57 protein-coding genes, 1 other RNA gene and 1 riboswitch (2 of these 59 cut by a window edge) are annotated in these 54,267 nt (G+C 65.3%); of the genes, 29 read left to right on the plus strand and 29 right to left on the minus strand.

All coding sequences use genetic code 11. The features are described from left to right. The 3 genes from BM172_RS01595 to ykgO form a co-directional block, all read left to right on the plus strand. A protein-coding gene (locus BM172_RS01595) for an NADPH-dependent 2,4-dienoyl-CoA reductase (protein ID WP_026634349.1) crosses the window boundary here: on the plus strand, nucleotides 1-48 show its 3' portion. 1,965 nt of this gene lie to the left of the window's left edge; 48 of the gene's 2,013 nt are visible here — the last part of the coding sequence; its start codon lies off the left edge, out of view; the stop codon is at nucleotides 46-48. Between the two features lie 230 nt (nucleotides 49-278). Beyond that, on the plus strand, nucleotides 279-1,193 hold the full coding sequence (locus BM172_RS01600; RefSeq protein ID WP_026634350.1) for a LysR substrate-binding domain-containing protein: 915 nt from the start codon (nucleotides 279-281) through the stop codon (nucleotides 1,191-1,193). Between the two features lie 76 nt (nucleotides 1,194-1,269). Continuing rightward, a complete protein-coding gene (gene ykgO / locus BM172_RS01605) occupies nucleotides 1,270-1,395 on the plus strand; it encodes a type B 50S ribosomal protein L36 (RefSeq protein ID WP_008215056.1) in 126 nt (41 codons plus the stop codon). A 274-nt stretch (nucleotides 1,396-1,669) separates the two neighbouring features. On the opposite strand, the gene greA is transcribed toward ykgO, so the two are convergent. The 3 genes from greA to carA are packed head-to-tail and all read right to left on the minus strand — an operon-like array spanning nucleotide 1,670 to nucleotide 6,499. Then, nucleotides 1,670-2,146 (minus strand): transcription elongation factor GreA, encoded by a 477-nt coding sequence (greA, locus tag BM172_RS01610; RefSeq protein ID WP_026634351.1) that lies wholly within the window; start codon nucleotides 2,144-2,146, stop codon nucleotides 1,670-1,672. Beyond that, complete coding sequence (gene carB, locus BM172_RS01615) at nucleotides 2,143-5,370, minus strand: carbamoyl-phosphate synthase large subunit (protein ID WP_026634352.1); 3,228 nt, start codon at nucleotides 5,368-5,370, stop codon at nucleotides 2,143-2,145. The genes greA and carB overlap by 4 nt, the downstream gene beginning before the upstream one ends. A 1-nt stretch (nucleotide 5,371) precedes the next feature. Further along, the gene (carA, locus tag BM172_RS01620) at nucleotides 5,372-6,499 is read right to left on the minus strand and encodes a glutamine-hydrolyzing carbamoyl-phosphate synthase small subunit (RefSeq protein ID WP_026634353.1); all 1,128 of its coding nucleotides are present in this window, start codon (nucleotides 6,497-6,499) and stop codon (nucleotides 5,372-5,374) included. Nucleotides 6,500-6,727: 228 nt separating this feature from the next. On the opposite strand from carA, the gene BM172_RS01625 reads away from it, so the two are divergent. The 5 genes from BM172_RS01625 (at nucleotide 6,728) to BM172_RS01645 (ending at nucleotide 10,797) form a co-directional block, all read left to right on the plus strand. Further along, on the plus strand, nucleotides 6,728-7,423 hold the full coding sequence (locus BM172_RS01625) for a 2OG-Fe(II) oxygenase (protein WP_026634354.1): 696 nt from the start codon (nucleotides 6,728-6,730) through the stop codon (nucleotides 7,421-7,423). A gap of 87 nt (nucleotides 7,424-7,510) precedes the next feature. Beyond that, a complete protein-coding gene (locus BM172_RS01630) occupies nucleotides 7,511-8,269 on the plus strand; it encodes a tetratricopeptide repeat protein (protein ID WP_026634355.1) in 759 nt (252 codons plus the stop codon). 19 nt (nucleotides 8,270-8,288) lie between these two features. Beyond that, a complete protein-coding gene (locus BM172_RS01635) occupies nucleotides 8,289-9,038 on the plus strand; it encodes a prolipoprotein diacylglyceryl transferase (protein WP_026634356.1) in 750 nt (249 codons plus the stop codon). Continuing rightward, nucleotides 9,023-10,459: a radical SAM protein gene (locus tag BM172_RS01640; RefSeq protein ID WP_026634357.1), complete on the plus strand. Its 1,437-nt coding sequence runs from the start codon at nucleotides 9,023-9,025 to the stop codon at nucleotides 10,457-10,459. The genes BM172_RS01635 and BM172_RS01640 overlap by 16 nt, the downstream gene beginning before the upstream one ends. Then, nucleotides 10,456-10,797, plus strand: a complete 342-nt coding sequence (locus BM172_RS01645; protein ID WP_026634358.1) for a hypothetical protein — start codon at nucleotides 10,456-10,458, stop codon at nucleotides 10,795-10,797. The genes BM172_RS01640 and BM172_RS01645 overlap by 4 nt, the downstream gene beginning before the upstream one ends. A gap of 20 nt (nucleotides 10,798-10,817) precedes the next feature. Here BM172_RS01645 and BM172_RS01650 read toward each other — a convergent pair whose 3' ends face one another. The 6 genes from BM172_RS01650 to hrcA all read right to left on the minus strand — a co-directional run bounded on the left by BM172_RS01650 (nucleotide 10,818) and on the right by hrcA (nucleotide 17,948). Continuing rightward, nucleotides 10,818-11,819, minus strand: coding sequence for a sodium:calcium antiporter (locus tag BM172_RS01650; RefSeq protein ID WP_026634359.1), 1,002 nt, complete (start codon nucleotides 11,817-11,819; stop codon nucleotides 10,818-10,820). Between the two features lie 52 nt (nucleotides 11,820-11,871). Continuing rightward, a riboswitch (yybP-ykoY riboswitch) is annotated at nucleotides 11,872-12,048 on the minus strand. A gap of 34 nt (nucleotides 12,049-12,082) precedes the next feature. After that, entirely contained in the window at nucleotides 12,083-12,883 is an 801-nt protein-coding gene (dapB, locus tag BM172_RS01655) for a 4-hydroxy-tetrahydrodipicolinate reductase (protein WP_026634360.1), read from the minus strand. A 68-nt stretch (nucleotides 12,884-12,951) separates the two neighbouring features. Further along, nucleotides 12,952-14,076, minus strand: coding sequence for a molecular chaperone DnaJ (dnaJ, locus tag BM172_RS01660; protein ID WP_026634361.1), 1,125 nt, complete (start codon nucleotides 14,074-14,076; stop codon nucleotides 12,952-12,954). Between the two features lie 128 nt (nucleotides 14,077-14,204). Next, nucleotides 14,205-16,127, minus strand: a complete 1,923-nt coding sequence (dnaK, locus tag BM172_RS01665) for a molecular chaperone DnaK (RefSeq protein WP_026634362.1) — start codon at nucleotides 16,125-16,127, stop codon at nucleotides 14,205-14,207. Nucleotides 16,128-16,272: 145 nt separating this feature from the next. After that, nucleotides 16,273-16,806: a nucleotide exchange factor GrpE gene (grpE, locus tag BM172_RS01670; protein WP_026634363.1), complete on the minus strand. Its 534-nt coding sequence runs from the start codon at nucleotides 16,804-16,806 to the stop codon at nucleotides 16,273-16,275. A gap of 80 nt (nucleotides 16,807-16,886) precedes the next feature. Continuing rightward, nucleotides 16,887-17,948: a heat-inducible transcriptional repressor HrcA gene (gene hrcA / locus BM172_RS01675; protein WP_026634364.1), complete on the minus strand. Its 1,062-nt coding sequence runs from the start codon at nucleotides 17,946-17,948 to the stop codon at nucleotides 16,887-16,889. Between the two features lie 159 nt (nucleotides 17,949-18,107). Between hrcA and recN the strand changes: the two genes are divergently transcribed. Beyond that, nucleotides 18,108-19,784, plus strand: a complete 1,677-nt coding sequence (gene recN / locus BM172_RS01680; RefSeq protein WP_026634365.1) for a DNA repair protein RecN — start codon at nucleotides 18,108-18,110, stop codon at nucleotides 19,782-19,784. Between the two features lie 155 nt (nucleotides 19,785-19,939). Here the strand turns inward: recN and BM172_RS01685 are convergent, their stop codons facing one another. Then, nucleotides 19,940-20,584 (minus strand): response regulator transcription factor, encoded by a 645-nt coding sequence (locus BM172_RS01685; RefSeq protein ID WP_026634366.1) that lies wholly within the window; start codon nucleotides 20,582-20,584, stop codon nucleotides 19,940-19,942. A gap of 185 nt (nucleotides 20,585-20,769) precedes the next feature. On the opposite strand from BM172_RS01685, the gene BM172_RS01690 reads away from it, so the two are divergent. Further along, the gene (locus tag BM172_RS01690) at nucleotides 20,770-22,365 is read left to right on the plus strand and encodes an MASE1 domain-containing sensor histidine kinase (protein ID WP_026634367.1); all 1,596 of its coding nucleotides are present in this window, start codon (nucleotides 20,770-20,772) and stop codon (nucleotides 22,363-22,365) included. A 486-nt stretch (nucleotides 22,366-22,851) separates the two neighbouring features. Here the strand turns inward: BM172_RS01690 and fur are convergent, their stop codons facing one another. Then, complete coding sequence (gene fur / locus BM172_RS01695; RefSeq protein WP_026634368.1) at nucleotides 22,852-23,271, minus strand: ferric iron uptake transcriptional regulator; 420 nt, start codon at nucleotides 23,269-23,271, stop codon at nucleotides 22,852-22,854. Nucleotides 23,272-23,350: 79 nt separating this feature from the next. Here fur and BM172_RS01700 point away from each other — a divergent pair, with 79 nt between their 5' ends. Continuing rightward, entirely contained in the window at nucleotides 23,351-23,812 is a 462-nt protein-coding gene (locus BM172_RS01700; RefSeq protein ID WP_026634369.1) for an outer membrane protein assembly factor BamE, read from the plus strand. Here BM172_RS01700 and BM172_RS01705 read toward each other — a convergent pair. Together BM172_RS01705 and BM172_RS01710 are read right to left on the minus strand one after the other, a co-directional pair. After that, nucleotides 23,809-24,090: an RnfH family protein gene (locus BM172_RS01705; RefSeq protein WP_026634370.1), complete on the minus strand. Its 282-nt coding sequence runs from the start codon at nucleotides 24,088-24,090 to the stop codon at nucleotides 23,809-23,811. The two genes, BM172_RS01700 and BM172_RS01705, sit on opposite strands and share 4 nt — an antisense overlap. Continuing rightward, complete coding sequence (locus tag BM172_RS01710) at nucleotides 24,083-24,514, minus strand: type II toxin-antitoxin system RatA family toxin (RefSeq protein ID WP_026634371.1); 432 nt, start codon at nucleotides 24,512-24,514, stop codon at nucleotides 24,083-24,085. The genes BM172_RS01705 and BM172_RS01710 overlap by 8 nt, the downstream gene beginning before the upstream one ends. An 80-nt stretch (nucleotides 24,515-24,594) precedes the next feature. Here BM172_RS01710 and smpB point away from each other — a divergent pair, with 80 nt between their 5' ends. Beyond that, nucleotides 24,595-25,083 carry an SsrA-binding protein SmpB gene (gene smpB, locus BM172_RS01715; protein WP_026634372.1) on the plus strand — a complete coding sequence of 163 codons (489 nt, stop codon included), beginning with the start codon at nucleotides 24,595-24,597 and terminating at the stop codon, nucleotides 25,081-25,083. A gap of 8 nt (nucleotides 25,084-25,091) precedes the next feature. Here smpB and BM172_RS01720 read toward each other — a convergent pair whose 3' ends face one another. After that, nucleotides 25,092-25,544 (minus strand): GNAT family N-acetyltransferase, encoded by a 453-nt coding sequence (locus BM172_RS01720; RefSeq protein ID WP_051548459.1) that lies wholly within the window; start codon nucleotides 25,542-25,544, stop codon nucleotides 25,092-25,094. 117 nt (nucleotides 25,545-25,661) lie between these two features. Between BM172_RS01720 and ssrA the strand changes: the two genes are divergently transcribed. The 4 genes from ssrA to BM172_RS22005 all read left to right on the plus strand — a co-directional run bounded on the left by ssrA (nucleotide 25,662) and on the right by BM172_RS22005 (nucleotide 27,588). Further along, nucleotides 25,662-26,013, plus strand: a transfer-messenger RNA (tmRNA) gene (gene ssrA, locus BM172_RS01725). Between the two features lie 219 nt (nucleotides 26,014-26,232). Further along, nucleotides 26,233-26,835 (plus strand): hypothetical protein, encoded by a 603-nt coding sequence (locus tag BM172_RS01730; RefSeq protein WP_197022845.1) that lies wholly within the window; start codon nucleotides 26,233-26,235, stop codon nucleotides 26,833-26,835. After that, nucleotides 26,835-27,092 (plus strand): hypothetical protein, encoded by a 258-nt coding sequence (locus BM172_RS22655; RefSeq protein ID WP_197022846.1) that lies wholly within the window; start codon nucleotides 26,835-26,837, stop codon nucleotides 27,090-27,092. Before BM172_RS01730 ends, BM172_RS22655 begins: the two co-directional genes overlap by 1 nt. 109 nt (nucleotides 27,093-27,201) lie before the next feature. Then, a complete protein-coding gene (locus BM172_RS22005; RefSeq protein WP_143096424.1) occupies nucleotides 27,202-27,588 on the plus strand; it encodes a hypothetical protein in 387 nt (128 codons plus the stop codon). A gap of 91 nt (nucleotides 27,589-27,679) precedes the next feature. Here BM172_RS22005 and BM172_RS22920 read toward each other — a convergent pair whose 3' ends face one another. The 6 genes from BM172_RS22920 to BM172_RS01755 form a co-directional block, all read right to left on the minus strand. Continuing rightward, on the minus strand, nucleotides 27,680-27,817 hold the full coding sequence (locus BM172_RS22920; RefSeq protein ID WP_177218764.1) for an SEC-C metal-binding domain-containing protein: 138 nt from the start codon (nucleotides 27,815-27,817) through the stop codon (nucleotides 27,680-27,682). A 61-nt stretch (nucleotides 27,818-27,878) separates the two neighbouring features. Next, nucleotides 27,879-28,403, minus strand: a complete 525-nt coding sequence (locus BM172_RS01740) for a hypothetical protein (RefSeq protein ID WP_026634373.1) — start codon at nucleotides 28,401-28,403, stop codon at nucleotides 27,879-27,881. A 270-nt stretch (nucleotides 28,404-28,673) separates the two neighbouring features. Beyond that, nucleotides 28,674-29,105, minus strand: coding sequence for a hypothetical protein (locus BM172_RS01745; RefSeq protein WP_026634374.1), 432 nt, complete (start codon nucleotides 29,103-29,105; stop codon nucleotides 28,674-28,676). A 164-nt stretch (nucleotides 29,106-29,269) separates the two neighbouring features. Continuing rightward, nucleotides 29,270-29,797, minus strand: coding sequence for a hypothetical protein (locus tag BM172_RS22010; protein ID WP_155964693.1), 528 nt, complete (start codon nucleotides 29,795-29,797; stop codon nucleotides 29,270-29,272). A gap of 12 nt (nucleotides 29,798-29,809) precedes the next feature. Then, on the minus strand, nucleotides 29,810-31,003 hold the full coding sequence (locus BM172_RS01750) for an RHS repeat domain-containing protein (protein WP_177218765.1): 1,194 nt from the start codon (nucleotides 31,001-31,003) through the stop codon (nucleotides 29,810-29,812). A 137-nt stretch (nucleotides 31,004-31,140) separates the two neighbouring features. After that, on the minus strand, nucleotides 31,141-31,449 hold the full coding sequence (locus BM172_RS01755) for a hypothetical protein (protein WP_026634376.1): 309 nt from the start codon (nucleotides 31,447-31,449) through the stop codon (nucleotides 31,141-31,143). Between the two features lie 446 nt (nucleotides 31,450-31,895). Between BM172_RS01755 and BM172_RS01760 the strand changes: the two genes are divergently transcribed. Then, entirely contained in the window at nucleotides 31,896-32,924 is a 1,029-nt protein-coding gene (locus BM172_RS01760; RefSeq protein WP_026634377.1) for an IS110 family RNA-guided transposase, read from the plus strand. Between the two features lie 569 nt (nucleotides 32,925-33,493). Here the strand turns inward: BM172_RS01760 and BM172_RS01765 are convergent. The 4 genes from BM172_RS01765 to BM172_RS01780 form a co-directional block, all read right to left on the minus strand. Then, a complete protein-coding gene (locus tag BM172_RS01765) occupies nucleotides 33,494-34,549 on the minus strand; it encodes a fimbrial protein (RefSeq protein WP_177218766.1) in 1,056 nt (351 codons plus the stop codon). A 637-nt stretch (nucleotides 34,550-35,186) separates the two neighbouring features. Further along, complete coding sequence (locus BM172_RS01770) at nucleotides 35,187-37,769, minus strand: fimbria/pilus outer membrane usher protein (protein WP_051548460.1); 2,583 nt, start codon at nucleotides 37,767-37,769, stop codon at nucleotides 35,187-35,189. Nucleotides 37,770-37,881: 112 nt separating this feature from the next. Further along, the gene (locus BM172_RS01775) at nucleotides 37,882-38,604 is read right to left on the minus strand and encodes a fimbrial biogenesis chaperone (protein ID WP_035322835.1); all 723 of its coding nucleotides are present in this window, start codon (nucleotides 38,602-38,604) and stop codon (nucleotides 37,882-37,884) included. 62 nt (nucleotides 38,605-38,666) lie between these two features. Further along, on the minus strand, nucleotides 38,667-39,203 hold the full coding sequence (locus tag BM172_RS01780; protein WP_026634379.1) for a fimbrial protein: 537 nt from the start codon (nucleotides 39,201-39,203) through the stop codon (nucleotides 38,667-38,669). Between the two features lie 391 nt (nucleotides 39,204-39,594). Between BM172_RS01780 and BM172_RS22390 the strand changes: the two genes are divergently transcribed. From BM172_RS22390 to BM172_RS01790, 3 genes are read left to right on the plus strand one after another with little or no spacing between them, the layout of a single operon-like run. Next, nucleotides 39,595-39,870: a hypothetical protein gene (locus BM172_RS22390; protein WP_026634380.1), complete on the plus strand. Its 276-nt coding sequence runs from the start codon at nucleotides 39,595-39,597 to the stop codon at nucleotides 39,868-39,870. A gap of 14 nt (nucleotides 39,871-39,884) precedes the next feature. After that, the gene (locus BM172_RS01785) at nucleotides 39,885-40,814 is read left to right on the plus strand and encodes an MbnB/TglH/ChrH family RiPP precursor modification enzyme (RefSeq protein WP_026634381.1); all 930 of its coding nucleotides are present in this window, start codon (nucleotides 39,885-39,887) and stop codon (nucleotides 40,812-40,814) included. Then, nucleotides 40,775-41,395 (plus strand): hypothetical protein, encoded by a 621-nt coding sequence (locus BM172_RS01790; protein ID WP_026634382.1) that lies wholly within the window; start codon nucleotides 40,775-40,777, stop codon nucleotides 41,393-41,395. The genes BM172_RS01785 and BM172_RS01790 overlap by 40 nt, the downstream gene beginning before the upstream one ends. Nucleotides 41,396-41,418: 23 nt before the next feature. Here BM172_RS01790 and BM172_RS01795 read toward each other — a convergent pair whose 3' ends face one another. Further along, nucleotides 41,419-41,856, minus strand: coding sequence for a VOC family protein (locus BM172_RS01795; RefSeq protein ID WP_026634383.1), 438 nt, complete (start codon nucleotides 41,854-41,856; stop codon nucleotides 41,419-41,421). A 255-nt stretch (nucleotides 41,857-42,111) separates the two neighbouring features. Between BM172_RS01795 and BM172_RS01800 the strand changes: the two genes are divergently transcribed. Further along, complete coding sequence (locus tag BM172_RS01800) at nucleotides 42,112-43,284, plus strand: glycoside hydrolase family 5 protein (RefSeq protein WP_177218767.1); 1,173 nt, start codon at nucleotides 42,112-42,114, stop codon at nucleotides 43,282-43,284. 121 nt (nucleotides 43,285-43,405) lie between these two features. Here BM172_RS01800 and BM172_RS01805 read toward each other — a convergent pair whose 3' ends face one another. Next, the gene (locus tag BM172_RS01805; RefSeq protein WP_026634384.1) at nucleotides 43,406-44,191 is read right to left on the minus strand and encodes an SDR family NAD(P)-dependent oxidoreductase; all 786 of its coding nucleotides are present in this window, start codon (nucleotides 44,189-44,191) and stop codon (nucleotides 43,406-43,408) included. A 339-nt stretch (nucleotides 44,192-44,530) separates the two neighbouring features. Between BM172_RS01805 and BM172_RS01810 the strand changes: the two genes are divergently transcribed. From BM172_RS01810 to BM172_RS01840, 7 genes are all read left to right on the plus strand, one after another. Then, complete coding sequence (locus BM172_RS01810) at nucleotides 44,531-44,860, plus strand: hypothetical protein (protein WP_026634385.1); 330 nt, start codon at nucleotides 44,531-44,533, stop codon at nucleotides 44,858-44,860. Between the two features lie 3 nt (nucleotides 44,861-44,863). Beyond that, nucleotides 44,864-45,229 carry a GntR family transcriptional regulator gene (locus BM172_RS01815; protein ID WP_026634386.1) on the plus strand — a complete coding sequence of 122 codons (366 nt, stop codon included), beginning with the start codon at nucleotides 44,864-44,866 and terminating at the stop codon, nucleotides 45,227-45,229. After that, nucleotides 45,226-46,083, plus strand: a complete 858-nt coding sequence (locus BM172_RS01820; protein WP_026634387.1) for an ABC transporter ATP-binding protein — start codon at nucleotides 45,226-45,228, stop codon at nucleotides 46,081-46,083. Before BM172_RS01815 ends, BM172_RS01820 begins: the two co-directional genes overlap by 4 nt. Continuing rightward, complete coding sequence (locus BM172_RS01825) at nucleotides 46,080-47,051, plus strand: ABC-2 transporter permease (protein WP_026634388.1); 972 nt, start codon at nucleotides 46,080-46,082, stop codon at nucleotides 47,049-47,051. Before BM172_RS01820 ends, BM172_RS01825 begins: the two co-directional genes overlap by 4 nt. 78 nt (nucleotides 47,052-47,129) lie before the next feature. Further along, the gene (locus tag BM172_RS01830; protein WP_026634389.1) at nucleotides 47,130-47,813 is read left to right on the plus strand and encodes a YggN family protein; all 684 of its coding nucleotides are present in this window, start codon (nucleotides 47,130-47,132) and stop codon (nucleotides 47,811-47,813) included. Nucleotides 47,814-48,024: 211 nt separating this feature from the next. Continuing rightward, nucleotides 48,025-49,272 carry a serine hydrolase domain-containing protein gene (locus tag BM172_RS01835; RefSeq protein ID WP_051548462.1) on the plus strand — a complete coding sequence of 416 codons (1,248 nt, stop codon included), beginning with the start codon at nucleotides 48,025-48,027 and terminating at the stop codon, nucleotides 49,270-49,272. A 32-nt stretch (nucleotides 49,273-49,304) separates the two neighbouring features. Then, the gene (locus BM172_RS01840; RefSeq protein WP_051548463.1) at nucleotides 49,305-49,850 is read left to right on the plus strand and encodes a DUF2884 family protein; all 546 of its coding nucleotides are present in this window, start codon (nucleotides 49,305-49,307) and stop codon (nucleotides 49,848-49,850) included. 107 nt (nucleotides 49,851-49,957) lie between these two features. On the opposite strand, the gene BM172_RS01845 is transcribed toward BM172_RS01840, so the two are convergent. Both BM172_RS01845 and BM172_RS01850 read right to left on the minus strand, forming a co-directional pair. After that, a complete protein-coding gene (locus tag BM172_RS01845; protein ID WP_026634390.1) occupies nucleotides 49,958-50,539 on the minus strand; it encodes a dihydrofolate reductase family protein in 582 nt (193 codons plus the stop codon). A 228-nt stretch (nucleotides 50,540-50,767) separates the two neighbouring features. Then, nucleotides 50,768-52,165, minus strand: coding sequence for a class II fumarate hydratase (locus BM172_RS01850; protein WP_026634391.1), 1,398 nt, complete (start codon nucleotides 52,163-52,165; stop codon nucleotides 50,768-50,770). A gap of 135 nt (nucleotides 52,166-52,300) precedes the next feature. Between BM172_RS01850 and purB the strand changes: the two genes are divergently transcribed. Beyond that, the gene (purB, locus tag BM172_RS01855) at nucleotides 52,301-53,668 is read left to right on the plus strand and encodes an adenylosuccinate lyase (RefSeq protein WP_026634392.1); all 1,368 of its coding nucleotides are present in this window, start codon (nucleotides 52,301-52,303) and stop codon (nucleotides 53,666-53,668) included. Nucleotides 53,669-53,727: 59 nt separating this feature from the next. Here purB and gstA read toward each other — a convergent pair whose 3' ends face one another. Next, on the minus strand, nucleotides 53,728-54,267 hold the 3' portion of the coding sequence (gene gstA, locus BM172_RS01860; protein ID WP_026634393.1) for a glutathione transferase GstA. Its footprint extends 75 nt past the window's final position; the window shows 540 of its 615 coding nt (coding positions 76-615); the start codon falls outside the window, past its right edge; its stop codon occupies nucleotides 53,728-53,730.

The following is a 54,267-nucleotide window of genomic DNA, read 5'->3' on the forward strand; positions in this document are numbered from 1 at the left end:
GCGAAGCGGGCGATCGCCCAAGGCACGCGCCTGGCCAGCACCCTCTGAGGGACCGGCCAGAAGTTTTTCGGGGCGCGGAAATGAAAGCGCCCCGCAAGACGACGCGTCGATAGCGGGCCAGGGGGAGGGGGCCGGGTATCGCGGGGGTAGCGTCGCTGCGGGGCGAGGGTCGCCGCCACCTGGGGGGAGGGGACGGTGGCGGGACGAACGGAAGCATAGGTTCGACAGACCGCATTAACCAATATATATTTTCGACGTAACTTATATGTAAACCCTATATGTTCGATTTCCGCCAGCTGCGTTACTTCGTCGCCGTCGCCGAGGAGCTCAGCTTCACGCGCGCCTCGCAGCGCCTGCATATCTCCCAGCCGCCGCTGTCGCAGCAGATCCAGGCGCTGGAAGCCGATCTGGGCGTGCGCCTGCTGGATCGCGACAAGCGCAACGTCGCCCTGACCGAGCCCGGCCGCGTATTCCTGGAGCAGGCCCGGCAGATCCTGGCCAAGGCCGACGAGGCGCGCAGCCAGGTCTCGCAGGCTGCGGCGGGTTTCAGCGGGCAGCTGCGGCTGGCCTATACGGTCTCGGTGACCTTCCACCCTTCCCTGCCGCAGACCCTGCTGCGCTTCGGGCGCCATGCGCCGCACGTGCGGGTGCTGCTCAGCGAGATGTACACCGAGCCCCAGTTCGCCGCCCTGCTGGCCGGCGAGCTGGACGTGGGCTTCGTGCGCGACCTGCCCAGGCACGAGGCAGATACCCACACCCTGCGCATCGACGAGATCGACCGCGAACCGCTGCTGCTGGCCCTGCCCTCCGAGCATCCGCTGGCCGCGCGCCGCAAGATCTGGCTGCGCGAGGTGGCCGACGCCCCCTTCGTGGTGCAGCCGCGCGAACTGGCCGCGACCCTGTACGACCGCCTGACCCTGATCGCCGCCAAGGCCGACTTCCACCCGCTGATCCGCCAGCACGCCCAGCAGATCAATGGCTTGTTGATGCTGGTGGCGGCCGGCATGGGCCTGGCACTGATCCCGGCCTCGATGTGCACGGTCAGCCTGGCCGGGGTCAGCTACGTGCAGCTGGAGGATCCGGACGCCTACATGCTGCTGGCCGTGGCGAGCCGGCGGGAAGACACATCGCCGGTGCTGGCCCAGTTCCTATCGGTTGTGGCCGAGGCACGGGCCGTACCGAATTTGTTGTGAACACATACTTGTTCCAAGGCAATCAAGCAGCTACACTTGCGTGCTTGTCTTTTCCCGTTAGTGTCAGGAGCTGGCCGTGAAGGTGCTTTCCTCTTTGAAGTCCGCCAAGCAGCGGCACCGTGACTGCAAGGTTGTGCGCCGTCGCGGCAAGGTGTTCGTGATCTGCAAGAGCAACCCGCGTTTCAAGGCCCGTCAGCGCTGAGCTTCAGCCGCGACGAGTCATAAGAAGGGCCGCATCAGCGGCCCTTTTTTATTGCCTGCGTTTTGTAGGCGCATCCAAGCCACATCGACATTTCATTCATCGTCATCCCGGCGCAGGCCGGGATCCAGTAGCGAGGCGCTGGATAAAGCACGAACGTCACAAGCTCGGCTCTTGCACTCGACAGCGACACCGGGCGGTGTCGCTGCTGGATCCCGGCCTGCGCCGGGATGACGAGCTGGGGAGGCGCGACGAGGGTCGCACGCCCCGCCAACCGTCAGTTGTAACGCACCCCGGTGATCACATACCGCTTCGTGCCATTCGGCGCCTGGAACTCGAAGCTGTCCTCGGCGCTCTTGCCGATCAGCGCGCGGGCGATCGGCGAGGACACCGCGAGCAGGCGCTGTTTGATGTCCGCCTCCAGGTCGCCGACGATCTGGTAGGTCACCGCCTCGCCGCTGTCCTCGTCCTCGAGGTCCACGATGGCGCCGAACACCACGCGCGAACCGGGATTCAGGCGCGTCACGTCGATCACTTCGGCGGTCGACAGCGCCGCTTCGAGTTCAGCGATGCGGCCCTCGGTGAAGCTCTGCTGCTCGCGCGCCGCGTGGTACTCGGCGTTTTCCTTCAGGTCGCCGTGCGCCCGCGCCTCGGCGATGGCCGCGATGATGCGCGGCCGGTCCACGGACTTCAGGCGCTCCAGCTCACTGCGCAGACGCTCGGAACCGGCTTTGGTGATGGGGGCGCGACTCATGCTTTCAGCTCCTTGTGCAGCTCCTGCAGGCTGTGCACTTCACCGGCGCCGTGGTAATCCAGCGAGTGCACCAGCGCACGCGCACCGGCGACGGTGGTTGAGTAGGTGACGCGATGCTGCAGGGCTTCGCGGCGGATCGAGAACGAGTCGGCGATGGCCTGCTTGCCCTCGGTGGTGTTGACGATATAGACGATCTCGCCGTTCTTGATCAGGTCGACGATATGCGGGCGGCCCTCGGCCACCTTGTTGATGCGCTCGCAGGCCACGCCGTGCCCGGCCAGATAGGCGGCCGTGCCTTCGGTGGCGACCAGGCTGAAGCCGCGCGACACCGCATCCTTGGCCACCGGCAGCAGGCGGTCCTTGTCGGCATCGCGCACCGACACGAACACCTTGCCCTTCGGCGGCGTCTTGATGCCGGCCGCGTCGTGGCCGCGCGCAAAGGCGGCGCCGAAGCTGCGGCCCACGCCCATCACTTCGCCGGTGGAACGCATCTCGGGGCCGAGGATCGGATCCACGTTCTGGAACTTCAGGAACGGGAAGATCGCTTCCTTCACCGAGTAGTACGACGGGATCACTTCCCTGGTGGCGTTCTGCGCGATCAGCGTGCGCCCGGCCATCGCGCGCGCAGCGATCTTGGCCAGCGGCACGCCGGTGGCCTTGGACACGAACGGCACGGTACGCGAGGCGCGCGGGTTCACTTCCAGGATGAACACCGTATCGCCCTGGATGGCGAACTGCGTATTCATCAGGCCGATCACCTTCAGCTCCTTCGCCATCAGCGCGACCTGGCGGCGCAGCTCGTCCTGCACGTCCTTCGAGAGCGAATACGGCGGCAGCGAGCAGGACGAGTCGCCGGAATGCACGCCGGCTTCCTCGATGTGCTCCATGATGCCGCCCACCAGCACGTTGCCCTCGGCGTCGGCGATGATGTCCACGTCCACCTCGACCGCGTGGTCGAGGAAGCGGTCCAGCAGCACCGGCGAATCGTTGGAGACCTGCACCGCCTCGCGGATGTAGCGCGAGAGATCCGCGTCGCCATAGACGATTTCCATCGCGCGGCCGCCGAGCACATAGCTCGGGCGCACCACCAGCGGGTAGCCGATCTCGCGCGCCAGCGCCAGCGCCTCGTCGGCGTTGCGCGCGGTGCGGTTCGGCGGCTGCTTCAGGCCGATCTTCTCGATCATCTGCTGGAAGCGCTCGCGGTCCTCGGCCAGGTCGATCGAGTCCGGCGAGGTGCCGATCACCGGCGCGCCGGCCGCCTCCAGCGCGCGCGCCAGCTTCAGCGGGGTCTGGCCGCCGTACTGCACGATCACGCCCTTTGGCTTCTCAAGGTCCACGATCTCCAGCACGTCTTCCAGCGTCAGCGGCTCGAAGTACAGGCGGTCGGAGGTGTCGTAATCGGTGGACACGGTTTCCGGGTTGCAGTTGACCATGATGGTCTCGAACCCGTCCTCGCGCAGCGCCAGCGCCGCATGCACGCAGCAGTAGTCGAACTCGATGCCCTGGCCGATGCGGTTCGGGCCGCCGCCCAGCACCATGATCTTGTCGCGGTTGGTCGGATTGGCTTCGCACTCTTCCTCGTAGGTCGAGTACATGTAGGCCGTGGTGGTGGCGAACTCGGCGGCGCAGGAATCCACGCGCTTGTACACCGGGCGCACGCCCAGGGTGCGGCGCAGGTGGCGCACGGCCGCTTCGTCGGTGTCGGTGAGCTCGGCGATGCGCGCGTCGGAGAAGCCCATGCGCTTGAGCTCGCGCATGCGCAGTGCGTCCAGCGCGCTGATGCCCTGCGCCTGCACTTCGTTCTCGGTCAGCACGATGTCCTCGAACGCGGCGAGGAACCAGGGATCGACGCGGCTGAGGCCATACACCTCTTCCAGCGACAGGCCGGCACGGAACGCGTCGCCCAGGTGGAACACGCGGTCCGGGCGCGGCTCGCGCAGCTCGCGCTTGAGCGCGGCCAGGCCTTCGTCGGTGCTGAAGTCCACGCCGGTCGGGTTGAGGCCGGTCTTGCCGATCTCCAGGCCGCGCAGCGCCTTCTGCAGCGATTCGTGGAAGGTGCGGCCCATCGCCATCACCTCGCCCACCGACTTCATCTGCGTGGTCAGGCGCGCATCGGCGGAGGGGAATTTCTCGAAGGCGAAGCGCGGAATCTTGGTGACCACGTAGTCGATGGTCGGCTCGAACGAGGCCGGGGTCAGGCCGCCGGTGATGTCGTTCTTGAGCTCATCCAGCGTGTAGCCCACGGCCAGCTTCGCCGCGATCTTGGCGATCGGGAAGCCGGTGGCCTTGGAGGCCAGCGCCGAGGAGCGCGACACGCGCGGGTTCATCTCGATCACCACCACGCGGCCGTCCTCGGCATTGATGCCGAACTGCACGTTGGAGCCGCCGGTGTCCACGCCGATCTTGCGCAGCACGGCGATCGAGGCGTCGCGCAGGCGCTGGTATTCCTTGTCGGTGAGGGTCTGCGCCGGCGCCACGGTGATCGAGTCGCCGGTGTGCACGCCCATCGGATCGAGGTTTTCGATCGAGCACACGATGATGCAGTTGTCCGCCTTGTCGCGGACCACTTCCATCTCGAATTCCTTCCAGCCCAGCACCGATTCCTCGACGAGGATTTCGTGCACCGGCGAGAGATCGAGGCCGCGCTTGGCGATCTCCTCGAATTCTTCCTTGTTGTAGGCGATGCCGCCGCCCGAGCCGCCCAGGGTGAAGCTGGGTCGGATGATGGTCGGGAAGCCCACCTTGGTCTGGATTTCCAGCGCCTGTTCGAAGGTCTTGGCGACTTCGGCCTTGGGGCATTCCAGGCCGATATCCTTCATGGCGATGCGGAACAGCTCGCGGTCCTCGGCCATGCGGATGGCTTCGCGCGAGGCGCCGATCAGTTCGACGCCGTACTTCTCCAGCACGCCGTTGTCGGCCAGGTCCAGCGCGCAATTGAGGCCGGTCTGGCCGCCCATGGTAGGCAGCACCGCGTCCGGGCGCTCCTTGGCGATGATGCGCTCCACCGTCTGCCAGTTGATCGGCTCGATGTAGACCGCGTCGGCGGTCTCCGGGTCGGTCATGATCGTGGCGGGGTTGGAGTTCACCAGGATCACCCGGTAGCCCTCTTCCTTCAACGCCTTGCAGGCCTGCGCGCCGGAGTAGTCGAACTCGCAGGCCTGGCCGATCACGATCGGGCCGGCGCCGATGATCAGGACGCTCTTGATGTCTGTGCGCTTGGGCATCTCAGCGGGACTCCTGCATCAGCTGGGCGAAACGTTCGAAGAGGTAACCGATGTCGTGCGGGCCGGGGCTCGCTTCCGGGTGGCCCTGGAAGCAGAACGCCGGGCGGTCGGTGAGCGCGAAGCCCTGCAGCGAGCCGTCGAACAGCGAGCTGTGGGTGACGCGCACGTTGGCCGGCAAGGTGGCCGGGTCGACCGCGAAGCCATGGTTCTGCGAGGTGATCAGCACGCGGCCGTCGTCGTGGTCCTTCACCGGATGATTGGCGCCGTGGTGGCCGAACTTCATCTTCAGCGTCTTGGCGCCCAGCGCCAGGCCCATGATCTGGTGGCCCAGGCAGATGCCGAACAGCGGGATCTTCGCGTCCAGGAATTCGCGCGTGGCGGCCACGGCGTAGTCGCAGGCGGCCGGATCGCCGGGGCCGTTGGAGAGGAACACGCCGTCCGGCTTCATCGCCAGCACCTCGGCGGCGGGCGTCTGCGCCGGCACCACGGTGATGTCGCAGCCCTGCGCGGCGAGCAGGCGCAGGATGTTGAACTTCACGCCGTAGTCGTAGGCGACGACCTTGAAGCGCAGCGCCGGCTGCTCGAAGGCCTGGCGATCGAGGTCGTAGCTGCCTTCCTTCCAGGCGTAGGGCTTGGTCACGCTGACCACCTTGGCTAGGTCCATGCCGTTGAGGCCAGGGAAGGCGCGCGCCTTGGCCAGCGCGGCCTCGGCGTCGACGTGCTCGCCGGCGACGATGCAGCCGGCCAGCGCGCCCTTGTCGCGCAGGATGCGGGTCAGGCGGCGGGTATCGATGCCGGCGATGGCGACGATCCCCAGGCGCTTCAAGTAATCGGGCAGGCTTTCGCTGCTGCGCCAGTTGCTCGCGCGGCGCGGCACGTCGCGCACGATCAGGCCGGCGGCATGCACGGCCAGGGACTCGGCGTCCTCGGCGTTGACGCCGGTGTTGCCGATGTGGGGATAGGTCAGGGTAACGATCTGACGCGAGTACGAGGGATCGGTGAGGATCTCCTGGTAGCCGGTCATGGCGGTGTTGAACACCACCTCGCCGACGGTTTCGCCGGTGGCGCCCACGGCCTGGCCGTGGAATACGCTGCCGTCTTCGAGGGCGAGCAGAGCGGGAATAGGCATGGGACGGGGCCGCCTTTTAGGTGCAGCAAAGTCCGCAAGCCGCTGCTAGCTGGCTTGTGGACCTTGGTCGAGGAAAGTCTCAGGGCGGGTCGCAATGATAGGTGCGAAGGCCTGTTCTGTCCACCGATCTCTCCATAGAAAACCAGCGTGAACGAAGCGTGTTTATGCCCGCCCGGCGTCCGGACAGGCGCTACACTAGCGCCCGTTCCAAAGGAGATGCACACGCCCATGAGCGCCGCCGTTCTGCTCGATCCTGCCCGTCTCGACCGACCGGATACGGATATCAGGCGGGAACCGTTCCCGTTCCTGATCGCCCACGGGCAGCTGCCCGACGAATCGCGCACCGACCTGGAACGCGATTTCCCGCGCTACGCCAGCGCCGGTTTCTTTCCCTACGACGCCAGCGACTGCGGCCCCACGGTCAATGCCCTGGTCGAGCGGCTGACCACGCCGGAATTCGCCAGCGCGGTCGGCAAGCGGCTGGGGATCGAGAACCTCGGCCAGTACCCCACCCTGGTCACGCTGTGCCGCTCGCTCAACAAGCGCCACGGCACCATCCATACCGACAGCAAGTCCAAGGTCGCGACCGCCCTGCTCTATCTCAACACGCAGTGGCCGGACACCAGCGACGGCTGCCTGCGCTTCCTGGGCAGCATCGACAACATCGACGACATCGTCGCGCCGGAGCTCAAGCCGCTGTACGGCGAGTTCGCGGTGTTCAAGCGCTGCGACAACTCCTTCCATGGCCACCTGCCCTACGAGGGCGAGCGCCGGGTGATCCAGGTGGCCTGGCTCACCAGCGAGGAAGAGAAACTGCGCAAGACCAAGCGCGGCAAGTTCGCCCGCGCCTTCAAGAAGCTGTTCGGCTCGCTGGACCGCAGGCTCGGCGCCGACCGCGACCGCAGCGCCGCGCATCGCGACTGAGCCCTTCAGGCAACGCGCGATTCCAAGTGACGCCCGGCTTGGCGTAGCATCCGGCGCTTCGACCGATCGCATCCTCAAGGAGCGGGCATGCCCGTCGTCGTCATCTTGTCCCTGGCCCTGCAGATTGGCTGCGCCGTGCACGTGGTGCGCAGCGGGCGGCCGATGTACTGGATCTGGCTGATCCTGATCGGCTCCTACCTGGCCGTGGCGGTCTACATACTGGCGGCCGTGCTGCCCGACCTGCGCCACGACCCGCGCGGCCGCAAGGCCGCCAGCAAGGCGCTGCAGGTGATCGATCCGCAGCGCCGCCGCCGCGAGCTGCAGCGCCGGCTGGAGCTGAGCAACACCATCGACAACCGCCGCCACCTGGCCGAGGAATGCCTGCAGCTGGGCGACTACGCCAACGCCCAGGAGCTGTTCCAGAGCCTGCTCACCGGCATGTACGCCACCGAGCCCGGCTTCATGCTCGGCCTGGCCCATGCGCAGGCCGGCGGCGGCGAATACGCGGCGGCCCGCCACACGCTGGAGGCGCTGATCGCGGCCAATCCGAACTTCAAGTCCAGCGACGGCCACCTGCTGTACGCCCGCTGCCTGGAGGAGCTGGGCGACATCGACGCCGCGCTGGAGGAATACCGCGTGCTGGCCGACAGCTACCCCGGCGAGGAAGGCCGCTACCGCTACGGCCGCCTGCTCGGCCGCCACCAGCGCCTGGCCGAAGCCCGCGACGTGTTCGAGGCCCAGCTGCGCCGCGCCAAGCTGATGCCGGGCTATTACCGGCGCAAGGAACAGGCCTGGCTGAAAGCTTCCAAGCTGGAGCTGTCGCGCCTGGGCGCGGGCGAGGCCTGAGCGCGCTGCGCGGGCCGGCATGAGTCCCGTCGCGTTGCACACCCTGTTCGAGGCGCTGGCCTACGCGGTCGGCTTGCGCACCTTCCTGTGGACGCGCCGCAAGCTGGCGCCGCAGGCGTTCGCGCATGACGACCACGTGGCCTGGGTCGGCGTCGGCGCCATCGTCGGCGCCGCGCTTGGGGCCAAGCTGGCGTTCTGGATCGACGATCCGCTGGCGGCGTTCCGCGATTTCCCCGACCTGTGGCACCTGCTGGAAGGCAAGTCGATCGTCGGCGCCCTGCTCGGCGGCCTGGCCGGGGTGGAGCTGGCCAAGAAGATCGCCGGCGTGCGCAACTCCACCGGCGACGCCTTCGTGCTGCCGCTGACCGTGGGCATGTGCATCGGCCGTGTCGGCTGCTTCCTGGCGGGATTGAACGACCACACCTACGGCAACCCGACCGCGCTGCCCTGGGGCGTCGACTTCGGCGACGGCGTGCCGCGGCATCCCACCCAGCTCTACGAGATCGCCTTCCTGCTCGCGCAGTACGCGCTGATCCATGCGCGCCGCGTTGCGCTCGCCGAGCCGGGCGACCGCTTCCGCGCCTTCATGCTCGGCTACCTGGCGTTCCGCCTGCTGGTGGAATGCATCAAACCCCTGCCCTATGCCTACCTGCACGCGCTGTCCGGCCTGCAGCTGTTGTGCCTGGCGGGACTGCTTTACTACCACCGCGACCTGCCCCGCATCCTGCGGGCGCTGTTCGCCAGGAGAGGCGCATGGGAGCCAAGGTAAGGCCGTATCTGTTCTACGACAGCGCGATCTCGATCTGCACCACCTGCCTGCGGCGGGTGGAGGCGAAGATCCTGATCAAGGACGAGCGCGTCTACCTGGAGAAATGGTGTCCGCAGCACGGCCGCGAGCGCGTGCTGCTGGCCGACGACGCCGCCTATTACCGGCAATGTCGCGAGCTCTACATCAAGCCGCCGGAACTGCCGCAACGATTCAACACGCCGCAGCACTACGGCTGCCCCTACGACTGCGGCCTGTGTCCCGAGCACATGCAGCACTCCTGCCTGACCCTGGTCGAGATCACCGACCACTGCAACCTGCGCTGCCCGGTCTGCTATGCCGAAAGCGGCCCGCACCGGCCCGGCTTCCGCGACCTGGCCACGGTCGAGCGCATGCTCGATGCGGTGGTGGCGAACGAAGGCGAGCCGGACGTGGTGCAGATCTCCGGCGGCGAGCCGACGCTGCATCCGGATTTCTTCGCCATCCTGGATGCCGCGCGGCAACGCCCGATCCGCCATCTGATGGTCAACACCAACGGCCTGCGCATCGCCAGGGAACCGGACTTCGCCGCGCGCCTGGCCGGGTACCAGCCCGGCTTCGAGCTGTACCTGCAGTTCGACTCGCTGCGCGATGAGGTGCACAAGGAGCTGCGCGGCGCGCGCCTGCGCGAGGTGCGGCTGAAGGCGCTGGAACACCTCAACCGCCACGACATCTCCACCACCCTGGTGGTGACAGTGAAGAAGGGGCTCAACGACGGCGAGCTCGGCGAGATCATCGACTTCGCCATGAGCCAGCCGTGCGTGCGCGGGGTGACCTTCCAGCCGATCCAGGCGGCCGGCCGCCTGGAAGGCTACGAGCCGGAACGCGACCGCCTCACCTTGAGCGAAGTGCGCCGGCGCATCCTCGAACAGAGCCCGCTGTTCCAGCCCGACGACCTGATCCCGGTGCCGTGCAATCCGGACTGCCTGGCCATGGCCTATGCGCTGAAGCTGGGCGACCAGGTGCTGCCGCTGACCCGCTTCGTCTCGCCGGAGACGCTGGTCAGCAAGGGCCGCAACACCATCGTGGTGGAGCGCGACGAGGAACTGCGCGCGCACGTGTTCGAGCTGTTCGCCACCAACCACTCGCCGGAATCGCAGGCCTGCTCGCTGTCCGACCTGCTGTGCTGCCTGCCGCAGGTGCAGGCGCCGGCGGAGCTGTCGTACCGCAACGTGTTCCGCGTGCTGATCATGCAGTTCATCGACGCGCACGGCTTCGACCTGCGCGCGGTGAAGAAATCCTGCGTGCATATCGCGCAGCCGGACGGGCGCATCGTGCCGTTCGATACCTTCAATCTGTTCTATCGCGACGACAAGGCGGCGAAACTCGCGACTCTGCGGCAAGAGATCGAACAGACGCGCGCCATCGAAAGGAGCAACGCATGAGCGAGCAGACACCTGGCGCCGGCCCGACTGGCGCCCCGCCCGTTCCGAGCCCGAAGCCGCCGGCATCCGACAACCAGGGCTCGCTATGGGGCGGCATCGGCCTGGCCTGGCTGGTGATGATCGGCGGCGAACTGATCCTGGGCCCGAAGAGCTTCGTGCTGTGGCCATTGCCGCCGCTGGCGATCCTGGTCTGGGCCGTGGTGCTGCTGGTGCAGGGCCGCCGCACGCGCACCGGCAAGGGCCTGCTGCTGGGCCTGGCCTCGATCGTCGCGGTATTGGTGCTGCTGGTGGCGGCCTGTTTCGGACTGCTGTTCAGCGGCGGCGGCTTCCATCCTTAAGAAGGCGCCGCCGCGCGCGCTCAGGCGGCGAAATGCCAGGCGACGTACAGCGCGAACACGCCGTACAGCGCACCGACCGGCACGATCCAGCGCGCATCCACGCGGCCGCGGCGGAACAGCCACCACAGCGCGATCACCGCCACGCCGGTCAGCGCGCCGGCCACCATCAGCGGCGCATCGAACAGCCACGGCGTGGCGAAGATCGCCAGCGCGCTGGGGATGGTGGCCTGGATCATCATCGCGCCGGAGATATTGGCCAGCGCCAGCCGCTCCTTGCCCTGGCGCACCCAGATCAGCGCGTTCACCGTCTCCGGCAGCTCGGTCGCCACCGGGCTCAGCACCAGCGCCACTAGGTGCGGCGACAGCTGCAGCGCCAGGCCGATCGCCTCGATCTGCTTGACGAAGGTGTGCGAGGCGATGGCGATCACCAGCAACGCCAGCGTGGTCTGCAGCAGTACGCGCGACAGCGCGGGATCGAGCGCCTTCGGTTGGAACTTCAGCGGTTCGAGTTCTTCTTCCTCGGGCGCGGTGTCGTCGTCCTGCAACTCGCGCCACACGTAGAGGCCATAAGCCGCCAGGAACAGCACGCCCAGCCAGGGCTTCCAGGTGAAGGCGATCAGGCCCAGGCCGCACTTGACCACGAAGATCCCCAGGAACCAGGCCTGGTCGCGCGCCAGCCGCCCGTGCTCGACGCGCACCAGGTTGTCGGCGCGGCGCAGCCGGCGGCGGTTGGACCACAGCGCCAGGCCGACCACCGCATAGGCGATGGTGGCCAGTACCAGCGGGCCGCCCAGCGCGGCGCCGACGCCGATGTCCTTCTGCTCGGGCGTGCGCCCCAGCACCACGGCGACGAAGGTGACCGCGCTTTCCGGCAGCGCGGTGCCGAACGCCGCCAGCACCGTGCCGGTGGCGGTGGCGCCGAGACTGAGCTTGCGCCCGAACCATTCGACGCCGTTGACGAAGTACTCGCAGGCGACATAGATCGCGCCGGCGGAAAGCAGGAACAGGAAGGCGGTCAGCATGGATGAAGTCCTGGGCCGGGCGAGCGGATAACCGATGGCAACGACGCACCTCGCCCGGCCGGGCAAGCGCATCGCGCCAAAGGTCTCGCCGGGCATGCGGCCACCGTGACCGGTAGCGGCTGCCATTCGCGCCATGAGGCCGTGGCCTCAAGTCTGTTGACGCGAATTCCTCTGGTAGTGGAAGCGAGGCTTCCGGGAGCGAGGATGGCTACTCCCCAATGACAACGGGCGGCATGGTAGCGGCGCCGCCGGGTCGAGGCAACTTAAGTCGGCGAGCCCAGGCGGTCGGCCAGCATCGCGTCCAGGTCGTAGGCGCCCGGCGCGCGGCCGGCCAGCCAGTGCGCGGCCTCGATCGCGCCGCGGGCGAAGATCGAGCGGTCGGTGGCGCGGTGATTGAGCTCCACCCGCTCGCCCGGCCCGATCACCCACACCTCGTGTTCGCCCACGATGTCGCCGCCGCGCACTACGGCGAAGCCGATGCTGCCGTGCTGGCGCGGCCCCGTGGTGCCTTCGCGGGCGTAGACGGCGCCGTCGGCCAGGCTCACGCCGCGTCCCGCCGCGGCCGCCTCGCCCAGCGCCAGCGCGGTGCCGGAGGGCGCGTCGACCTTGCGGTTGTGGTGGGCTTCGAGGATATCCAGGTCCCAATCCGGCAGCGCGGCCGCGGCCTGGCGCACCAGGCGGCGCAGCACGGCGACACCGAGGCTGAAATTGGCGGCACGCAGCAGCGGGATGTCGCGCGCCGCTTCGTCGAGTTGCTGCTGCAAGGCCTGATCCAGGCCCGTGGTGCCGGTCACCAGGGCGATCCTGTGCGCGCGGCAATGCGCGAGCGCGGCGCCCAGCCCGGCGGGGCCGCTGAAATCGATCGCGACCTCGGGCGCGGCCGCCGGCCATTCGCGCGTGAAGCGCAGGCCGTCCTCGCCGGCGTACACCGGCTCGCCCAGCCGCGACGACGCAGCCAGCGCCACCGCCAGCTCGAACCGCGCATCGTCCTTCAGCAGATCCAGCAAGGCGCGCCCCATGCGACCCGTGGCGCCGATGACGGCGAGGCGGAGGGGACGGCTCATGCGGGAACTCCTGCTGGCGATGGAACGGCGATGCTAGCGCCGGCGCACGCCGGCGCGAAACCCATCGGTCAGGAAGTGACGCGCGACCAGAACTGCTTCACGCCGTCGACCCAGGTCTTGGCGCGCGGCGTGTGCTGGTCGGCATCCTCGTGCTTGAAGGTGGCTTCCAGCTGTTCCATCAGCTCGCGCTGCTGCCGGGTCAGGCGCACCGGCGTCTCCACCACCACGTGGCAGATCAGGTCGCCGGTGCGGCCGCTGCGCACCGACTTCACGCCGCGGCCGCGCAGGCGGAACTGCTGCCCGGTCTGCGTCTCCGGCGGCACCTGGATCGACACCTCGCCTTCCAGCGTCGGCACCATCAGCTCGTCGCCCAGCGCGGCCTGGCCGAAGCGGATCGGCAGCTCGCAGTAAAGATCGTTGCCCTGGCGCTGGAAGATGGCGTGCTCGCGCACGTGCACTTCGACGTACAGGTCGCCGGCCTCGGCGCCCGCGCCGCCGGCCTCGCCCTGCCCGGTCAGGCGGATGCGGTCGCCGGTGTCCACGCCGGCCGGGATGCGCACCGACAGCGTGCGGGTTTCTTCCAGGCGCCCTTCGCCGCGGCATGGCTTGCAGGGCTTCTCGATGGTCTGGCCGGCGCCGCCGCAATGCGGGCAGCTCTGCTGGATCGAGAAGATGCCGTTCTGCATGCGCACGCGGCCGTGGCCGTTGCAGGTGCGGCACTGCACGGTCTTGCCGTCCTCGGAACCGGAGCCGTTGCAGTGATGGCAGCTCACCTGGGTCGGCACCTGGAAATTCTTCTCGACGCCGAACACGGCTTCCTCGAGATCCAGCTCCATCATGTAGCGCAGGTCGGCGCCGCGGCGCGAACGCCCGCGTCCGCCGCCCATGCCGAAAATATCGCCGAAGATGTCGCCGAAGATATCGCCCATGTCGCCGAAGCCGCCGGCGCCGCGCCCGCCCATGCCGCCTTCGAAGGCAGCGTGGCCGTGCTGGTCGTACATCGAGCGCTTCTGCGGATCGGACAGCACTTCGTAGGCCTCCTTGGCCTCCTTGAACTTCTCCTGCGCATGCGGATCGTCCGGACAGCGGTCCGGGTGGTACTTCATCGCCAGGCGGCGGAAGGACTTCTTGAGCTCGACCTCGGTCACCGTTCGTTCGACGTCGAGGATTTCGTAGTAATCGCGCTTGCTCATGCTGGTTTCCGACTTGGATCGCTGATTTCCATGAATCGGCAGCGATCCATGACTCTCCTCAAGAAACAGCCCGCGCCTGGGTTCCCCCGGGCGCGGGCTGCGTCAGACCGGCCTTGACGGCCGCCGCGTCATTTCTTGTCGTCGCCCTTCACTTCGGTGAACTCGGCATCGACCACATCGTCGGCCGGACCCGAAGCGCCGCCCTGCGGGCCGGCCTGCGGACCGCCGGCGCCGGCGCCCTGGGCCACCGCATTCAGCGACTGCGCGGCCTGCTCGAGCTTCTCGATCTTCGACTCGATCGCGGCCTTGTCGTCGCCGTCCTTGGCCTTTTCGAGCTCGGCCAGTGCGCCTTCGATCGTGCTCAGCTGCTCGCCCGGCACCTTGCCGCCGTGCTCCTTGAGCGCGCTGCGCGTGGCGTGCACCAGCTGGTCGGCCTTGTTGCGGGTGCTGACCAGTTCCTGGAACTTGCGGTCTTCTTCCTTGTTGGCCTCGGCGTCCGCGACCATGCGGGCGATCTCTTCCTCGGACAGGCCAGAGCCGGCCTTGATCTCGATCTTCTGTTCCTTGCCGGTCTTCTTGTCCTTGGCCGACACGTGCAGGATGCCGTTGGCGTCGATGTCGAAGGTCACTTCGATCTGCGGCATGCCGCGCGGCGCGGCGTCGATACCCTGCAGATCGAACTTGCCCAGCGACTTGTTCGCGCTGGCGCGCTCGCGCTCGCCCTGCAGCACGTGCACGGTCACCGCGGTCTGGTTGTCGTCGGCGGTGGAGAACACCTGCGAGGCCTTGGTCGGCACCGTGGTGTTCTTCTCGATCAGCTTGGTCATCACGCCGCCCATGGTCTCGATGCCCAGCGACAGCGGGGTCACGTCCAGCAGCAGCACGTCCTTGACCGAACCGCCCAGCACGCCGCCCTGGATCGCGGCGCCCACGGCGACGGCTTCATCCGGATTGACGTCCTTGCGCGGCTCCTTGCCGAAGAAGTCCTTCACCGACTCCTGCACCTTGGGCATGCGGGTCTGGCCGCCGACCAGGATCACCTCGTCGATGTCGGAGACGCGCAGGCCGGCATCGTTCAGCGCGGTGCGGCAGGGTTCGATGGTGCGCTTGACCAGGTCTTCCACCAGCGCCTCGAGCTTGGCGCGGGTCAGCTTGATGTTGAGGTGCTTCGGACCGGAGGCATCGGCCGTGACGTACGGCAGGTTCACCTCGGTCTGGTGGCTGGAGGACAGCTCGATCTTGGCGCGCTCGGCGGCGTCCTTCAGGCGCTGCAGGGCCAGCGGATCCTTGCGCAGGTCCATGCCCTGGTCCTTCTTGAACTCCTCGACGAGGTAGTCGATGACGCGCAGGTCGAAGTCTTCGCCACCCAGGAAGGTGTCGCCGTTGGTGGCCAGCACCTCGAACTGCTTCTCGCCGTCGACGTCGGCGATCTCGATGATCGACACGTCGAAGGTGCCGCCGCCCAGGTCGTACACCGCGATCTTGCGGTCGCCGCCCTTCTTGTCCAGGCCATAGGCCAGAGCAGCTGCAGTGGGCTCGTTGATGATGCGCTTGACCTCCAGGCCCGCGATCTTGCCGGCGTCCTTGGTGGCCTGGCGCTGGCTGTCGTTGAAGTAGGCCGGCACGGTGATCACCGCCTCGGTGACCGGCTCGCCGAGATAATCCTCGGCGGTCTTCTTCATCTTCATCAGCACCTTCGCCGAGATCTCCTGCGGCGCCATCTTCTTGCCGTCGGCGGTGGCGACCCAGGCGTCGCCGTTGTCGTGCGCGACGATGCCGTAGGGCACGATGTGCAGGTCTTTCTGCACTTCGGCGTCGGTGAACTTGCGGCCGATCAGGCGCTTCACCGCGTAGAAGGTGTTCTTCGGGTTAGTCACGCTCTGGCGCTTGGCGGGAGCGCCCACCAGCACTTCGCCGTCCTTGGTGAAAGCGACGATCGACGGGGTGGTGCGATCGCCTTCCGAATTCTCGATGACCTTGGCCGTGCTGCCGTCCATGATGGCGACGCAGGAGTTGGTCGTACCCAGGTCGATGCCGATGATCTTGCCCATGTTTGTATGCTCCGAAATCTCGATGCGGCCCCGCGGCCGCGCTGTGTTGTCAAATGGGGCCCGGCTCTGGCGATTCAACGCGCCGGCGGACCCTCATCCTGTGTTCTGAAGCCTTCGGCGTGGCCGCGTTCAGGCGGCCGCGCCCTCAGTCTTTGGCGACCGCGACCAGGGCCGGGCGCAGCAGGCGATCGTTCAACACATAGCCCTTCTGCAGCACGCTGACCACCGTGTTCGGCGCCTTGCCCGGCGCCTCCACCATGCTCACCGCGTGATGGCGCTCCGGATCCAGCGGCTGGCCCAGCGGATCGACCTGCACCAGACCGTTGTTCTCGGCGATCTTCAGCAGCGATTTGAGCGTCAGCGCGATGCCCTCGCGCACGCTGGCGACGTCGCCGCCTTCCACGCTCAGGCCCATTTCCAGGCCGTCGTACACCGGCAGCAGTTCGTTGAGCAGCTTCTCGTTGGCGAAGCGGCGGGCCTGCTCGACGTCGCGATGCAGGCGGCGGCGCTGGTTCTCGATCTCGGCCTTCTCGCGCAGCACGGTGTCGCGCAGCTCCGTGTTGACAGCTTCGAGTTCGGCGACCCGGGCCTTCAAGGCCTCGAGCTCGGCATGGGCCTGCGCATCCGGCGCGGCGGCATCCGGCGCCCCGCTGGGCACCTGCTGGTCGTTGTTCTGCATGAAAGACTCCAAAACCCAAATTGGCCGGCACGGCGTGCCGACCCCCAACATTGCGCGGGTAACCCCGCCTCCCGTGGCGGTTATAAGGCCGTGGCGGCGCGATTCAAGGCGTCGCTCAACACGCCGGCCGTGGCCTGCACGACCGGGATCACCCGCTCGTAGGCCATGCGGGTCGGGCCGATCACCCCGACCGCCCCCAGCACGCGGCCCTGGGTGCCGTAGGTGGCGGTGACCACGCTGCAGCCGTCCAGTGCCGCGAACCCCGATTCCTCGCCGATGAACAGCCGCACGCCCGGGGCGCGGGCGCAGACTTCCATCAGCTGCAGCAGCTCGTTCTTCTTCTGGAACGCCTCGAACAGCTCGCGCAGGCGCTCCAGGTTCGCCAGCTCGGCGTAGCCCATCAGGTTGGTCTGGCCGCTGACCAGCACGTCGTCGCTGTCGCTCTGCGGCGCGAACGAGGCGGCCGCCAGCTCCACCGCGCTGGACATCATGCGGTTCAGTTCGCTGCTGGCCTCGCGCAGTTCGCGCAGCAGGTGGGCGCGGATGTCGTCCAGCCGCAGCCCGGCGAAATGCGCGTTGAGATAATTGGCGGCCTGCTCCAGCTCGGCCGGCTCCAGCGGCTTGGCCAGCTGGATCACGCGGTTCTGCACCTGGTTGTCCGAGAACACCAGGATCACCAGCACGCGGGCGTCCGGCAGGGCCACGAAATCGATATGCCGCAGCGGGAAGTCGACCTGGCGCGGCACGGTGACCACGCCGGCGAAGTGGGTCATCGCCGACAGCAGGCTGGACACATTGCCCAGCAGGTCACGGGTATTGGTCGGCCCCGCGGGCAGCTCGCGCTGCAGGCGGGCCATTTCTTCCACCGGCAGCGGCTGCAGCTCGATCAGGCTGTCCACGAACAGGCGCAGCCCGCGCGGCGTGGGCACACGGCCGGCCGAGGTATGCGGCGAGGCGACCAGGCCGGCGTCTTCCAGGTCCGCCATGATGTTGCGGATGGTGGCGGGGCTGACGTCCAGGCCGGAGGAACGCGACAGCGTGCGCGACCCCACCGGCTCGCCGTCGGCCAGGTACTGCGCAATCAAGGTGCGCAGCAGCCGCCGGGCGCGGATATCCAGGTCGTGGGAGAGAGGTCGAGACATGCGCGCTGTGGCAATCCGTGAGACTGCTAAGAAATAAGGTTAGCTCCGCCAGTTTGCAAGAAATCCGACCGGGCGGGGGCTGGTCGCGGGGTGATCGGGCCCGCTCCTCCCCGCCGGGGTCTGCCCTTACAATCCCCCGACTTAACCACGCGACACCCCATGCTCACCTCGCTCTACGTCCGCCATTTCGCAGTTGTAGAAGAAGCCGAGATCGCCTTCGGCCCGGGTCTCACCGTGGTCAGCGGCGAGACCGGCGCCGGCAAGTCCCTGCTGGTCGACGCCTTGATGCTGCTGGCCGGCGGCCGCGCCGACAGCGGCATGGTCCGCGCCGGCAGCGACCGCGCGGAACTGGCCGCCGAATTCGACCTGGCCGCCCTGCCCGAGGCCCGCGCCTGGCTGCGCACCGAGGAACTGGACGAGGAAGACGGCAGCTGCCGCCTGCGCCGCGTGATCCGCGCCGAGGGCAGCTCGCGCGCCTGGATCAACGGCCGCCCGGCCAGCGCCAGCCAGCTCGGCGAGCTGGCCACCCTGCTGGTGGAGATCCACGGCCAGCACGAACACCAGGCCCTGCTCTCGCGTGCCCACCAGATGGCCCTGCTCGACGCCTACGCCGGCCACGACACACTGCTGGCCCAGGCCCGCGACAGCGCCCTGCAGTGGCGCGAGGTCGGTGCGCGCATTCGCAAGCTCAGCGGCGGCGAAGACCGCGAGCAGCGCCTGGAGCTGCTGCGCCACGAGGCCGCGGAACTGGAGCAATGGGTACTCGCCCCGGCCGACCTGAGCGAGCTGGAAGCCAGCCACAGGCGCCTGGCCAATGCCGGCCGCCTGGCCGAAGGCGCCGCCGGCGTAGCGGAGCTGATCGATGGCGACAGCGAGCTGGCGCTGAGCCGCGCCCTGGCCCGCGCCCACGCCGAGCTGGACAAGCTCGGCACGCTGGACGACCGCCTCGCCCCGCTGCTGCAGCTGCTCGGCGACGCTTCCATCCAGCTCGGCGAAGCCGCCGACGGCCTCAATCGCTACGCCCAGGACGTAGACCTGGACCCCGAGCGCTACACCGAGGTCGACACTCACCTCACCCGCCTGCACGAGCTCTCGCGCAAGCACCGCACGCCGGTTTCCGACCTGCACGAAAAAGCCGCTGCCGTGCGCACCGAACTGACCGAACTGGAAGGCGCCGGCGACGCGCTGGAACAGCTGGCCGCCCAGCGCGACCAGCTGCGCCGCGACTACGACGCCGCCGCGGCCAAGTTGAGCAAGGCACGCGCGAGTTCTGCCGCCAAGCTGGGCAAGGAAGTCGGCGCGCTGATGTCCGAACTGGGCATGGCCGGCGGCCAGTTGGTGATCGAACTGGAAGCAGCCGGCAACGACGAACCCGATCCGCAGGGCCGCGAGCGCTGCGAGCTGCTGGTCAGCGCCAACCCCGGCCAGCCGCCGCGCCCGCTGCGCAAGGTGGCCTCCGGCGGCGAACTGGCGCGCATCAGCCTGGCGATCGAAGTGGCCACGCTGGGCAAGGACACCGTCGGCAGCATGGTCTTCGACGAAGTGGACACCGGCATCGGCGGCGCCGTCGCCGAGGTGGTCGGCCAGAAGCTGCGCGCCCTGGGCGGCCAGCGCCAGGTGCTGTGCGTCACCCACCTGCCGCAGGTGGCCGCGCAGGGCCATGCGCATCTGCGCGTGAGCAAGCACAGCGATGGCAGTTCGACCCAGACCCGGATCGAGAAGCTGGACGCAGGCGGCCGCCGCGACGAGCTGGCGCGCATGCTGGGCGGCGTGGAGATCACCAAGGAAACGCGGGCGCACGCCAAGCAGATGCTGGATCGGGCGCAGACGGCCTGATTCCCGCGAAAACGTTCAAGGATGAATCCCTTCTCCCGTCGGGAGAAGGTGGCGGCAGCCGGATGAGGGGCCGGCCGGAGCGATGAGCATCACTTTTGCGCTCCGCCCGTACCCTCACCCCAACCCCTCTCCCGATGGGAGAGGGGCTCAAAAGCTCAGCCCTTCCCCTCGCGCCGCGGCAACAACCCGCGCTCGCTGGCCATACGGTAAAGATCCAGTTCCGACCCCGCCCCCAGCTTGCCCATCAGGCTGGCGCGGTGAATGTAGACGGTCTTCTGCCCGATCCCCAGTTCCCCCGCCACCTGCTTCGGCGCGCGCCCCTCCGCCAGCAGCAGGAACACCTCGCGCTCGCGGCTGGTCAGGCGGTTGATCGGATCCAGCGCCTCGCTCGGCCGCTCGGCGCGGCGCTGGCGCAGGTCGGAGCTGAGGAAACATTCGCCCTGCATCACCGCGCGCAGGCCGGCCACCAGTTCCTCCGGCGCCACGCCCTTGGTGACGTAGCCGCTGGCGCCGCGGCGCAGCGCTTCGGACACGTAGGGTTCGCCGTCGTGCATGCTCAGTACCACGATGCGGGTCTGGTCGGCCACGCTGCGCAGATGCTCGATCAGCGGCAGGCCGCTGCCGTCGGGCAGCGAGAGGTCCAGGGCGACCAGGTCCGGCCGGCGCTGGCTGACTGCCTCCACCGCGTCGTCGGCGCTGCGGCACTCGGCCACCACCTCGAGGTCGGGCTCCAATTCGATCAGCCGCTTGAAGCCTTCGCGGACTATGGCGTGGTCATCGACCAGGACGATGCTGTACATGGGTCATCACTCTATAGCAGCCCCCAGTCGTTTGCCCACGGGGCCACCCTCAGTCCACGAACTCGAATCCTTCTCCCTCCGGGAGAAGGTGGCGGCAGCCGGATGAGGGTCCGGCCGGAGCGACGCGCGCCACACTCGCACTCCCCTCCGCCCCGCCAACATTGCCCGCATGTACCATCGCCGCCATGCTTTCGAGACCCCTGTTCCTGCCCTGGGCCGGCATCCTCGCCTGTGCCGGCTATTTCCTGCTGTGGCTGCTGCTGTGGCCGACCGAGCAGCCTTATTGGATGCTGCCCTACGGCCTGCGCTTCGGCGCGCTGCTGCTGTCGCCGACGCGGATGTGGCCGTGGCTGCTGTTCGCCGAGTTCGGCGCGACCACGCTGCTGGCGCTCACCCAAGGCATGCCGCTGGGCTGGCAGGGCCTGATCCTCGGCGAATTGCCTGAACCCATCGTGGTAACCATCTGCCTGTGGCTGATGCGCCGCGCGCAGCTGCACGTGAGCATGCGCGATCCGGAGGACGTCTCGCGCCTGCTGCTGTCCGCCGCGTTCACCGTGGCCGCGACCACGGTGGTGGATGCGGCGATCCTCACCGCCGTGCATGCCGTGCCCTCGTCCGAGCTGCTGATGCGCGCGCTGGGCCAGGACCTGCTGGGCAACTACGTCGGCACCCTGCTGGTGGTGCCGCTGCTGATCATGCTGTTCCGCGCGCACCTGGAGCACCGCGCGCTGGCCAACCTGACCATGGACGGCCTGCTGGTGATGCTGCCGGCGCTGGCGATTTTGCTGCTGCTCTCCTCGCATCCGGCGCCGCAGCCGCAGTTCGCGCGGATTCTGTCGCTGGCGCCGGTGCTGTTCTTCGCCTTCCGCCACGGCTGGCGCGGCGCCAGCCTGGCCATGCTGATCACCAGCCTGGGCATGACCCTGGTGGATCATTTCGCCGGCCGCCCCGCGCCGGAAGCGCCGGCGCAGTTGTTCCTCTCCGTCGCCGGCACCGGCGCACTGATGCTGGGCGCGGCCACCGACGCGCTACGGCGCAGCAGCGAGCGCGTGGCCGAGCAGAATGTCTATCTCGCCGCGGTCAATCGCCGCCTGGATCAACTCGCGCGCCAGTTGCGCGATGCCGCGCGCGGCAACCTGCAGGCAGAGGAAAACCAGCGCCGCCACATGGCCGCCGAACTGCACGACGAGCTGGGCCAGAACCTCACCGCGATTTCCACGCACCTGAAGCTGGCGCAGGCGCGCCTGGCGCAGGCCGGCATGGACGATATCGGCGCGTCGATCAACAGCATCCTCGGCCACATGCGCCGCGCGCTGCACCGCCTGCTCGACGACCTGCGCCCCGCGGTACTCGACGAATTCGGCCTGCTGCGCGCGCTGGACGAAGGGCCGATCCGCGACCTGCTCGCCACCGCCGGCGTCATCTACCGCACCGACCTGCACGGCGATCCGCGCCTGCTCGACGAAGACACCCGCACCGCGATCTATCGCCTGGTGCAGGAGAGCGCGACCAATGCGGTGAAGCACGCGCAGGCGTCGACGTTCCAGCTGCGCCTGCGCATCGGCGAGCGCCAGGGCGGCGCGCTGGCGCTCTTGGATATCCGCGACGATGGCGTCGGCCTGCCCACCCGCATGCCGCGCGGTGGCCGCGGCCTGCAGGGCATGCGCGACCGCGTGACCTCGCTGGGCGGCCTGTTCCGGCTGCGCCCGGAGTCGCAGGGCGTGCACCTGCGCATACTGCTGCGCAGCAGCAATGCGAACGGCTTCACACAGCGTCTGTAAACCGTTCCAGAAAGTTCCCACCTATAGGAAATTTTCCAATACCGGGCTCGTGAACAGCTCGTTAGCATCCTTCCCATCGATGTGGGGGAGCCACCATCGCAAGATGGTGAGCCATGCCAACCGTGGGGACGGTGGGCATGAAGAGCGGCAGGATGCCGTTCCGCCGCTTTCGAAGGGCACAGCCTGGCAACTGGCGAGCAATTCGCCCCGTCAGGAAGCCCATCGGAAGCGGATCAGCCGCCGGGTGGACAGGAGTCCTCCCGCGGCTTTTTTTATGGGCGGGTGTTTTTCCACCCTCATCCTTCCAAAGCAAGCCCTTCTCCCTTCGGGAGAAGGTGGCGGCAGCCGGATGAGGGTCCGGGCGGAGCGGTGCGCATCACTTCCACGCTCCGCCCGTACCCTCACCCCAACCCCTCTCCCGGAGGGAGAGGGGCTAAAACAAAAGGCCGGCAGCTGCGCCACCGGCCTTCGGATACCACCCAGAACTCACCGCCCGCGCGGCGGCTTCGGCCTCACATACAGCACCAGGCTGTGATCCTCGATCACATACCCGTGCCGCGCCGCAATTTCGTGCTGGAGGCGCTCGATCTCCTCGCTGACGAACTCGATCACTTTTCCGCTGTCCACGTCGATCATGTGATCGTGATGCTTGCCACGGTCCAACTCGTAGACGGCCTGGCCGCCCTCGAAGTTGTGCTTCACCACGATGCCGGCGGCCTCGAACTGGGTCAGCACCCGGTACACGGTGGCCAGGCCGATGTCTTCCTGGTGGGCGAGCAGCTTCTTGTAGATGTCCTCGGCGGTGAGGTGGTGAGCCTCTTCCTCCTCAAGGATCTGCAGGATGCGCATGCGGGGATGGGTCACTTTCAGCCCGGCTTTGCGCAGTTCCTTGGTTTCCTGTTCCATCGCTCGACTCCCAGGCACACGAGTGCCATCAACTCGATAGTGTATCATCCGCCACCTTCACGATCCGGACGCAACACGCATGCACAAGCTGATCCGCACGCTGGGTTTCGCCTTGCTGGGACTGTCCCTGGCCAGCTGCCGACTCGTCTATACCCCCGACGTGCAGCAGGGCAACCTGCTCGACAAGAAGAACGTGGAGCAGCTCAAGCCCGGCATGACCAAGCGCCAGGTGCTGGTGCTGATGGGTTCGCCCTCGGTCGCCACGCCGTTCGACCAGAACCGCTGGGACTACGTCTCCACCCAGCAGCACCGCGGCGGCCCGATCAAGGTGCGCACGCTGAGCCTGAGCTTCAACAATGACAGCCTGGTGCGCACCGAGGGCGATTTCTTCGCCGAGGACGCCAAGAAGCTGGTCGAGGACCAGAAGAAGTTCCGCGCCGGCTACCCGGTGGACGAGAGCGCCGGCGACAAGACCAAGACGCCGGAAGAGCAGAAGAAGGACGGCAACACCTTCCCGACCGGCAACAACGGCGGCAATTAAGTGCCCTGGGCGCGCCGCCGGCGCGCCTCCTTCGGATCGAGGCTGAGCGGCCGGTAGATTTCCACCCGGTCGCCGTCCTCCAGCACCTGGTCCGGCGCCGCCTTGCGGGAAAACACCCCCAGCCGCGCCGGGTCGATGGCCAGGCCCGGCACCTGCTCCAGCAGCCCGGACGCCTCGATCGCCTGCATCACCGTGGCGCCGGCCGGCAGCTGCACCGGCAGCACCCACTGGCGGCCGGCTTCGGCATAGGCCACTTCCACCGCGATCCGCTCAGCCATAGGTGCGCTCGGCCTCGCGGCAGAAATCCTCCACCATGCGGCTGGCCAGCGCCTGGAAACCTATCTTCAGCGCGCTACCGGCCAATCCACCGGCGTAGTCGAAGTCGAGGGCGAAATTGATCTTGCAGCCGGACTCGCCCAGGGCGATGAAGTCCCACACGCCATCCAGGCTGCGAAACGGACCATCCACCAGGCTCATGTGCAGGCGGTGCGGGCGGTCGGTGGTGTTGCGGGTGGTGAAGCTCTGGCGCAGGCCGGCGAACTTGAGATCCAGCCGCGCCACCAGCATCTTCTCCGCGCGCTCCAGCACCTCGGCGCCGGCACACCAGGGGAAACGCTTTGGGTATGCTTCGACTTCGTTGACCAGGTCGAACATCTGCGCCGGGGAGTACTTCACCAGCGCGCTGCGGCGGATCTCGATCACATCAGCCTCTTTCGGAATCACACGGTGCGGCCATCCGGCCACATCGCCAGCGGGGTCGTCGGCCCCGAAGTTTAGCGGACATGGCCAAGGCTAAGGACAAAGACAACAAAGGCGGCGGCACCATTGCGCTCAACAAGCGCGCCCGCCACGAGTACCACATCGACCAGCGCTACGAGGCGGGCATCGCCCTGCAGGGCTGGGAGCTGAAGGCGCTGCGCGCCGGCCGCATCAATTTCGGCGACAGCTACGCGGTGGTGCTCAGGAACGAGATCTTCCTGGTGGGCACCTCGATCCCGCCGCTGATCAGCGCCTCCACCCACGTGATCGCCGAGGACCGCCGCACCCGCAAGCTGCTGCTGCACCGGGAAGAAATCGACCAGCTGGTCGGCGCGGTGGAGCGCAAGGGCTACACCCTGGTGCCGATGGCCATGTACTGGAAGGGCAACAAGGTGAAGGTCGAGGTCGGCGTGGCCCGCGGCAAGCAGGCGCACGACAAGCGCGAGGCCGAGAAGGAACGCGACTGGCAGCGCGAGAAGCAGCGCACCATGCGCGCCCACAACCGCACCTGAGATTCCCTTCAGGCCAGGCCCAGCCGCATCGCGTCGGTCGACAGCTTGAAGCCGTGGCGCTCGTACAGCGCGCGGGCGCGGGTATTGGCGTGCAGGGTGAGCGCGTCGATGCCGCGCTCCCGCGCCGCCGAACCCACCGCCGCCAGCAGCGCCGTGCCCACGCCGCCCTGCCGCTGCGCCGGCTTCACGTAGACGTTGAGCAGGTACCAGCCCTGCCCCGTCGGATAATTCGCCGAGGGCATGTGCGGATAGGGATTGACCGCCGCACTGCCGACCACCCTGCCCTCGTGCTCCGCCAGCCAGGCATGCAACCGGCCGGCCAGCAGCGCGGTTTCGATCCAGTCGCGCAGATGGTCGGCGAAGCCATCCGGCAGCTGCTGCCCCATTTCCTCGAGGAAGGCGCAGCGCAGCTCCGTCAGCGTGCCCGCGTCGCCCTGTACCGCCTGCCGGACCCTGGTCATCGGTCTTCCCCTGTCGTCTGCGTGCGCCAACGATAGCGGCAGAACGCGGTTCATCCGCAAGCTTGAAGTAGCCTGCCGCAGCTCCATATACTGTCGCGTTCCAGCAATCTTTTCCCCGGGGGTGTCCTGGCTTCGACGGGGGTAGTGAGATGGCTTGGTGCATGCCGAGGGGGCGACTTTCCTCGTAAATCCAGTTGCAAACTTATAGTTGCCAACGACGACAACTACGCTCTGGCCGCTTAAGGCCTAGCCCCGAACCCACTTGTGCTCGTGCTCGTGGATGTAGGGTCACTATCACGAGATCGCCCGAAGCTGCCGCCTGTCGGTCAGGGTTAAATCAAGCAGGCTGGTCCTTCGATGCGCTTCGCACATCGTGCTGTCGCGGGATGAGATCTAACGGTGAGCTAAGCATGTAGTACCGGGCGTCAAACGCCTTCGGACGCGGGTTCGACTCCCGCCACCTCCACCAATGAAGCAAGAAAAAGCCCGGCGAGAGATCGTCGGGCTTTTTTGTTTCCGACCGACTGGCTCTCCCAAAAGCCCGGTATTCGTTCCATCTGGGGCCTACACTTTTTGTAGTCGAAACGGTCAGGTACGCAAGTCTCTGGCGGTTCTCGCTTGCGTGATGCCCATCACGCAGAGACCATGTGCCGAGATAAACGGATCGTCATGAATGGCAAGGTGCTCAATGGAACTACTCGGTTTTGATCGCCGGTTTACCCTCCTCGCCCAAGAGTGCCATCTCACCAGAGCCACGCTTTTGTCGGGGTTCGACCAACTGTTGAAAGCAAATCTATATGAAGAAAAAGACGGCCTTTTCTACTCGGCTTTCTTCAATATCTCGATAGGCATGGAACGACTCTTGAAGCTGGCCATGGTCACGCACCACATGCTCATAAATGACTATAGGACACCGAAAATTTCCGAATTAAAGAACGAATATGGGCACAAGATTGAAGCCTTATACAACAAAGCAACGGGGCTCATTCCACACTACTCCCGTCCAGGCGTCTCGAAAAACGCTCCAGAACTAAGCCAAGAAGATGCTTCAATCATCGACTTCTTCTCGGAGTACGCCATCGGTTCTCGCTACTTCAACCTCAATGAGGTATGCGAAGCCAAGATGAAAAAGAGCCCTATCAACCAATGGTTCGAGCTAGCACAAGAAATCTATCGTCGCCACACGCCCTCTGGCCTTCGAGAGCGCGCCAATCTCAACATCTTCTATCAGATGGATAAGGCGGGCATCCATAACGGATTTACACGTCATAAGGACGAGGGGGCAACTTGATGATGGTTGGCGACTGCAGGTATCGCCAGCTGGTCATCCGAAAGAGCGCGCCACTAGCGATTTGGCGGGTCATCGAGATGCTTCGTCCAATTCATAGTCTGCTGGAAGCAATGTCGGAAAGGGCATCAAGCTATGAGCTTAACCATAGCATTCAAGCGATGGTCATACCGCACTACGAGGACTTCTTCTACTTTCTGCTCGCCGCAAAAGAAGACATCAAACGCAGGAAGCGCTGGATGGAGAGCTTCGGCCAGTGATAGACCACGAGTATGAGTAGCGAAAGCAGGAAGATATCGCGTTAGAATTATTCCAAGAAATTTGCGAGCCGGGGGACCTATGTCGCGACCACATAACCGATCACAATTGATGGATCGACTTGGCGCCGTGCAGGCCAATACAGTATGGGCTTGGTGTGGTGTCAATGACACCGAAAAAAAGGTCTATTTCAGCATTTGGACAGATAACAGCCTGACTCATCGAGGGGAGAAGGCATACGTTATCCAGGAGCCGGACTGGGGCACCGATGATCGCGGCACAAGATCGCCAGCGCGCAACGATCAGGACAGCAAGTTGCACTTGGTGTTCGCCTCGGGGTATGAGCCACACGGCTATTTCATCGTTGCCAAGAACCCCAAAGCACACCCACGCGAGATCGCTGAAACACGAACATCGTTCGTGGTCAAGTTAGAGTTAGACCACCTACCAGATGGCACCGTCGTTGGAATGCTTCGCGAACGGATCGAAATCCGATAAGCGGTAGACTAGGTATCGATAATCAGGGATGACTCAGGTTCACTTGCTGCCAGCTCAGAACTGAACCTGACCCTGAGGTTTCCAGGAGCTCTTATGCGGCCCCAGCGCCGCCCTGGCACTTTTTGAATTTCCGTCCCGACCCACACGGGCATGGTTCGTTTCTCCCCACCTTTGGCAAGCCCGCTCCGCGCAGAGGCGCTATTGAGCTGGACACTTCGTCCGGCTGCACAAACTCGCTGAACCTATCTGTCCAATTAATCCCTAGCAGACCGGATGCCCCGCTACGGCCACTACCGGCCGATAGGTATGACTGCGTCGTTGGAGCGAAGCTTTCCGCCCATCATGTTGCCCCCGGAGAGGGTGAAGCACATCGGATCAACGGAATTCGCCGGCAGCTTTTGGACATACACCTGATAGATGAACGGCGGTCCCTTGGTTATTGCATCCGCATAGCCAAGGATGTTTTTGTCCTTGGTCCCAAAATAGATTTCGCCTCTACCCCAATAAACGCCACCGTAAGGCCCTACGCTCTTTTTTACTCTGGCCTTAGCACACATTCCGACCACGAAATCCACGTTGTACGCATGCCTTCTAGCCAGGGCAAGCAAGTCCGTGCTGGTCGAAAAATCTATGCGCGACAGGATGATCGAGGGACGCGGCTTGACGTCATTCCACTCAAGCTGAGGCTCGGCTTCAAAGTCAACGTCTGTAACGGATAGGACGCGGATATCCCTCGGGCCTCGAGTGCAAGCAACCAAAGACATCGCGCCCGACATGAGAGCGGCTACGGCGACGAGCTTACGGTGTATGAACATCGAACTGTCACCTATTGAATAAACGCAAAAGGGGCCGAAGGTAGTTAATGGGCACCCCCCTTATTTTCCTTCGGCCCCCCTTGACCCTATCGACCGAAAGGCACCATCGCATCATTCGAACGCAGCGTCCCGTCAAACATCGCGCCCGCCTCCCGTGCCAACAAAAGGAGCGGAGGTAGTTAAAGGCATTACCCTTTAACTACCTCCGCCCCCTATAAAAGGCATCCATGCAGATAACAACATACGTGGAGCGGACTTCCGCAGCAGTCCCTACGGCCGAACAGGTATCTCCGCATCGTTCGACCGCAGCCTCCCGCCAACCATGTTGCCACCTCTTAGCGTTAGGCAAAGCGAGACCGAGGGGTCTTGGGGCAATTTCCCAGCATAGACATGGTACGTAAATGGCTGACGTTTGGCGGCCATCTCCGCATAACCGGGAACGTCCTTATCCCTGGTGTACGCGTAGATGATCCCCTTATCCCAATAGACGTAGCCGAGCCCCTTACCGTTGTCGACCACGCCGTCTTTGCTGCATGGACCGATAGCGAAGCCGACGTTGTACTCATACTTCTTCGCCAGCGCGAGCAAGTCCATATGAGTGCTGAAATCGATCCGCGAAAGGATGATCGATGGTCGTGGCTTCTGGCTTACGTATTCGATTTCCGGCTGATCTTTGAAGTCCACTTCGGATACCGAAGTCACCCGGACATCCTTAGGACCATTTGCGCCGAACGGCCAAGCGCATCCGAGTAGTATGGAGCAACAGCCAACAACGGCAGTGACTAAAACAAATCTCTGATGTATCGACACCATTCTCACCTGTCAGGCGAAAGGGCTTATTCCGTACGCCATAGGGATGGCAACATTTACGGCGTTGAAGACCCAATCGGTATCACCGCATCATTCGACTGGAGCGATCCGCCAAACATCGTTCCTCCCGCGAGCGTGAAGCACATTGGACCGGGAGGGTTTGGAGGCAGCCTGTCTACGTAAACCTGATACGTGAATGGGGGACCTTTGGCGATGGCTTCGGCGTAGCCGAGTAACTCTTTGTCTTCCACTCGATATCTGATGCGCAGCTTGCCCCAATAGACGCCACTGTAAGGTCTAACGGCCTCCTTCACTCCGTCCCTAGTGCACGAGCCGACCATGAAACTGACGTTGTATCGGTATTTCATGGCAAGACGAAGAAGGTCCTTGTTGGTAGAAAAATCAATACGTGAAATGAGGATCGATGGACGAGGCTTGAGATAAGACCATTTGAGCTGCGCCTCGTCCTTAAAGTCCACTTCCGTCACGGAAACAACCTTGATGTCTTTAGGCCCTCTGGCGCAACCGGCAACAGTCATTGCGCATGCGGTAGCTGCTAGTACTGCGAAGAATTGTGGCTGCATGGGCATCGAAACTTACCTATTGATAAAGGGCGGCGTGACCAGCGGAGCACCCAGCAGAACCTGTTCAGGGCTGTTAATTCCCGGGCCAGAAGCATTCATCATGTCCCCGAACTCTCCATGCGACGAGGTGTGATCCTCGATGTAAGAATGCGCCAGCCCATTCGGCCGCTCATTCCACCCTCCTCCCAAACCCGCAATGAAATTGTCCCTCTGAAAGCGACTACCGCCACGCGCATTTACATCAATCCACGTTCCAACGCTGCTGCTGAGTGCTTGCAAGGCACGGGAATTGAATCTGCTCACGGGGTCAATGGTGATGAGGAGGTCAACCTTGCCGCATGCTTCCAGCGCGGCGGCAGCCGCCGTATCGCCTCCCCAACTGTGACCAATGAGATTGATTGGATCGCCCGGAGCATGTTTAGCGGTGTTATTGATGTCCTTGACGATGCCGTCCAGATCTTTCCATGAGTAGTACGCGGAGTTAGGACGCTGTGCGCGATGGTCGTTGTAGTAGTCCATAACGTTCCGGAATGTTCCGTCGGCAGCCCCGCCCACGAAAATGTCCCGAAGACCATCCGGATCGATCCGATTCAGCGGATTGTTGCTCACCACCGCATACGGATTGACCCCTCCCGCAATCCCTAGCGGGTCCGCCCTCATGAATCGCCCGACACTCGGATCGACGTAGCGATGCATGTTGTAGATCAGTCCAGTCTCCCGGTCGTAGTACGACCCGACGGAGCGCACATTGAGCGAGTAGCCGTTGGACAACGTCGGCTGCTCGCCCCACGCATTCGCCTTGTACGGGTTCCGCCAGATCACCCTGCCCTTGCTGTCGCTGACCACACGCGGATTACCTGTGTGATCGGCCGCGGCGTAGCTCACCGTCGATCTAGCACCCACCGAAGCCGGCGTATCCACGGTGGAGACCAGGGTGTCGCCCAGATAGATGTAGGTACGCGAACCTTTGGGGCTGATTTCGCTGATCAGGTGGCCACGCTCGTCGTAGACGAACCGAGTGGACACGCCGTCAACCGTCTTCGCGATGCGTTCGCCCTTCGCGTTGTAGGTGTAGGCGATGTCGCTCGCACGGGCGCCTGCTGCGGTAACTGTTCCGGCTCCGAGCAGCACCATCATGGCGAGAAAAACGCGGAATGGCTTTGGCGACTTGCCGCAGCCACAGGGGTCACAAGCGTTCGGAGACATGGGTAACACCCAGCCATGCATCAAAGGAGGGAGGTGGTTAATTAGTCAGGCCGGCGCTCTTAACCAACCTCGCCCCTTTATTTTTCAGCCTACTTCCCTTGTTTGGTGAAAAATCCCCAAGGATTGAACCCCTCTCGCTACGACGCTGCCGGCGTACGCTGCGCCTCCCCTCGCACCTGATCCCACTGCATCCGCATATGCGCCTGCGTCGCGCACCGCGTCCCCATGTCGATGAAGGCAGCAATACCTTCCAGCATGATCGGCAACCGATGCGCGTCAACACTGCCGCGTTCGTCGACCAGCTCAGCCAGCAGTTTTACGGCGTTGTAGGCGTAATGCAGCCACTCGGTGGCATCGTTGAGCAGTTCGTCCGGACCCGCAGAGGGGTCGGAGAAATAGTTGGTGTGGCGAATGATCCACGGCTCGCCAAAAACATGGTTATTCATAAGCAACTCCTTGCCAGCTGCCGCACCCCTGCCCGTAAACGGCACGCCGCCAGACAGCACGACGTGCCGCGACCACACGGACTCGAAGGTTCACCGACAGCCCAATGCCTTGGGCGCCGGGCGGCGTTGATTGAGGAAGTGGAAGGCGGCGTCAGGGGTTTTCGCTATCGCATACGGCAACGTGCCGGGTAGGACGGCTCGGAAAACTGACAGCGAAAACTCTTAGCCGACGGTTCTTCAACCGTGTCCGCAACGTCGTCGGACGGCCCGGATGGTCGGTGGGTGTGTCGCTGAGGGGATCAGCGAGCGAACAAGTAATGGAATGGACGCCTCCCGTCCTACCCAAACGCTTGCTACGGGACGCGGGCGATTCGCCTGGCTCAAGGACATGGATCCTTTCCGGGTGTAATACATCCCTCTCAACCGGAACCGCTGGAGGGTACGCCATGAAATTCATCACTCAGCCCGTTATCGGCGTGGATATCGCCAAACAGGTGTTCCAGGTTCACGAAGTGAACACCACAACAGGCGAGATCACGAGCGTGAAGCTCAAGCGTGCGAAGTTCTTGGAATATTTCGCCAATCGGTCAAGCTGCCTGATTGGCATGGAGGCTTGCGGCGGTGCCCAGCACTGGGCGCGCCGGCTGATAGCCTTGGGACACAACGTCAGACTGCTGCCTGCGCAGCAGGTACGGCCCTTTGCGGTAGGCAACAAGAACGACGTCGCCGACGCGCGTGCGATTTGGATGGCGGTGCAGCAACCTGGTATCCGGGCGGTGGTCGTGAAGACCGAGACTCAGCAGGCGGTACTGGCGCTGCATCGGATGCGTCAGCAGCTGGTGAAGTTCCGCACCGCGCAAATGAATGGGCTACGTGGTCTGTTGGCCGAGTACGGCGAGGTGATGCCGAGAGGTCGCTTCGCACTGGCCAAAGCGATTCCCCTGGTGCTTGAACGACTCATCGATCGGTTGCCTGCCGTGCTGATCGAAACATTGCGCGAGCAGTACGCACGCATCGGTCAGATGGGAAGCCAGATCACCGATATCGAGCGCAGGCTACATCTATGGCATCGCAGCGATGAAGACTGTCAGAGGATCGCCGCCATCCCTGGTGTGGGATTGCTTACCGCCACAGCCGCGGTCGCCACCATGGGCGACCCGCATGCTTTCCGTTCCGGCCGGGAATTCGCTGCCTGGCTCGGCCTGGTGCCTAGGCAGGTAGGTACGGGGGGACAGGTAAGACTCCTGGGCATCAGCAAACGGGGTGACACCTACTTACGAACCTTGCTGATCCACGGGGCACGCTCGGTGCTGGTGCATAGCCAAAAACCATCACCGTGGATATCGGCCATCCTTCAGCGTCGATCACTCAACGTGGCGTCGGTGGCATTGGCCAACAAAATCGCACGCACGTTATGGGCGCTCATTGCCCATCATCGCCTCTATCAATCCGGATACGTGAGTCAGCCAACCTAGAGCGTCGCCACGTCATCTTCCTCTTTCACCGTGGGACGTTCTTTTAAAGTTTGCGCAAGGTTCGTAGCGACGTGATGGTCAACAGGTCGGACCGTGATCCGCCAAACCTGAATACGGTACAGGACTTTCGAGTCCTTACAAGTAATGAGGCGTGGATCAGCTCATTCCATCAGGGCCAGCAGGCATGGGCCTGCACGACAGGCCGAATACATAACTGCAACCGTGCCCTGTGGCTTCATCGCATCTCGAAGAGCCTTGCCAAATGGGAGGCGTCCATACATGCCGTATGATCTGGCTTAGCCATGATCAACTCCTAGATAGTTGGTGATGGTCAGCGGGTCAGGGGTGTTGGTAGCACCCTTGGCCCGCGCTTCTCACAGCATTGCTGCCATGGTTGCCCGCGACGCGCGTACAAGACACTCCGCGGGCAACGCCATCGACACTAGCAAATGGAATTTGGGTTGTCTGTAGGGGCACGCCGACGCTACGCGTGCAGAACGCATTTGCAGACTTCTCCGATAGTCCGCACCCTGCGCGTCGCTTCGAGCAGCGTCTGTCGAATGCCACGTCTACTGATACGAAAACGTATAGGTCGCCTGCACGCTGAATGTCCCGACGGGAACAGAGGCGGCACTGCAGGTGCCGCATCGGTAGTGATAGTAGGACGCCCGCAACGGAATATTCAGCACGCCATCCGGCGTGTCGCCGACGAACCATTGACCGTCGGCTCCGGCAGTGGCCGAGTCCGGCGAAAACGTCACGTTGGTGCCGTCCTCCCGTTGGATCCTGATGCCCAGCGCTCCCCACTGCCCGTTTTTCGGAAACAAAAGATTCGAACGCGCGCCCGGAAAGTTGGCATCCGTCATCAGCATGTACAGGCGGGCGCCTTTCTGGCATTTCAGCGAAATATTGAAAGCCGTACTGCCAGCCGTCGCGGTTGCATCATCCGTAGAGCTCGAACCCGTCCCCAGGGCATTCAGCGATACGGTGGGCAAAGCGACCGTCTGCGCCGAACTGGTCACCGAACACGTCGTCAGCGCAGGCTTGCGAATCGCGTAGTCCACCACGAAATAGCTGCCTGCAGCCGATCCATTTCCCCAGACCTGATTCTCCACACTGATCTGCGGCTGCAGCTTCTGGGCACCGCTGGAAACCGTCTCCGCCGTTTTCACCAATTCGAACGATCCGCTCCATCTGAAACTGGTCTGACCGGCGGGAGCCGGCCCCAGTGAGGTGGCAGCAGAGTAGCCACCGAACGCGCCGATAGCCATTGGGGCTCCTGAGGCATCGCGAAAGCGGAAGCCGACGCCAGCCACCTCGCTTTGCGCTTGCTTGTACACGCCATCCAGGCCACTCACGGCGGTAATCGATACAGCCGGCGTCTGGAAATGCAGGGCCCAGGGTTTGCCTCCGGTCACGCCAGTGCTGTTGCAGGTGAAGGTCCACGTCATCGAGATTGTCGAGCCAGGAATGACTGCTCCTACGGGGAGATCCCGCGGGACATCGAGATTGACCAATGACACCGTGGCAGGAAGCCTCGGCGAGCCGGAGGCCGCGCAATCGTAATGCGCGGCCTGGACCAGCCTGGGCGCAATCCAGTGCGTCAGCAGGAACAAGGCCAGCAAGAACCTGCCCCGTACAGGCCATCGCCGACGCCCGGCAATGCCCGTCGCACTGGGCACCGCGGCGCGGCGGATTCCGCGACAGCCATCGGCAATGAAAACCGCAGCGCTGCCCTTCATCAAGGCGCATGCTCAGGCGATGCGCCATCGACCGTGTCGGCGCAGTCCAAAGCAGGAATGACCGGCCAGCAGCTCTCTGCAAAAGCTTCTGACGAGAAATGCGGTGAATTTCCCATACGAAGAACCAGGCGGCTGATTAGTCGTCGGCATCCTAATCAGCGGCGGCCCCTCGTTTTTCGCCCTGCTTTCGTTATCGGACGAAACGGCACCGGAATCGAATTGCATCTTCTTAAGGCACTGAGGCTCCCCGTCTCTCGCACCTGCTGCCACCGCATAGCCATGTACGCCTGCGTCGCGCACCGCGTACCCATATCGATGGCAGCACCGCGCACGGCTACGCGTCCGCCAGGCCTGCTCGGAAAACGGCATTGCCGCCGTGGTTGCCCGCGACGCGCGCACGAAACATCTCGCGGGCAACGCCATCGACATCATTCAACGGATTGGGGTTATCTGCAGGAAGCGCGCCGAGGTCATGCGCGTGGAACGCATTTACGGACGTCTCCGATGGTCTGGCCGTGCGCTACTTCTTCGAGCCGACCGCCGTCACCAGCGGAAACCGCGTCTTCAGCACATCCGCCTCGACCCACTTGGCTGTGATATCGCAGCCGGCTTCCAGATAGGTGTAATCCCTCGCGCCGCTGTGCTTGGGGTCGGACGGAGGCAGCCGGTAATGGAAGCTGCAGCTGCGCCCTTCATCCATGCGCACGGTCAACCTGCCCTCTTCGGCAATGCCACGAACCAGCGCGCGTGCGCCCTGCGAAACCACGCCCACCACGCGCCCTTCGCTGTCGACGATGTCCGAGCCGAAAGGAATCGTCAGCCCCTGCACAGGCTTGAGATCGATCACCGCCACGCGGCCCTTGCGGGTCGCGAACGAGGCCATCACCACGGCGCCGTTGCGCGGCACTACCTCCTGGCTTCCGTCCAGCAGTTCCACGTCCGACGACAGGCCCTGCGGACTGAGTTCGATGCTGTTGCGCCGGTACGGCGTCAGGTAAGGCACGATGGCAAAGCCGGCGCGATTCACCTTGCTGCCCGGCGACATGCTGACGGCGGCACCCGCTGCATCCGGCGCCTTGATCAGGCCGATGGTGTCGCCCATGCTCTGGCCCAGCGTGATGCCGCCGGCATGGATCACGGCCGCACCGGTCGCGCCGAACGACGCCTGCCGATAACCCGCTCCGCCGGCGGCCGAGCCGGTGAGCACAGCCAGCGGGCTGCGGTAGGTGCCGTTGGCATTCCACGATACCGCGCCCTGCGCGTCACGCCCCAGCGAGGCGCCGTAAGCAGCCCGATCGCCCACTGTGCGGTTGAAGGAGATCCGTCCGTCCGTGCCGTCACGCCCGGTGCCGGCACCGACGTCCATGCTGCCGCCGCCGAACGGAATGGACAGCGACACGAACACGCGGTTGTCCATGCGGCCGTCGCCGTTGCGCGCACGCGAGGCCGCCACCGAGTAGTTGAACCAGCGCGACGAGCCGCTGTAGCCGAGCTGGAACTGCGAGTCCATGCCGCCGCGGCCCCAGTAGTTCTGCGCGGAACCGGTGAGATACAGCGAGCCCTTGCCGACCGGCTGGCTGATCGTCACCTGCGCCGAACTGCGCTGGCGCCACACGCCGGTCATGCCGATGCCCTGTGCGCGCACAGCGTCGCTCAGGCTCAGATAGCCGCCGGTCGAATAACGATAGGCCGCCACCGACACATTGGTGCCCGTGGCGTTGATGGCCTTGCTGTAGGTCACGCGGAAACTGTTGCCCTGCCTGGTACGCCTGCGCTGTGGCTTGGCAGCACTGTCGCCGGTCTTGGGCTGTGCCTCCAGCGCGACTGCCGGCAGGCGGGCGCGCGCATGCGTGGCGTCCAGGCCGAACGCGCCCAGCCGCGTGTTAAGTGCAGCGCCCAGCTGCAGCGCCTGGTAATCCTTGGTGAGCGTGGCGCCGCCGTAGGCGGTGACGCGGTTGGACAGACCGCGCTGCAGGGTGCCCTGCCACACCATCGGATGCACATCGCCTTCCGCGCTGCGGTACTGGCCAAGCGACACGCTGTAACGCGAGTTGCCCGGACGCAACAGACGGTTGACGGCGGCATAGGGCACGCTGAAGCGCTGCTCCTGGCCGCTGGCTTCGCGCACGGTCACCTCGAGATCGCCGCCGTAGCCGGTCGGATACAGGTCGTCGATGCGAAACGGACCGGCCGCGACCGTGGTCTCGTAGACCACATAGCCGTTCTGCCGGATGGTGACCGTGGCATTGCTGGCGGCGATGCCCTGCACCACCGGGGCATAGCCCCGCTGGGAGTCGGGCAGCATCTGGTCATCGCTGGCGACCTGGACGCCGCGCAGCGCCACGCTGTCGAACAGATCGCCGCCAGTGACGAAATCGCCCACGGTCATGCGGGAGCGCAGCGAGGACAGATCGTGCTGCGCATAGTTGCGCAGGTTCTGCCAATGGATGCCGCGCCCGTCGCTGCTCCACTGCAGCGAGGATTGGTGCCGCAGCTGCCAGCCGCCGAGATTGAGGCCGCCGACCAGGCCGACGTAGCCGTCGCGCGCGCGGCGGCCACGGCTCCAGCGCTGGGAGGTGTTGAAGTTGTAGCTCAAGGTGGCGGCGGTGATGCCATCGTCCCAGCGCTTGGGATCGACGTAGCCGCGCGCCTGCTTGCGCAAGGAGGCCTGCGGCACGCTGATATCCAGGCGTTGTTCGCCGGAATCGAAACGCACGGCCGCGGCGGGGATGAGTCCCGCCAAGTCGATGCAGGCAGCGGACTGCGCCGCTTGCGGCAGATCGACGCCTAGCCGCGTCAGCAGCTCGCCGCTCAGGCAGGCCGCTACATCCGCGCCGGGCGCGGGTGCCTCGAAGCGCAGCGTTTCGCTGCCATGCAACTCATTATTGAGGTAGAGATCCACCCGGTACGTGCCGGGCGCGACGCGGGGGCCCGAGCGGAAGCGCTCGAGGTCGGCCGAGCCCGCGCCGCCCGAGAGGAAGATCGGATCGAATTCCAGGCCTTCCACCGGCGCGCCGCCCGCCGGGGCGCCGCCCGTAGCCGCCGCCTGCGCCGCCCACGGACCGGCGCCCGCCAGCGCGCACAGCAGGCACAGCAGGCACATCGGGAGTTTGCGAGGACGAAGCCGACCCCGCCCGCCCTCGGCGGGGCGGAACATCGTCGCGGACATGGTGGTTGGCCTCTACAGAACGGAAGCGGTGGCGAGACCGGTTCGCTCAGAGGCGCCGGTCGAATTCGCGCTGCGCACCGTAGTCATCGATGGCCACGTAATGCACGGACAGCTGCGCCGGCACGTGCCGCAGCTCGCTCACCGGCAGGCTCAGGCTCGCGCCCGGCCCGACCATGCCGTCACCGGCATCGAGCGACTGACCATCGGCCTGCAGCTTCACGCCGACGAGCGAGACGTGGAAGGCGCTGGGATTGCTGGCCTGCAGCGCATAGCCCGATCCAGCGGGCACGAGCTTCCACGCCAACTGCTGCATCGCGTCGTCCGCCTTGCCCGGCAGTTTCTCCGGACGGAAGAACACCTTGATCCGCGTGCGGAAGGCGAACTGCAGTGCATTGGTATCCGCGTCCGGCTTCGCCTTGGGCGGAATCTCCAGCACATTGAGCCAGAACACCGATTCCTTGTCGTCCGGCAGCGGCTCGCCGGTATAGACCAGGCGCAGTACCTGGCTGCGCCCGTTATCCAGGCGCACGATCGGCGGCATCAATACGAACGGCGTCTTGATCGACTCCGGCGACTGGTGCGAATCGCCGGTATCCATCCACGACTGCACCACCACCGGCAGCTGCCCGTTGTTATGCAGGCGCACATCGACATCTTTCCGCTGCGCGGGATACACCACGCGCGTGCCGTCGATCACCACCGAGGCCAGGCTCGATGCGGCGGTGGCAAACAGCATGCCGGCGGCAAGTAAACGAATGATCTTTTTCATGCGCGATTGACTCCCAAACTGATCGGAGGGTGCACCGGGTGCCGCACCCTCCGCACCAAGGCTCACTGATACACGAGGCTATAGGTCACCGAGCTGTTGGCCGTGCCGGCGGTTACTTTGTCCGTGGCGTAGTACTGCACGCTGTAGTTCAGGGTGGCCTTGCCTGTTGTGTCAAAGGCCACTGTGTCGATGCTGCTTGCATCGCCGATCTTGATGACGCCCGCGTCGTTGTCCAGGAGCTGAAGCTGGAGCTTCGTCGCAGTACTGGCGCTCGTGAGTTTGAGCCGCCCTGTGGCCGTATCGACATTCGGCCCTACCTCGAAAAATGCCTTCACTGAACCGGTGGCATTGCCGGGGGTTGGACTGGCGCCGTCTTTGCATACAAGATCGATCGAGAACGACGTGGCACCAGCCACATTGCCTGATGCACTTAGGATGTTCGCCGCAACGGTCGGCAGCGTGACGCTGGGATTGCCGTTAGTGATGGTGCAGGTATTACCGACAATCTTGCCGGTGATAGTGACGGTGCCGTCCGACGCATACGCTGAGCCGACGAGCACCAGTGCGCCGGCCAGAGCGGCACGAGCGATGTGTTTCATGATGAAGTTCCTACAGGAGCGGTCGAATCGCCGAGGATAAAACCAAGCTCCGCCGACCGGGTTCAGAGCCACGCTAAAGTAGGAATGATCAGGTCATGGATAAACCAGAAATTTCCAAGAGGGCACCCTGTGAGGGGGACTACAGGAATAATCTCAGCGCGAATATTCTGGTGATGCTGCCGATGGACTCGCTTGAGCGCCATGCATCAAACCAGCCATGCACGGCAGATATGTGATCAGCCAGCATCGACAGCATTTGTCAGCGCTCCCCTACGACGCATGCACGACCGATGCATAGCACCACTGATGGATGTAGACCCGCATTCACCAGGCGCACAGTAGCCGCCGCTCCGCAACCGCGAAGCCACGACTGATGAATCGGGAGAACGCCATGTCCAACAAACACGCCGCCGAATTCCGGCTCGAACACGCCGGCGGCCAGCCGGTGCTCAAGCTCTACCTGCCGCGCGGCGCTTCGTTTGCCGAAGCGTCCAAGTACGAGAAGCTGCGCCAGGAAATCATCCGCGGCCTGACCGGATGCCCGGCCTGCACCTCGGGTGTCCCGTTCCAGATCTCGGACGATCCGGTGATCCTGGTGGCTGCCGAGGCCGCGCACGTCGTCGAACGCGTCAACGCCCAGATCGGCAGCCGGACCGCTGCCGCCTGACGGGTTACCGCCACATGTTCACGCGTCACTCGATCGGCGTCGGGGTGTTGTTCAATCCGTCCCTCGCGGATTTCGTCGAGCACTGCTCCGACGCCGTCGATTTCTATTCGGTGATTCCCGAGCGCTTCTGGAACGACCATGGCCGCGGCGCCAGCCAGCGCTTCGTGCCGCTGCCCAACGAGATCGAGCTGCTGGATCGCATTGCGGCGAAAAAGTCCGTGGTGGCGCATGGCGTCGGTCTGTCCATCGCCAGCGCCTCGCTGTTCGATCTCGACTACGTCCACCAGCTCAAGGCCTGGCAGGCGCGCTACGGCTTCGCCTGGATCAGCGAGCACCTGGCCGCGGTGCGCATCGCCCAGGCGGCGGGCAGCGATCACCACGCGGGGCTGGCCCTGCCCCTGCCGTGGGACGAGGAACTGCTCGATCTGCTGTGCGAGCGCATCCGGCAGGCCCAGGATGTGCTGGGCCAGGCCATGCTGTTCGAGAACGGTGTGGAATACACGCCGGTGCCGTTTTCCGAGATGAGCGAACCGGCGTTTCTCAATGCACTGGTCGAGCGCACCGGCTGCGGCGTACTGCTGGATCTGCACAACCTGCATGTGAACGCGAAGAACCTGGGCCACTCGCCGGTCGACTTCATCGACGCGCTGAATCTCGACGCCGTGCAGGAGATCCACATCGCCGGCGGCTCGAGCATGCACGGCATCTACCTGGACTCCCATTCGGGACCGTGTCCGCCGGAAGTGTTCGAGCTGCTGTCCCTGGTGGCGCCACGCTGCCCGCAACTGCGCGGGGTGACCTTCGAATTCCTCGAATCGTATTTCCCCATGATGGGCGACCAGGGCGTGCTCGCGCAGATCGCCGCGGCGCGCCAGGCATTGCAACCCTCCATGAGCAACGTGCCATGTCCCTTGCCGAGTTCCAGCGCGCGCTTGGCGACCTGATCGCCTCGCCGCGGCACAGCGCCGAGGTCGCCGCGCACCCGCAACAGGCGCTCCACGACTACGCGCTGACGCAGCGCGAACGGCGCCGCCTGTGGGTGATGGCCAGCGATGCGCGCATGCACATGAACTGCACGCTGTACCGCATCAATCGCATCATCCCCATCCATTCCGTGTTGCCGTGCACCTGCCGGAGGCTGGGCGAGGCGCTGGGCGGCGTGCTCGACGCCTATTTCGCCGACGAGCCGGACAGCACGCTGCAATACCTGCTCGAAGCCCATCGCTTTGCGCACTGGCTGCTGGCCCGTCCACCGGCGATCGATTGGCCGCTGGATGCCCTGCGCGACCTGCTCACCTTCGAACTGGCCTGCCACCACGTGATGAGCGCACCACGCCAGGCGCCCGATACGAGCGAGGACGATCCGCGCCTGTGCCTGGTCACGCTGCACCACGATGTCAGCCACCTGCTCGACGATCAGACGTCCACGCCGACGCCGCTGCCCGCGCCGGTGACACTGCTGCTGGATGCGCGTGGGGATGCGCTCTGTGTCATGCCGGTGGACAGCGAAGATGTGGCGGATTGACGGCTATCGGGAAACAGATTGCCTCAACCAAGTTCTTGCGCCAGCCCGATGAGCAGCCCTTCCGGGCCGCGGATATAGCAGAGCCTGTAGACGTCCTGATAATCGACCACTTCGCCCACGAGCTGCGCACCGTGCCTGCGGAGCCGCGCGAGCGTCTCGTCGAGGTCGTCTACAGTGAACATGACGCGCAAGTAGCCCAGGGCATTCACCGGCGCGTTGCGATGATCCGCGGCGACGGACGGCCGGAGAAACCGCGAGAGTTCGAGCCGGCTGTGGCCGTCCGGCGTGGACATCATGGCGATCTCGACCTGCTGATCGCCCAGTCCGGTGACACGTCCGGCCCATGCACCTTTGATCATGGCGCGGCCTTCGAGATTGAGACCGAGTTCGCGAAAAAATGCGATCGTCGTATCGAGGTCTTCGATGACGATGCCCACGTTGTCCATCCGTTTCAGTGCCACGTGCCCGCTCCCCAAAGACGTCAGTTGCCGGAAAGCCGCAGGATACCCATGGGTCAAATGCGGCGATTGCAAATGAATAAACATCAAGCGGCCCCATCGATTTCGTAATTGCGCGCCGCCGGCAGCCTTCTCAGCATGCATGGCCGGCGAGCACGACGCTCGCCGTGTTCCGGATGAACTCTGCAGTTCCATCAACCGAGAGGGTTTCCCAGTATGCATTTACGCAATGGGTCCGTTACCCGAAATCGAGCCCTTATGACTGTCCGCCGCCGATCCGCTGGAGGCCAGCCAAAGTTCCGGATGCTCCCCGCCCTGCTCCTGGCCGCCAGCTTGTCGCTGATCCCGCTAAGCGGGCGCGCGCAGTTGGCCAATCCCACCTATGGCTGGAACCTCGGCAACACCCTGGAGGCCACCTGGTCGGGCGCGGTGATGCCCACGCAGCAGCTGATCAATAACGTCGCGGCCGCCGGCTTCAACACCATTCGCATTCCCTGCGCGTGGGACCACAATGCCGATCCCAATACGCATGTGATCAACGCGTCCTACATGGCGACGGTCACGCAGGTCGTGAAATGGGCCCAGGCGGCCAATCTCACGGTGATCATCAACGATCATTGGGATGGCGGCTGGTTCGAGAACTCGAACTTCAACAGCCTCGATACCAACGTCAATGCAAAGCTGGTTTCCTACTGGACGCAGATCGCGAACAACTTCAAGGGTTACAACTCGAAGCTGCTTTTCGCCGTCGCCAACGAGCCGAACGTGACCTCGCAGGCGCAGACCACGGTGCTGCTGCAGTATTACCAGAACTTCATCAATGCGGTCCGCGCCACCGGCGGCAACAACAGCACGCGTTGGCTGGTACTCCAGGGGCCGGGTGGCGGAAACATCGACAACACCAACAGCTGGGTGACGACGCTCCCCTCCGACCCGGCCAAGCATCTGGCCTTCGAAGTGCATTACTACGCGCCCTATCAATTTGCACTGATGAACGCCGACGCCTCGTGGGGATCGATGTGGTACTTCTGGGGCAAGAATTACCACTCCTCGTCGCTGACGACCCGCAACGCCACCTCTTCCACCGAGGAGTCGTACGTGACGTCGGAACTGCAGAAGATGCAGTCCCAATTCACCAGCAAGGGCATCCCCGTGCTGCTGGGTGAATTCGGCGCCATCCGCCGCACCGGCACGACAGGCCTGACGGGCACCGAACTCAACCGGCATCTCGCATCGCGGACGTATTTCGACAAGTACGTGGTCAGCCAGGCCAACAGCCTCGGCATTCGGCCGGTGTACTGGGACGACAGCGACAACGGCACGGGCAACAATGCCTTCGGCATTTTCAATCGGTCCACGGGCGTGCTGACCCGCCCCGATGACGCCCGCGCCTTGACTGGCGGTGCGGCGCTTCCGCCACCGGGGGGCTAGTGGTCTGCGTCGGTGGGTAACGCGAGCATGCGGCCGAAGGGATAAAAGGGCCGGAGGCAGTTAAAGGGTAGCTCCTTAATTACCTCCGCCTCCTTTGGCCTTCGTCAGCGGCTGCATCGAATCAGATCGCACTGGCCTTTCCGCCATCCATCGGAATGACTGCCCCGGTGACATAACTGGCCAGCGACGAGGCCAGGAACAACGCAACGTTGGCGATTTCCTCGGGCTCGGCAATCCGCCCCATCGGAATCTCCGCCACCTGCGCCGCCAGCAACTCGTCTTTCGACTTGCCGGTGGCGCGCGACGATGCTTCCAAACCTTCCTGCATCCGGCCGGTGCGCGTCGTGCCGGGGTTGATCACATTCACCCGCACGCCCTTTCCCGCATACGCCGTGGCATAGCCGACGGACGCCAGCATCAGGGCCGCATTCGCCGCTCCACCGCCGATATGCACCGGATTGGCCTGCCGTCCGCCCTGCCCGACGACGTTGACGATGGCGCCGCGCCCACGCGCCGCCATGCGCCGGATCACCGGATCGATCGCATGCATATAGGTGAAGTACTTCGCCTGCATCGACGCATGCAGCGCATGCGCATCCAGTTCGGCCGGCGGGGTGCGCCGGGCGGCGCCGGCGCAATTGACCAGCACGTCGATCGGGCCGTGGTCGTCTTCGATCCGCTCCATCACCACCTGCGCGGCGACGCTGTCGGTGAGATCCGCCGGCTCCACGTGCAGCACCAACCCCTCGCCCTGCAGCTGATGGCGCGCCGTCTGCAGGTGCTCGACCGAGCGCGAGACCCCGATCACCGTAGCCCCTTCGCGCAGGAACGCCCTGGCGCAGGCGAGGCCGATGCCCTTGCTGGCACCGGTGACGACGACGACACGCCCGGAAAGGCCAAGGTCCATGCGCGAGCTCCTGTGCTGGGGTCCGCTTATTGAAACAGAAGCCAGCGCCCATTAGCCGTGACGATCCCGGCCACGGCGACCCGCCTCCGGGCGGCCTGATGCTTGTCACCCGCGATACCTGATGCCCGCCGCTGCCGCCGGCTAAACCTCCGCGCGACCCTATGCATCGAAGGCAGGACCGGGCGCGGCGCGCACTCCGTTCCCGGTCCGCCAACCCCGGCCCGCCCCCATAGGCCATCAGTCATGTTGCGATTTCAGCGATCGCCTATTGACGGGTTCAAATATGGTGTTATAGTTCACTACAACACCGGTCCACGAGTTCACTAAAGGAGACCCGCCATGAAAGCGCCGAACCTGCTCGCCCTGACCGCCGCCGTCCTGCTGACCACCGCTGGCCTGGCCGCCGTGAACAACAACGTCAAGGTCGTGCCCGTCACTGAAATCAACGGGGTCAAGGTCATCAACCTGGCTCCGATCGAAGTCCGCCCGACCGCCGAGGACATGCGCGCCGCCGCCCTGCTGGCCGATGCCGGCCTGGCCACCGCCACCGTCGCCATGACCCCGGTCGCCGCCCACGCCGCCGAGAGCGGGGTCGCCCTGCTCGGGGCCCAGCTGGCCATGCCCTACTATTCGTTTGGCACCACGTTCGGCCGCATCACGAAGGATTAATCCATGACCATCACCTGGAACGACAGCGTCCCGATCTACCGCCAGCTGCGCGAACGCGTCGTGGCGATGATCCTGGACGGCGCCTTGAACGAGGGCGACCCGCTGCCGTCAGTGCGCCAGGTGGCCGCGGATTTTCAGATCAATCCGCTTACGGTCTCCAAGGCGTACCAGGAACTGGTCGACGATCAACTAGTGGAAAAAAGGAGGGGACTGGGAATGTTCGTGATCGATGGAGCCCGCGAGGCATTGCTGAAGTCCGAGCGCGAGCGGTTCCTGCGCGAAGAGTGGCCCACGCTGTTCGAACGGCTGCAGCGCCTGGGTCTGGATCTCAAGACGCTGCTCAGCGCGGCGGAGGCCAAGCAGTCATGAACGCCATCGTCTCCGCCAGCGGACTGCGCAAGCGCTACAAAAACACCACCGCCCTGGACAACGTGGATTTCCGCATCGAGTCCGGACGCATCGTCGGCCTGATCGGCCCCAACGGCGCCGGCAAGACCACCGCCCTGAAAGCGATCCTGGGCTTGACCGATTTCGAAGGAAAGCTCGACGTCCTGGGCTTCGACCCGCGCACCCAGCGCGACCGCCTGATGGAACAGGTCTGCTTCATCGCCGACGTGGCGGTGCTGCCCCGCTGGATCCGCGTACATGAGGCGATCGATTTCGTCGCCAACGTGCATCCGCGCTTCGACCGGGCCAAGTGCGAGGGTTTCCTGGCGCGCACCAAGCTCACCCCGAATCAGCGCGTCAAGCAGATGTCCAAGGGCATGATCGTGCAGCTGCACCTGGCCCTGGTGATGGCGATCGACGCCCGCCTGCTGGTGCTGGACGAGCCCACCCTGGGCCTGGACATCCTCTACCGCAAACAGTTCTACCAGAGCCTGCTGGAAGACTACTTCGACGAGAACAAGACGATCATCGTCACCACGCATCAGGTCGAGGAGATCGAGCACATCCTCACCGACCTGATGTTCATCCGCGACGGCAAGATCGTGCTGGATGCCGACATGGACACGGTCGGCGAGCGCTTCGCCGAAGTGATGGTCGGTGCCGACAAGGCCGCGACCGCGCGCAGCATGAAGCCGCTGGACGAACGCCAGGTCTTCGGCAAGAGCATCTTCCTGTTCGACGGCGCCGACCGCGCCACGCTGGAAGCCATGGGCGAGGTACGCCGCCCGTCGGTCAGCGACCTGTTCGTCGCCACGATGAAAGGGACCTACGCATGAAAACCTTCTACTGGATGGTGAAGCGCGAATTCTGGGAGAACCGCGGCGGCTTCCTGTGGGCGCCGGTGGTCACCGGAGTGGTCTTCCTGGTGCTCAACGTGATGGCCATCGTCGCCGCCGAGGTAATGCGGGCGCGCAACGGCATCGAGATCGGCGGCAACAACTTCCGCGTGCTGATCGAGAAGGCCAGCTCCGGCGACCTGGCCCAGGTCGGGGCGGCGCTGGACATGACCATGCTGTCCTCGATGGCGCTGATCACCTTCGTGCTGGCCTTCGTGGTGTTCTTCTACTGCCTGGGTTCGCTGTACGACGACCGCCGCGACCGCAGCGTGCTGTTCTGGAAGTCGCTGCCGCTGTCCAACACCGGCACCGTGCTGTCCAAGGTGTTCAGTGCCGTGATCCTGGCGCCGGCGATCGCCGTGGTGGTCGGTATCGCGGTGGGCCTGGTGCAGCTGGTGATCTTCTCCCTGGTGCTGTCCTTCCATGGCATCAACATGTGGGAGCTGCTGACCCTGGCCCACCCGGTGCGTGCGGTGATCTCGCTGCTCAGCTCGGTTCCGGTGTATGCGCTGTGGGCGGCGCCGGCGGTGGGCTGGTTGATGCTCTGCTCGGCCTGGGCGCGCAGCAAGCCGTTCCTGTGGGCGGTGGCGGCACCGGTGGTCGCCGGCCTGATGGTGACCTGGTTCGGCATCATGGGTGTGTTCAACCTGCCCACGCAGTGGTTCTGGTCCAACATCGTGGGGCGGGCGCTGCTGAGCGTGTTCCCCGGTTCGCACTTCGCCATGGACAAGCACGCCTTCCGCGGCATTTCCGAGGGCCTGGGCGAAGCGCACAACCCGCTGGCGCTGATCTCGCCGACGCAGACCTACGCGGTGCTGGCTTCGCCCAACCTGTGGATCGGTGTCGCGGCCGGCGCCGCCCTGATCGCCGCGGCCATCTGGTTCCGCCGCACCGGCGACGACAGCTGAGCAAGCTCGATGGCGGCGGCCGCAAGGCCGCCGCTGCTTTCTCGCCGATCCCCATCCAGCACCGACAGGAGTCCCGCCATGAAGTACCGCTCGATCGCTTCCGCCCTGTTCGCCACCACGCTCAGCCTGTCGCTGGCAGCCTGCGGCGGGCCTGAACATGCCGATGCCGGCGCCGACACCGGCGCCACCAAGGGCGCGGCCGACGCGATGAAGGAAGTCGACCAGCAGACCTCGCCCTCGTTCATTGCCGCGCAGGTGCAGAAGGGCATTGACCAGGCCAAGCGCGAGCTGGCCACCAAGGACATCAGCGTCAGCAGCGTGCACATCGGCAGCGGCCACCATGAGGACACCAGCGGTCTGCCCAAGGCCGTGATCACGCCCCAGGGCGAGCTGATGATCGCCGGCAAGACGGTGACCGCGACGCCCGAGCAGCACACCCTGCTGACGGATTACCGCCAGCACATCATCGGCATCGCCGAGGCCGGCATGGATATCGGCGCGAGCGGCGCCAGCCTGGGCACCACCGCCGCCAAGGAAGCGATCTGGGGTGCGCTCAGCGGCAAGAGCGACAAGGACATCGAGAACCGCATCAAGCCGCAGACCGAGCAGATCAAGGCCGCCGCCATCAAGCTGTGCGGACGCATGCCCGACCTGCTCTCCTCGCAGCAGAAGCTCGCCGCGGCGATGCCGGAGTTCCGGCCCTACGCCACCATGACGCAGAAGGATGTCGAGGATTGCGGCAAGGACACGGATAAGGATTGAGCGACAGCCTGGAGCCCCTCTCCCGCTGGCGACCCGAAGGTAGTCCCCGTGGGAGAGAGGGGTTGGGGTGAGGGTACGGGCGGAGCGCAAGGGTGACGTGCATCGCTCCGGCCGTACCCTCATCCGCCTGCCGGCACCTTCTCCCGATGGGAGAAGGATTCGCTCTTGGAGGCTGGGGTAAAAACGAACCGCTACGGCAAGGGGAGATTGCATGGGTCTGTCGAGGAGTCTTTCGCTCGCTTCCAAACTGCTGCTGGGCTGTTGCCTGCTCGCCACCGCAGCCCATGCCGCCGACGCCCGCCTGCGCGGTGAAGCGCTGGATAAGGAAGTCACCCGCCTGATGCAGGCCGCCCACGTGCCCGGCCTGGCGCTGGCGGTGATCGAGAACGGCAAGATCGTGCACCTCAAGGCCTACGGCCAGCGCGATGTCGAGCAGAAGCTGCCGCTCACCGTCGACACCGTGATGTACGCCGCCTCGATCACCAAGGCCGCCTTCACCTATGCCACGCTCAGCCTGCTCGACCAGGGCAAGCTCGATCTGGATGCCTCGATCGCCAGGCTGCTGCCCAAGCCCCTGCCCGACTACGACAAGTACGCGGACCTGGCCGACGACCCGCGCTGGCGCGCGATCACGCCACGCATGCTGCTGACCCATCGCGCCGGCTTTCCCAATTTCCGCTATTTCCCGCCGGGCGCCACCAGCTACGACCCGAACGGCAAGCTGAAGATCTACGCCGAGCCCGGCAGCCGCTACGCCTATTCCGGCGAAGGCATCAACCTGATGCAGTTCGTGCTGGAGCACGGGCAGGACATCGACGTCGCCACGCTCATGCAGCAGCAGCTGTTCGACCGCTTCGGCATGCGCCGCAGCTCGATGACCTGGCGCGCCGACTTCGCCGACAACCTGGCCATCGGCTACGACGAGAACGGCAAGCCGCTGGGCCACAAGCAGCGCGGCGGCGTGCGTGCCGCCGGTTCGCTGGACACCACGCCGCGCGACTACGCGCAGCTGCTGGCCGGGATGGTGCGCGGCGACGGCCTGGGTGCGAAGGCGCGCGCCGAATGGCTGAAGCCGGTGCAGCGCATCCAGTCGGTGCAGCAGTTCCCGACGCTGGACACCGACACCACCCGCGACAACGACGGCATCCGCCTGTCCACCGCGCTGGGCGTGACGGTCTTCCGATCGTCGCAGGGCCCCGCCTGGTTCAAGACCGGCCACGACGACGGCACCAACAACCTGGCGCTGTGCCTGCAGGCATCGCGCGACTGCGTGCTGATCATGAGCAACAGCTCGAACGCCGAAGGGCTGTACCTGTATCTGCTCGACGCCACGCTGGGCCCGACTTGTTACCCATGGTTCTGGGAAAGCGATATTCCCTACGATCACCCGCAGTGGCGCTCGCCCGACGCGCGCAGGCAGCCGCATCCGCCGTGCACGCCAGTGCGCCACGCTTCGTAAACACTGCACTCATGCTCGAGAGAAGGAACTACATGTTCAAGCAACGCCTGATCCCGCTGTTCGCCCTGTGCGTCCTCGCCGCCGGCTGCGACAGCGGCAGCTATACCTCGACCGACCACGGCCGCATCAGCACGCGCGACGGCCTGGTCACGCTGCGCCCGGACCATGGGACCGAGGCCACCATCGACCAGGCCGGCGCCCTGAGCATCGACGGCAAGGCGGTCACCGTCGACGACCGCCAGCGCGAACTGCTGCGCCGCTACTACAGCAACGCCACCGCGATCCGCCAGCACGGCATCGAGACCGGCAAGGCCGGCGCCGCGATGGCCGGCGAAGCACTCAAGGGCGTGGCGGAAACCGTCAAGGGCGACGAGAACGGCGTGGACAAGCGCGTCGAGGCGCAGACGCAGAAGATCACCGACCAGGTGATGAAGATCTGCGACGACCTGGCCGGCGTCAAAGCCGCACAGGACGAACTGGCCGCCAGCCTGCCGGCGTTCAAGCCGTATGGCGGGATCGTCGACGAGAAGTCGATTACCGATTGCCGGGATGACAGCAAGCGCGACCGCAAGGACTGATGCATCGGCGTAGGTTGGGGTGAGCCGCAGGCGAACCCCAACAATGCGATGCGCTTGAACGTGGCGATGTTGGGGTTCGCCTGCGGCTCACCCCAACCTACGCCGGCTTATGCCGGCCAGAACACCTGCGCCATCGACCCGGAGCGAAACAGCGTGGTCGAGCGCAACTGCAGATCCAGCGGCTTGGGCAGCGGCGGGAACAGCGGCATGCCTTGCCCCAGCACCACCGGGTGCACCACCAGCCGGTACTCGTCGATCAGCCCGGACGCCACCAGGCTCTGCGCGAAACCCGCGCCGCCCTGCGCCAGGATGTCCTTGCCCGGCTGCTGCTTGAGCCGCGCCAGTTCGGTCGCCAGGTCGCCGTTGATCACTGCGGCCTCGGCCCAGCTTCTGGCGCTGGGCGAATCCTTCGCAAGCGCATCGCGATTCAGCGAGGCCTGCCGGGTGAAGATCGCCTTCGGAATCTCGTTCATGGGCACGGCGAGGGAATCGCTCGAAGTCGGCCAGTAGCCCGCCATGGCGAAGTACGAACGGCTCCCCATCACGTGCAGGCCCGCCTGCCACAGCGTGTCCTCCACCCAGCGATGGCCGGCCTCGTCGCGGTGGCGGAACATCCAGTCGGCCTCGCCGTTGGGGCCGGCGACGTAACCGTCGAGCGAGATGGACATCTTGAGAACGAGTCGGCGCATGGTCGGAGCTCCTGGTCAGGCCGGACGATCCGGCCTGTTGCTGATACGACGAATGGACTTGCCGGAAATCGACATGCCCTCCTCTCCGTCATTCCGGCGCAGGCCGGAATCCAGCAGCGGGGCGCTGGGTCAGAGTGAGGACGTTGAAGGCTGTGCTTTTTTCGCCCTCCGCGACCATCAAGCCATGACGCCACCGGATGCCGGCCTGCGCCGGAATGACGAGCCTGCTCAGCCGCCGCCACCGCCGCCGCCATGGATGCCGCCCTTGGTCAACGCCATCGGATCCAGCAGCTTGTTCAACTCGTCCTTCGACAACCCCGTGGTCTCCAGCGCCACCTCCATGATCGGCCGCTTCTGCTTGTACGCCTGCTTGGCCGTGGCCGCGCCCTTCTCGTAGCCGATCACCGGATTGAGCGCGGTGACCAGGATGGGATTCTTGTCCAGCGCCTCCTTCACCCGCGCCGCATTGACCTTGAAGCCGGCGATGGCCTTGTCCGCCAGCAGCACGCTGACATTGGCCAGCAGGCCGATCGACTGCAGCAGGTTGTGCGCGATCAGCGGCAGCATCACGTTGAGCTGGAAATTGCCGGACTGGCCGCCGATGGTGATCGCCGCGTCGTTGCCGATCACCTGCGCCGCCACCATCGCAGTGGCCTCGGGAATCACCGGATTGACCTTGCCCGGCATGATCGACGACCCCGGCTGCAGCGCCGGCAGCTCGATCTCGCCCAGGCCCGCCAGCGGACCGGAATTCATCCAGCGCAGGTCGTTGGCGATCTTCATCAGCGCCACGGCCAGCGCCTTGAGCTGGCCCGAGAGCTCCACCGCGGCGTCCTGCCCCGCCATGCCCTCGAAGTAATTCTCCGCCGCATCGAAACGCACGCCGGTGAGCTTCTTCAGCTCGCGCGCCACCGCGGGGCCGAACTTCGGATCCGCATTGATGCCGGTGCCCACCGCCGTGCCGCCCTGCGGCAGGCGGCGCATGCGCTTGATGCTGTCCTCGATGCGCTCGATCGCCGTGGCGATCTGCGCCGCCCAGCCGGACAGCTCCTGGCCGAAGGTCACCGGCATGGCGTCCATCAGGTGGGTGCGGCCGGTCTTGGGCACGTTGCGCAGCTCGCGCGCGCGGCGCTCGATGGTCTTCTTCAGGTGCTTGAGCGCCGGCAGCAGCTGCTCGCTGGCGGTGAGCGTGGCGCTGACGTGGATCGCCGTGGGGATCACGTCGTTGGAGCTCTGCCCGTAGTTGACGTGGTCGTTCGGGTGCACCTTGGCGCCGCCCTTGCCCGCCACGTGCGCAATCACCTCGTTGGCGTTCATATTGGTGCTGGTGCCGGAGCCGGTCTGGAACACGTCGATCGGGAACTGGTCGTCGAACTGCCCGTCCGCCACCGCCAGCGCGGCCTTGCGGATCGCCGCCGCCTGGTTCTTGCGCAGGTGGCCCAGGCCCAGGTTGGCCTCGGCCGCGGCGGCCTTGATCAGCCCCAGCGCGCGGATGAAGGCGCGCGGCAGGCGCAGGCCGGAAATCGGGAAATTGTCCACGGCGCGCTGGGTCTGCGCGCCGTACAGCGCATCGGCGGGGACCTTCAGCTCCCCCATGCTGTCGTGTTCGATGCGGTACTGGCTCATGCCTTCGGTTCCTTGACGCTGGAGTGATCGGAGCACTATAGGCCGCCCGCCGTTAGGACGGTGCCAAGCGGTGCCCGGGGCGGGACAGGCCCGGCCCGTTGTAAAATGCCGTTTTTCCTCTGCCGGATCGCCTCGATGTCTGCCCATGCCCTGACCGCCCTGTCGCCGCTGGACGGCCGCTACGCCAGCAAGGCGCAAGCCCTGCGCCCGATCTTCAGCGAGTACGGCCTGATGCACCGGCGCGTCCACGTCGAGATCGAATGGCTGCTGGCGCTGGCCGCCGATCCGGGCATCGCCGAACTGCCGGCGTTCTCGCCCGCGCAGATCGCCCGGCTCAGGGACATCGCGGCCAGCTTCAGCGTGGAAGACGGCGAGCGGGTCAAGGCCATCGAAGCCACCACCAACCACGACGTGAAGGCGATCGAGTACTTCATCAAGGAGCGCATCGGCAACGATGCCGCCCTGGCCCAGGCCAAGGAATTCGTGCACTTCGCCTGCACCAGCGAGGACATCAACAACCTCTCCTACGCGCTGATGCTGCGCGATGCGCAACGGCAGGTGCTGCTGCCGGCCTTCGACGCGGTGATCGCCAAGCTGCGCGAGCTGGCCCACGCCAACGCCGCGCTGCCGATGCTCTCGCGCACCCACGGCCAGACCGCCTCGCCGAGCACGCTCGGCAAGGAGCTGGCCAACGTGGTGGCCCGCCTGGAACGCCAGCGCAAGCAGCTGGCCGCGGTGGAGATTCCCGGCAAGATCAACGGCGCGGTGGGCAACTACAACGCGCATGCCATCACCTATCCGGAACTGGACTGGCGCGCTTTCTCGCAGCGCTTCGTGGAAAGCCTGGGCCTGGACTACAACCCCTACACCACCCAGATCGAGCCGCACGACGGCGTGGCCGAATACTGCGACGCGGTGCGCCGCGCCAACATCATCCTGATCGACCTGGCGCGCGACGTGTGGGGCTATGTCTCGCTGGGCTATTTCAAGCAGGCACTGAAGGCCGGCGAGGTGGGCTCCTCGACCATGCCGCACAAGGTCAATCCGATCGACTTCGAGAACGCCGAAGGCAATTTCGGTCTGGCCAATGCCTTGCTCGGCCACTTCGCCGAGAAGCTGCCGATCAGCCGCTGGCAGCGCGACCTCACCGACTCCACCGTGCTGCGCGCGCTGGGCACCGCCTTCGGCCACACCCTGGTGGCCCTGGAATCGCTGCAGAAGGGCCTGGGCAAGCTCAACGTCAACGCCGACCGCCTCGCCGCCGACCTCGACGCCAGCTGGGAAGTGCTGGCCGAAGCCGTGCAGACGGTGATGCGCCGCTACGGCCTGCCGGAACCGTACGAACAACTGAAGGCGCTGACCCGCGGCCAGGGCATCACCAGGGATTCGATGCGGCAGTTCATCGCCGGGCTGGAGCTGCCGGCGGACGCGAAGCAGCGCCTGCTCGAACTGACGCCGGGCGGCTATGTCGGCCTGGCGGAGCCGCTGGCGCGCGAGATCTGACGCCGCGGTTTGCTGCGATAAGAAAAGGGGCGCGTGATCCGCGCCCCTTTTCCGTTGGCTCAGGCCGCCTTCTTCAGGCCTTCGGCTTCGAGCGCCGTCTGCACCGCCGGGCGCTCCGCCACGCGCTTCTGGAAATCCAGCAGCGCCGGGAACTCCGACAGGTCCAACGCCACATGCCTGGCCCAATTGGTGACGGTGAACAGGTAAGCGTCGGCCACGGTGAAGCGGTCGCCCACCAGCCACGGGTGCTGGGCCAGCCGTTCTTCCAGCAGGCGGTAGCGCTTGCGCAGGTATTCCTTGCGCTCTTCGCGCACCGTGTCCGGCGTCTCCGGCTTGAACAGCGGCGAATAGCTCTTGTGCAGCTCGGAATTGATGTAGCCGAGCATTTCCTGCAGGCGATAGCGCGCGGTGGTGCCGTTGGCCGGGGCCAGGCCGCTTTCCGGCTTGAGGTCGGCCAGGTACTGCACGATCGCCGGGCCTTCGGTGAGCAGCTCGCCGTCGTCCAGTGCCAGCGCCGGCACGTAGCCCTTGGGATTGATCAGCCAGTAGTCCTGGTCGCTGGCGGTGCGCTTGGCCTTGGTGTCGACCTTCTCCAGCTC

Source organism: Dyella marensis (assembly GCF_900112865.1).
Lineage (GTDB): Bacteria > Pseudomonadota > Gammaproteobacteria > Xanthomonadales > Rhodanobacteraceae > Dyella_D > Dyella_D marensis_A.

What these genes read in the sequence shown, in the direction of transcription:
- BM172_RS01780 (WP_026634379.1), bottom strand. Translation starts at nt 39,203, where the DNA reads ATGAAACACATCGCTCGTGCCGCTCTGGCCGGCGCACTGGTGCTCGTC.
- BM172_RS22005 (WP_143096424.1), top strand. Translation starts at nt 27,202, where the DNA reads ATGGATCGACTTGGCGCCGTGCAGGCCAATACAGTATGGGCTTGGTGT.
- BM172_RS01830 (WP_026634389.1), top strand. Translation starts at nt 47,130, where the DNA reads ATGAAGTACCGCTCGATCGCTTCCGCCCTGTTCGCCACCACGCTCAGC.
- BM172_RS01740 (WP_026634373.1), bottom strand. Translation starts at nt 28,403, where the DNA reads ATGTTCATACACCGTAAGCTCGTCGCCGTAGCCGCTCTCATGTCGGGC.
- BM172_RS22010 (WP_155964693.1), bottom strand. Translation starts at nt 29,797, where the DNA reads ATGCAGCCACAATTCTTCGCAGTACTAGCAGCTACCGCATGCGCAATG.
- BM172_RS01650 (WP_026634359.1), bottom strand. Translation starts at nt 11,819, where the DNA reads ATGCTGACCGCCTTCCTGTTCCTGCTTTCCGCCGGCGCGATCTATGTC.
- hrcA (WP_026634364.1), bottom strand. Translation starts at nt 17,948, where the DNA reads ATGTCTCGACCTCTCTCCCACGACCTGGATATCCGCGCCCGGCGGCTG.
- dnaK (WP_026634362.1), bottom strand. Translation starts at nt 16,127, where the DNA reads ATGGGCAAGATCATCGGCATCGACCTGGGTACGACCAACTCCTGCGTC.
- BM172_RS01850 (WP_026634391.1), bottom strand. Translation starts at nt 52,165, where the DNA reads ATGAGCCAGTACCGCATCGAACACGACAGCATGGGGGAGCTGAAGGTC.
- BM172_RS01690 (WP_026634367.1), top strand. Translation starts at nt 20,770, where the DNA reads ATGCTTTCGAGACCCCTGTTCCTGCCCTGGGCCGGCATCCTCGCCTGT.
- BM172_RS22390 (WP_026634380.1), top strand. Translation starts at nt 39,595, where the DNA reads ATGTCCAACAAACACGCCGCCGAATTCCGGCTCGAACACGCCGGCGGC.
- carA (WP_026634353.1), bottom strand. Translation starts at nt 6,499, where the DNA reads ATGCCTATTCCCGCTCTGCTCGCCCTCGAAGACGGCAGCGTATTCCAC.
- BM172_RS01785 (WP_026634381.1), top strand. Translation starts at nt 39,885, where the DNA reads ATGTTCACGCGTCACTCGATCGGCGTCGGGGTGTTGTTCAATCCGTCC.
- grpE (WP_026634363.1), bottom strand. Translation starts at nt 16,806, where the DNA reads ATGCAGAACAACGACCAGCAGGTGCCCAGCGGGGCGCCGGATGCCGCC.
- carB (WP_026634352.1), bottom strand. Translation starts at nt 5,370, where the DNA reads ATGCCCAAGCGCACAGACATCAAGAGCGTCCTGATCATCGGCGCCGGC.
- BM172_RS01720 (WP_051548459.1), bottom strand. Translation starts at nt 25,544, where the DNA reads ATGACCAGGGTCCGGCAGGCGGTACAGGGCGACGCGGGCACGCTGACG.
- BM172_RS01730 (WP_197022845.1), top strand. Translation starts at nt 26,233, where the DNA reads ATGGAACTACTCGGTTTTGATCGCCGGTTTACCCTCCTCGCCCAAGAG.
- recN (WP_026634365.1), top strand. Translation starts at nt 18,108, where the DNA reads ATGCTCACCTCGCTCTACGTCCGCCATTTCGCAGTTGTAGAAGAAGCC.
- BM172_RS01760 (WP_026634377.1), top strand. Translation starts at nt 31,896, where the DNA reads ATGAAATTCATCACTCAGCCCGTTATCGGCGTGGATATCGCCAAACAG.
- fur (WP_026634368.1), bottom strand. Translation starts at nt 23,271, where the DNA reads ATGGAACAGGAAACCAAGGAACTGCGCAAAGCCGGGCTGAAAGTGACC.
- BM172_RS01805 (WP_026634384.1), bottom strand. Translation starts at nt 44,191, where the DNA reads ATGGACCTTGGCCTTTCCGGGCGTGTCGTCGTCGTCACCGGTGCCAGC.
- BM172_RS01770 (WP_051548460.1), bottom strand. Translation starts at nt 37,769, where the DNA reads ATGTGCCTGCTGTGCCTGCTGTGCGCGCTGGCGGGCGCCGGTCCGTGG.
- BM172_RS01790 (WP_026634382.1), top strand. Translation starts at nt 40,775, where the DNA reads ATGTCCCTTGCCGAGTTCCAGCGCGCGCTTGGCGACCTGATCGCCTCG.
- purB (WP_026634392.1), top strand. Translation starts at nt 52,301, where the DNA reads ATGTCTGCCCATGCCCTGACCGCCCTGTCGCCGCTGGACGGCCGCTAC.
- BM172_RS01755 (WP_026634376.1), bottom strand. Translation starts at nt 31,449, where the DNA reads ATGAATAACCATGTTTTTGGCGAGCCGTGGATCATTCGCCACACCAAC.
- smpB (WP_026634372.1), top strand. Translation starts at nt 24,595, where the DNA reads ATGGCCAAGGCTAAGGACAAAGACAACAAAGGCGGCGGCACCATTGCG.
- BM172_RS01685 (WP_026634366.1), bottom strand. Translation starts at nt 20,584, where the DNA reads ATGTACAGCATCGTCCTGGTCGATGACCACGCCATAGTCCGCGAAGGC.
- BM172_RS01820 (WP_026634387.1), top strand. Translation starts at nt 45,226, where the DNA reads ATGAACGCCATCGTCTCCGCCAGCGGACTGCGCAAGCGCTACAAAAAC.
- BM172_RS01700 (WP_026634369.1), top strand. Translation starts at nt 23,351, where the DNA reads ATGCACAAGCTGATCCGCACGCTGGGTTTCGCCTTGCTGGGACTGTCC.
- BM172_RS01635 (WP_026634356.1), top strand. Translation starts at nt 8,289, where the DNA reads ATGAGTCCCGTCGCGTTGCACACCCTGTTCGAGGCGCTGGCCTACGCG.
- BM172_RS01750 (WP_177218765.1), bottom strand. Translation starts at nt 31,003, where the DNA reads ATGTCTCCGAACGCTTGTGACCCCTGTGGCTGCGGCAAGTCGCCAAAG.
- greA (WP_026634351.1), bottom strand. Translation starts at nt 2,146, where the DNA reads ATGAGTCGCGCCCCCATCACCAAAGCCGGTTCCGAGCGTCTGCGCAGT.
- BM172_RS01840 (WP_051548463.1), top strand. Translation starts at nt 49,305, where the DNA reads ATGTTCAAGCAACGCCTGATCCCGCTGTTCGCCCTGTGCGTCCTCGCC.
- BM172_RS01825 (WP_026634388.1), top strand. Translation starts at nt 46,080, where the DNA reads ATGAAAACCTTCTACTGGATGGTGAAGCGCGAATTCTGGGAGAACCGC.
- dapB (WP_026634360.1), bottom strand. Translation starts at nt 12,883, where the DNA reads ATGAGCCGTCCCCTCCGCCTCGCCGTCATCGGCGCCACGGGTCGCATG.
- BM172_RS01625 (WP_026634354.1), top strand. Translation starts at nt 6,728, where the DNA reads ATGAGCGCCGCCGTTCTGCTCGATCCTGCCCGTCTCGACCGACCGGAT.
- BM172_RS01645 (WP_026634358.1), top strand. Translation starts at nt 10,456, where the DNA reads ATGAGCGAGCAGACACCTGGCGCCGGCCCGACTGGCGCCCCGCCCGTT.
- BM172_RS01775 (WP_035322835.1), bottom strand. Translation starts at nt 38,604, where the DNA reads ATGAAAAAGATCATTCGTTTACTTGCCGCCGGCATGCTGTTTGCCACC.
- BM172_RS01845 (WP_026634390.1), bottom strand. Translation starts at nt 50,539, where the DNA reads ATGCGCCGACTCGTTCTCAAGATGTCCATCTCGCTCGACGGTTACGTC.
- BM172_RS01640 (WP_026634357.1), top strand. Translation starts at nt 9,023, where the DNA reads ATGGGAGCCAAGGTAAGGCCGTATCTGTTCTACGACAGCGCGATCTCG.
- BM172_RS01835 (WP_051548462.1), top strand. Translation starts at nt 48,025, where the DNA reads ATGGGTCTGTCGAGGAGTCTTTCGCTCGCTTCCAAACTGCTGCTGGGC.
- BM172_RS01600 (WP_026634350.1), top strand. Translation starts at nt 279, where the DNA reads ATGTTCGATTTCCGCCAGCTGCGTTACTTCGTCGCCGTCGCCGAGGAG.
- BM172_RS01815 (WP_026634386.1), top strand. Translation starts at nt 44,864, where the DNA reads ATGACCATCACCTGGAACGACAGCGTCCCGATCTACCGCCAGCTGCGC.
- BM172_RS01800 (WP_177218767.1), top strand. Translation starts at nt 42,112, where the DNA reads ATGACTGTCCGCCGCCGATCCGCTGGAGGCCAGCCAAAGTTCCGGATG.
- dnaJ (WP_026634361.1), bottom strand. Translation starts at nt 14,076, where the DNA reads ATGAGCAAGCGCGATTACTACGAAATCCTCGACGTCGAACGAACGGTG.
- BM172_RS01705 (WP_026634370.1), bottom strand. Translation starts at nt 24,090, where the DNA reads ATGGCTGAGCGGATCGCGGTGGAAGTGGCCTATGCCGAAGCCGGCCGC.
- BM172_RS01630 (WP_026634355.1), top strand. Translation starts at nt 7,511, where the DNA reads ATGCCCGTCGTCGTCATCTTGTCCCTGGCCCTGCAGATTGGCTGCGCC.
- BM172_RS01810 (WP_026634385.1), top strand. Translation starts at nt 44,531, where the DNA reads ATGAAAGCGCCGAACCTGCTCGCCCTGACCGCCGCCGTCCTGCTGACC.
- BM172_RS22655 (WP_197022846.1), top strand. Translation starts at nt 26,835, where the DNA reads ATGATGGTTGGCGACTGCAGGTATCGCCAGCTGGTCATCCGAAAGAGC.